Consider the following 57,671-nt stretch of genomic DNA (forward strand, 5'->3'; position numbering starts at 1 on the left):
CCATTCCTTAGGAATCGTTTTCTCAGCTCCTTGAGAATGGTTTTCATTTGACCGAAAAACGCAACGCAATCTTCGCAAAAATGCAAAACAAACGTGCGAAGAATGCATTGCAATCTTCGCACGTTTGAATTTGAATGTTTTATCAGTTGATTTTCAATTACTTATGAAATGCTCGTTCCTTGGTTATAACCTGCTTTCCAGATTAGGGAGGCGACAGATGAGTCGGGAGCGTTTGCTTATGCTTTTTGAATCAGACAGACGGCGTAGGCAGCCATTCCCTCCTGTCTGCCCACGAACCCCATCTTCTCGGAAGTCGTTGCCTTGATGGATATTTGGTCTTCGTCGCATCCGATTATCTCAGCCATACAACTGACCATTGCGGGTATGTGGGGATTTATCTTCGGTTTCTCGGCAGCCACGGTGGCGTCGATGTTGCCCACAGTGTAGCCTTTGGAAGCCAACAGTTCGATGGTCTGCCTGAGGATAATCTTGGAATCCATATCGAGTGTGGCATCCGAAGTGTCTGGGAAATGGTAGCCTATGTCGCGCATATTCGCCGCACCGAGCAGAGCATCGCAAATGGCGTGGATAAGCACGTCGGCATCGCTGTGTCCGAGCAGCCCCATTGTGTGATCGATTTTTATTCCGCCGAGCCAGAGCGCACGCCCTTCAACGAGCTTGTGGACGTCGTAGCCCATACCGACACGGATTTTTGGGAAAGTGTTCATTGGGAAATGGTTTTCTGTTGTTCGCTTGAATGGGTGGAAATGTTGTGCTTGAGGTTATCTTCTGTTGAACAAATCCTTGATTCCGTCCATATCGAACGTGAGGGAGAAGCGCAGGGTCTGGTCGAGAGGATTGCTCTTTGCCGTTGCAATCACATAGCCCGCATCGAGCGAGAACACGTTCATCTTGAAGCCTGCACCGACTGTGAAATATTTTCTGTTGCCCTTGTTCTCGCTCTCGTGATGATAACCGGCGCGAACGGAGAACTGGTCGTGGTACACGTATTCGGCCCCTACGCTCCACTGCACCTCTTCAAGCTCTTCCGAGAAGCCGCGGGGCGCATCGCTGAAGCTCTTGAAAATGCCGGAGATGGAGGAAACGTCGTAGTATTCCTTCTGCACACGGTCCTGATAGTCGATTTCCGATTCGTCCGTCTGGCGTATCGGGTGCGTAGGCACCAGCAGTTTGTTGGCATCGGCTGCGATGGTAAAACGGTTGAACTCATCAACAGGAATCATAAGCGAAGCACCCAGACGGAGGTTGGTAGGAATGAATTCTGCACGGTTGTCGCCGCCGAAGGTAATCTTTGAACCGATGTTTGAAATGTTCAAGCCGAGCCCGAGCTGGCATTCACGGCTGCCCAGATTTACGTAGTTCTGATAGTAGGCGGATATATCGGCAGCGAATGCAGAACCCGGAGTTGTTTCTTCCGTGAAGGTATAGGTAAGGTCGGAGTAAATCCATCGCACGGCTGCACCCAAAGAGAACTTTTCGCTCAGCATCAGCGAGTATGCCACGTCGAACGACATTTCGTAGGGCTTGATGGTAAAGGCACTGGAGTTTGTCTCTTGTGAGTAATCGCCCTGCACTTCGCCGAGCGAGAAGTAGCGGACAGAACCCGACACGGCACTGTAATCGCCGATTCGGTAGTAGCCTGAAAGGTAAGCCAGTCCCATATCATTGACCAACTGGCGCAGCCACGGCGTGTAGTTCAGCGAAACGCCGGCACGCGAAATGGCAAACGGATATTTGGCGGGATTCCAGAACTGCGAGTAAACGTCGGGATCGGTAGCTGCACCGGCGTCGCCCATACCTGCCGCACGTGCATCGGGAGCAATCATCTGCGAGGTAACGGAGTTGCGAACGGGATTGAAAATGTCTCTCTTGTCCTGTGCTGAGGTGGTAACGGCTGCCGTCAGCAGCAGCGAAAGGCTCAATATTCTAAAAGACTTGTTCATTCTATTCTTTGTTTTCTGATTCTTTATAAACGTTCGGTATCTGGTTTCTTTCAGGGCGGACACCAGAGTTTAAACGCAATTTGCGCTTTAATTATTGTTTATGACGATGAGTTTCTTCGCCTTCGATTCTTTTACGGAGCCTCCGTTGCCGAGACGGATGCGATAGAGATACACACCGGTTTGCAGGCGGGTGCCGTCGTTTGCAGTCAGATTCCAGTCTACGGTGTAGGTGTTGCCTCCCGATACGCCTTTCTCGATGTGTTGCCACAGCAGGCGACCGGAGGTGTCGAAGACGTCTATTTCCACATCCACGTTGGAGCCGGTGTAATTGTGCGAGGCAATGAACGTGGTCTGCGTGGTGGCAGGATTGTTCGTGCAGCTGAAACTCTCAATGTCGGGTGCCAATCCTTTTACAACATTGAAGTCGAGCGTTGCAGTTGAGGGATTGTTGAGAATGTCCCACACACGGAACTTCAACTGATGGCGTCCTTCGGACAGTTCCGGTATGCTGAAGTGGGTTTTGCCCTTGGTGTAACTGCCGAAGTCGAACGAGAAGTTGTCGTTCAAGTTATAAGTGCGCTCCATTTTGCCGTCGATTATCAGCTGAATATCGTGCCCGACTCCGTTGCCTATGGCGTTGATACCGTCTTTGTCTGTAATTTCAGCAACGAAATATGGCGTGGAGTTTACGTTTCCACCATTTACGAATGAAGGCGTGTTGAGGTAGCAGTAGATGGACGGACCGATGGAATCATTGCTCACTTGTTCCGAACCGTTGATGTGGAAACTGTCTTCATAGCCGTGAGCCGTCAGCGAATGGTCGGAGTTTACGGCATAAACGTTGATCAGTCCGGAACCGTCAGCGTAGTTGAGGTCGCGTGGAACTGCGAAGGTAAAGCTGAATTCGCCATTGCGAACGCTATCTGAACCGTTGTAGAGCACCTTCTGTCGGTCGTAGAATTTGAAAGCATCGTTGGATGTTTCTTCCTGTTTCTTGCAGATAATCAGCTCGCGTGTGTCTCGAACGGTCGCAGTCATCAGGCCGTTGAAGTCTTTAAGTGCGCCTTTCTCGTTGGCAATGTGTCCCTTTACCTTGACAATCGCACCTCCTTTGAGCATAATCTGCGTGCTTCCATCAACCGGCATACCGTTGATGGAGTCTATTACGGTTTGCAGGGTGGGGAGGTTCAGCGACAGGGCAGGGTCGCCGAGTAATGAATATTGCAGCTTGTTCCTTGTTCTGTCCTGTCCGGTATTAATCATATCCATCTTCGCAAGGCGTTGAGCTTCGCCGAGTGTGGTCGGTTTGCCGTTGGTAAAGCTCAGTACGTGCTTCAGGAAAGCTGTGTTGATAGACTTGTTGTAGTTGGCATACACGGTACGGGTGGTTCCCCAAAAGGCCATTGCGCCACCTTTTTTATTCAGCATAGCTTCTTCGCCTATGTTTGCTGCCGTTGCATCGAATGGCATAATGTCGCAGCTTGCCGTAATCCAGAGTGGAAGGTTGGTGTTGGTGAAGTTGGCGAAATCGTTTATGCGCAGGACTGCTTCGTGCGAAATCTGAATTTCAGAGCCGTGCCCGCCGTAATCCATAATGAGTGCGCCCTGTGCCTGTTGCTGCTTTATGAGCGAAGAAACGTCAGGATAGCTGTGGCCGGTGGAAGATGTTACACGGTTGTAGGCATCCCACATCACTTTCTTCACTTGATAGCCCGGATAGGCATTCATAATGGTTTCCGCCGTTGAGTTTACGTCGCGCATGTGAAGGTTGTTATTGCCGTCGTCGGCCATAAACATAATTACGTTTTGCCAGTTTCCGGCATTTTTGTTTTCTGCGTATGAGATGGTTTTATCAACCAATGTCTGTGCGTCTGATACGGTTGTAACGGGGAAACGGCCTACGCCGATGTCTTCCTTGTCGCGGCTGAGAAGGTTCGCACCTTCTCCGTCGTCCATCAACGTGTACCAACCGTCGTTTATGTAGCAGTCGGTCAAGCTGAAAGAGTTCTCGCTTTCGTAGGCAAGAAGGTAGTCGTTAGGGTTGAGTTGTCGGCATTCGGCAGTCAGCATTCTGTTGTCCCAAACGCAGTCGCCGAAGAGAAGCAGCGACTTTGGCAGTTCTGCTTCGGTCGTTGCACGGTCGTAAAGCATCTTCATATAACGGCGGTACGCCATCGCGTCAGGTGTTCCACTTGAAAATTCATTGTATAGCTCGTCGGCAGGAACAATTCTTACCGAGATTCCGTCGTGCTGCTGATGGAATTTTGCCAGTCTTTGCGCTTGCGCCAATAGTTTTTGGCTGGTCGGAATGATGATGACCATATCCACGCTGCCGTGGCTGTGCAGGTCTTGGTTGGTTATATTGTGTACATATTCGGGAACGGGGAATGTGCCGTTCGCAAGGTTGGGCGCAGGCTTCGGATTGTCGTATGCGATTGTAATGTAATCGAGGCGTGCCGGACCACCTGAAAGCGTCTTTATTGTGATAGAATCTGTCGAACGCAGATTGTCCAGCGCATAAGTTTGTTCTGATTCAAAACCGAAGTCGTATGAGTCGCCCGGTCGGATGCTGATTGTGCCCAAACTTCTGCCGTTCACTCCCACTTCAACCACGGTAGTGTATTTACCCGTAGTAACGCCGATTCCCATCGTCCCGCTTGTAGAACCCGTTTTGTTCTTGAGCGTATAGGTCTTCGTTGTGTTGATTGCAATCGGAGTGTTTTCAAACAAATTTCGGCCGCCGTTGTACCAACTGAAATTGTCTACTTCGTGTATGGCGTGATAATCGTCGGCCTGAGGGTAGACGTTTGAGAGGAAGGTGGCGGAATCTACTGTGAGAGGAGCTTCCCCGTCTTCTGTAATGAAATAATAACCGTATTCGGAATATGGATTACGGATGCGCTTGACGGTTGTATTGTTCTCCCAACTTACGGGACCACGTGCGTAAAACAGGCGTTTCCCTCCGACAATGCAACTCTCAACTTCCTTCAGGTCGTCATATTCCTGAATGAAAGCAGCCGTCAGTTGTTCGTTTTGCAGATGTCCTCCATAGCCATAAATCCTGACTTTGTTCACATCGCTGAAGCCCGCTTTCCTCACAATATCGTTCGTGAGATTGTACACTCCGTTGGCAGGAACTCTGATTTTAGCCCATTTCCCCTTTGCAAGGACAGAGTTTTTAGCGTATCTTTCGTTGCCGTCCGGCAGTTTATGCGCCTGAGAACGGCGTGCACTTCTGGTCTTGGCAATGGGTTTTGAGGTCATTGCAATCATAAAACTTACCAGAAATTGTTTCTTTCCGTTGCGTTCTACAATGGGAACAAGTGAAAATTCCAGCGAGCCTTTCTTGCGTTCAACAGCAATCTGCTGATAGATTTCCGGCAATACGCCCGGTACTTCTGCCGTGATGGCATTGTATCTGGCAATATCCTGCCTGCTCATATCAAGAAATTCAGGATATCGTATTTCCAGTTCGTAGGTTGAATCGGCATAGTTTTCGCCAATCGGAATCGAATAGCTGAAACGTGGCAGAACAGAGTCTATCGTAACATCTTCAACGGTGAGATTGAAGAAACGCTGCTTTTGTGCGTTTGCCGTAATGCAGAGCACAGTGAGCAATAGGCTGAATATCGTTCTTTTCATTTGCTTAGTTGTTTGGGAGCAGAGTAAATGCGTTATTCTTTATCTATTTACAGTTGAAGTCAAGGACTTTTCTGTCTTCTATATATCCTTCCAAATGGTCGTCGATATGCACCGGCCCACAGCCGGTAGGGCAACCGGTATATAGTATGTCGCCGGTTTTCAGCGTGAAATACCTGCTTATATAGCTGATGATTTCATCTACTTTGTAGAGCATATCGCTTGTGCATCCCTCCTGAATAGTCTTTCCGTTGATGTCAAGATGGAAATGAAGACGCTGAATGTCGAGGAATTTCTCCTTGTCAATCCAATCGCCTAATGCAGCAGAACCATCAAAACCCTTCGCAAGTTCCCAAGGTCTGCCGTTCTCTTTGAGTTTCTTCTGCAATTCACGTGCCGTAAAATCTATACCGACAGTTACGGCATCGTAGTATCTGTGTGCGAAACGTTCGGGAATAGTCTTGCCCAATCGGCATATTCTTACCACCAATTCCGTTTCATATTCGATTCTTCCCATATCATCGGGTATGAAGAAAGGCTTATGGTCTTTCAGAATAGCAGAGTCTGGTTTGATGAAAATCACAGGCTCCTCTGTCTTTAATAACGTACCGTGCAGCGCATTATTGTGCTGAGCGTAATTCATACCGATGCAGAAAATCTTCATATTCTTATATTATTATGGTGGTTGATGGTGTTTGTTGGCTCATACTTTCCTGTGAGCTATTAGATTTCTTTAACTGAATTTAGCCTGACTGGGAAAATAAAACCACTATGAAAGACAAAAAGGGGTTACAGGAGTACAAGTCTGTTCTCCTATAACCCCAAGATATTTTCTTCTCTGACGACTGATTAGTCGGCTGAGAGTGTGAATCGCTTGTAGTCAATAACCTCAAGATCCTTAGCCTGACTCTTCAACCAGTCTGCTACGTTGATCTTATCGCCGTCGCTGAACTGGAATTCCTGATCAACGAGACAGTTGTCCTTGAAGAACTTGTTCAGACGACCCTTTGCGATGTTTTCAATCATCCCCTGATTCAAGCTGGCTGCCTTTTCTTCAGAAACAGTCTTCTTGATTTCGAGAGCCTTGTCTGCATCTTCACGAGTCAGCCATCCCTTGTTGATGTTTGATTCGATGTGTTCGTCGCTATCCACGAGGTTAGCGTTGATGCCTGCCTTCTTGATAGCAGCAACAACAGCCTTCTCTACCTGTTCTTCCTTGGTCTTCTCGATAGCCACCTTGTACTCTTCGTCTTTCACTTCCTGTGGAACTGAAGCCTCGTTCAAAGCTACCGGCTTCATTGCAGCTACCTGCATAGCTACCTTGTGGCCAGCCTCTTCATTCTCCTGATTGAGCTGAACGAGTGTAGCAAGCGTGTGCTTGCCCATGTGGTCGTAAGCAGAGATGTTGTCGCCTTCGATGAAGTTATAACCGTCGATTTCCATCTTCTCGCCAGTAATACCTGAACGCTGCTGAACCGTATTAGCTGCGTCGTCGCCGTTAGCGAGCTTCAAAGCCTTAACTTCGTCGAGCGACTTAGCCTTTGCAGCTACTGCTGCGTCGAGGATTTCCTGTACCATAGCGATGAAGTCCTGACCGTTGGCAACGAAGTCAGTCTCACACTTTACAGCTACCATAGCAGCGAACTTGTCGCCAGTCTTTACGAGTACACAACCGTTTGAGGTTTCACGGTCTGAACGCTTTGCAGCGATAGCCAAACCACGCTCGCGGAGCAATTCCTTTGCCTTGTCGAAATCACCTTCAGCCTCTGTAAGAGCCTTCTTAACGTCTCCAAGACCAGCACCTGTCATAGCGCGAAGCTTCTTGATATCTTCAATAGATACAGCCATTTTATTTTCTTCTTTAGTTTTTTGTTTATAAAAAATGTGGGCGTTGATGAGCGTTGATGAGATCCGGAGAGGAGCCCATAAGCGTTCACCAATGCCCAATTATAGTCTTTTATTATTCAGCAGCTGGTGCCTCTTCTTCAGCAGCAACTTCTTCTGTCTTGCGGGCAGCACGCTTTGGCTTAGCTTCAGCAGCTTCTTCTGCCTGTTCAGCAGCAGCCTTCTCGTCAGCCTTTTCAGCCTTGCGCTCTTCAAGACCTTCTGCGATAGCACCACAGCAAGCGTTCAAGATAGCTTCAACTGAATCCTTAGCGTCGTCGTTTGCAGGAATAACGAAGTCGATATTTTTAGGATCTGAATTAGTATCAACGATACCGAATACAGGAATACCCAGACGATTTGCTTCCTTAACAGCGATGTGCTCCTTCATTACGTCGATAACGAAGAGTGCAGATGGCAAGCGGGTAAGGTCGGCGATAGAACCGAGGTTCTTCTCGAGCTTAGCACGCTGACGTGAAATCTGCAACAACTCACGCTTAGAGAGGTTAGAGAATGTACCGTCGTTCATCAACTTGTCGATGTTCGTCATTTTCTTAACAGCCTTACGGATTGTAGGGAAGTTGGTAAGCATACCACCTGCCCAACGCTCGTTCACGTATGGCATATTAACAGAAGCTGCCTTTTCAGCAACTACTTCCTTAGATTGTTTTTTAGTAGCGACGAACAGAATCTTCTTGCCACTCTTAGCAATACCCTTGAGTGCTTCAGCAGCTTCGTCAATCTTAGCTACTGTCTTGTGAAGATCGATGATATGGATGCCGTTACGCTCCATAAAGATGTAAGGAGCCATTGCTGGGTTCCACTTACGACGGAGGTGGCCGAAGTGGCAACCTGCCTGCAATAATTGGTCAAAGTTTGTTCTTGACATTTTCTTGTTTTTTGTTTGTTTACTTTCTTTGAAATTCTTTCTTGACGAATGAGCTTCGTCAGGCTGATTAGAATCAACTAATGAGTAGTCCCCGATTTGGAATCTCATCAGTTTAGATACTAAACTTAAGCGACAGCTTTGATGGAAAATGGGAGATGGTAAATGGGAGATGGTAAATGGTAAATGGGAGATGTTAGATGGGAGATGGGAAAATGAAAATGGTAAATATTTTACATTTCACTTCTCACATTTCACATTTCACTTCTCACATTTCACATTTCACTTCTCACATTTCACATTTTATTTTTCACATTTCACTTCTCACATTCCACATTTCACATTCAAAACATTAACGCTTACTGAACTGGAAGTGAGCACGTGCCTTTGGCTGACCTGGCTTCTTACGCTCAACAGCACGGCTGTCGCGTGTCAGGAATCCGTGATCCTTCAAATTCTTCTTGTCTTCAGGATTGATTTCAACGAGTGCGCGTGCGATAGCGAGGCGGAGAGCTTGGCTCTGACCTGTGAAACCGCCACCGTTGAGATTGGCCTTAATATCGTACTGACCTTCAACGCCGAGCAACTGCAATGGCTGCTTAACCACATACTGCAGAATTGCTGATGGGAAGAATTCAGTTAAATCTTTCTTGTTGATTGTAATCTTACCGGTACCTTCTGTAAGGTAAATGCGAGCAACAGAGCTCTTGCGGCGACCAATTGTATTAATTACTTCCATTTTCTACACCTTATTTATTTATACTGGTTAATATCAATTGCCTTTGGCTTCTGAGCCTCGAGTCCGTTGAGTTCTGTACCTTCGATAACGTAGAGGTTACTCAAGATGCGACGACCGAGAGGCCCCTTTGGCAACATACCCTTAACAGCGTGGCGAACCATCTTGTCTACACCGTTCTTCTTTGTGCGAAGCTGTGCAGGAGTGTTGAAACGCTGACCACCCGGATAGCCAGTATAGCGTGTGTAAACCTTGTCGGTTTCCTTCTTGCCGGTGAAATACATCTTGTCGGCATTGATAATGATTACATTGTCTCCACAATCAACGTGAGGAGTAAATGTTGGCTTGTACTTTCCACGAAGCAACTTAGCAACTTTAGAGCAGAAACGACCTACTACTTGGTCTGTTGCATCAACTACAACCCACTCTTTCTTGGCTGTTTCCTTGTTAATGGAAATAGTCTTGTAACTTAAAGTGTCCATTTTTAAATTTTAATTTTACTACTAAAAAACGTTTTTGTTCTTTGCCCGTGTGATTCACTAACCGTGCAGCTCGGCCAAAAGCAGCACTATTAACACACCACGTGCTGAGGGCTCTAAGTACACCCTCGAAATAATCGGTCTGCAAAATTACTCATTTTTATTTATGTTGCCATTCTCCCTTATATCCGAATTTGCCGTTTTTAGATAGAATTAACATAATTCTTGATTATTAACGCTTTCTTATTGTCATTCTGCGATAGGTTGCACGGAATTGAAGTAAGCGAATAGCGAGCGACAGACGATATTTTCAGAGAGCTAATTCGAGCCTTGAGATGCGAAAATAATCTCACACAGATTTGGCTGATCATACGAGTCTGCTCTTCCGTTGTTCCTGAATTTAGATTTGAATATCTTGTGGATATTATTTCCGATTGCGAATATTCTTTACAGAACAGCCGCCATAATTCGTTTATTTTGAATAAAATATTTTTTATTTTCAAATATGAGAGTTTTGTGTGCGCATTTGTAAGCTTTTGTGTTACACTGGGTTATACGCGTAGGAGTGATTGGTGTGCAATAATTCTACTGCAAAAAGTTTGCAATTAGGACAATAATACTGACTTTATGACTATTTTTCAAGGCCGAATCATCGTATATTTGCTTTTCATTCTTGCGACAATCGACGGGCATTCTTCGCAAGATTGCAATGCAGTCTTCGTATGTTTGGATTTCAAACTTCTCAAAAATCGTTTTTTAGTGTCCGAATCTGTCTCTGAAATCTCTATATTGAAGAAAAATAATGTGGCTTTTTTGGTAATCATTTATTACAAATCGGTAAGGCGTAATGATGTTTTCGGCAAATGGCGAAAGCAAAGCCTTGCTCCTAAAATGGATGCTTGAGCATTTTAAGCGATTATCTGTTCTTCTGCAAGTTCAAAACAGCGATATTCTTTTGATTATCCAGTATTATGTAGTAATTTTGTAGGATAAAAGTTATTGGATATGATTGATGTTTTCAACACAGGTGAAACACAAGAGAGTTTGCGGCGGGAGTATAATCCCGACGGTTCGGTGCTGAGGCGTGCGCAGCTGCGTATGCTTGAAATGCTCGATTATCTGGTGGAGGTTGCCGACAGGATTGGCGTGGACTGGCGTCTGGATGGCGGAAACGTGCTCGGTGCTATGCGCCACGGAGGATTCATTCCGTGGGACGACGATGTGGATATCATCGTGAAGCAGAAGGACTATAAGCGTTTCTGCGACTATCTGAAAGCCAATCCCCATCCTCGGTTCGTTCTTCAGGACAACACTACCGATGCGGGCTATTTGAAGTCTTGGGCAAGTTTGCGCGACTTGAAGAGCGAGCACGTGAGTACGGAGGAAGAGGGTTCGAGGGACAGGCGTGCGCTGGAGAATATGAAATATCGTGGGCTGCACGTTGATATCTTTCCTTATGAAGACAGGATTCTCCCGAGTTTGCAGCGCATTGCCGGCAAGCTGTCGGTATTTGTGAATATAGATTTAGCCCCGAAGCATCCGGTTTTGGGCAAGTTGGGCTACGAATTGCTGGAAAACTGCGTGTTCCCTCTCTTCCGTTTGTGTGGTCATCTGTTTGGTAAGCGAGGCGAGTTTATGAACTCTTACGGCACTTGGTTTTACAATCGGGTTCCGGTGGAGTTTTTAGAGCCGTATAAACCCATTGAATTTGAAGGGAAATTCTATAACGGGCCTGCCGATCCTGAACGCTATTGCAGAAAAATTTATGGTTCGTATCTTGATCTGCCACCGAAGGACAAGCGCAATCAGCATAAGGCAACGGTGCGTTTTCTGTAATCCAAGTTCAAGGAGATATTGAGATTATTTTGTTTCTATGAAATAATGGAAATAAAAAACAGCAAAGGTGTTTTGAGGACCTTTGCTGTTTTTTATGTCGTTATACGGCTGATTAATCTTTCGTTTGCCTTTAATAGATGTTGAACAGTCGCAGAATGTCGTTGAGATTGGCGACTATCATCAGGATAATGAGGATAGTGATGCCGACGTATTCGGCACGGATCATAAACTTTTCAGACGGTTTTCTGCGTGTAATCATTTCGTAAAGGAGGAACATTACGTGTCCGCCGTCGAGGGCAGGTATCGGCAGAATGTTCATAAAGGCAAGGATAATGCTGAGGAATGCAGTCATATTCCAAAACATATACCAGTCCCAATAGGGAGGGAACATCTTTCCGATGGAACCGAATCCACCCAAGCTCTTTGCGCCGTCGGCTGAAGCAAGGTAACGGAAATTGCCTACATAGCCGCGAAGCACGTTGATTCCGTACTTTGCACCGGCAGGGAAACTGGCAAGGAATGAGTATTCTTCCGTAACAGGCTTATAGTAAGTGGCGAGCGTGCTTTGCATAACGCCCAGTTTCAGTTCGCTGTTCAGCGTCATTCTTATGGTGTCCAGTTTGTTGGTTTCGGCACGTTGAACGGTAAGTACGACGTTTCTTGCGGCCAGAGAGTCCTTCCGGGTCTGTTTCACGGCGGCGATGTCGTTCAGCACGCTCAGTTCATTGTTCATATCAGCCCACGTTTCAACAGGTTTTCCGTTGATGGACTTGAGCAAGTCGCCTTCCTTTATGCCTGCTTTCATTGCAGGCGAGTCGCCCATTACGCTGTCGATACGTGCCGGGATGTAGGGTTCGGCAAAGAGAGGACGTTCCTTTACCATTGAAAGCATATCGAGGTCGCCGGGCATCGTGATACGTTCTTTCTTGCCGTTTCGCATCACGTCGATGTATTTTGACTGTGCTATCTGTCGGAAGAAGTCGCCGTTTACGTTGGCATATTCGCGAAATTCGCCCTGATCTGTGCCCAGCATAACGTCTCCGTCTCGGAAACCGAGTGTCTTTGCCTGCTCATTGAAGGCCATACCCATCGACATATCCGACACCTTATAATATGACTCGCCCCAAGCGAACATTATCATAGAGTAGATAAAGAGTGCCAGAAGGAAGTTTACGAGCACGCCGCCAATCATAATCAGCAGTCGCTGCCAGGCAGGTTTGGTTCGGAATTCCCAAGGTTCCGGCTCTTTTGCCATCTGTTTGGTGTCGAAACTCTCGTCTATCATACCCGAAATCTTGCAGTATCCTCCCAATGGCAGCCATCCGAGACCGTAGGTGGTGTCGTCGTTCTTTGGTTTCCATTTGAAAAGCATACCGTTCCATTTGCCGATAGATACATCGAAGAACACGAAAAATTTCTCAACTCTTACTCCGAAGAGCTTTGAGAAAAACATATGCCCGCCTTCGTGGAGGAGGACAAGCAGAGAGATTGCCAAGATAAATTGGAGCAATCTGATCAGAAATGTTTCCATTAATTATTATCGTTTTATTGTTTTTAATTCGTGAATAAGCGCAAATGGGCGCGTGGAATGTCGGACAGCTTGTTGCCTTTTCCTGTTTGTTGGCTTGCGAATCCTTCAAGAGCGTTTCATTAGCTCCGTGGCAATGCTTCGTGCTTCCTTGTCTGTTTGCAGATAAATGTCGAGATCCGGGCTCTTGTCGAAGGCGACGGTCTGCATTGTTTTCTCGATGATTTCGCCCATTCCGAGGAAAGAACACTGTTCTTTTCTGAATCCTTCGTTCACGATTTCGTTAGCAGCATTCAGTATGCAGGGCATATTTCCACCTTTATTAATAGCTTCGTACGCCATAGCCAAGCATCTGAACTTGTCCGTATCAGGCTCGAAGAACTCCAACGGCTGCTTGAACATATCCAACCGGTCGCCTTTCAGGGGCAGACGCTTCGGAAAAGAGAACGCGTATTGAATGGGCAATCGCATATCGGGTACGCCCAATTGCGCCTTAATGCCGCCGTCGGCGAACTGCACTGCACTGTGAACGATGGATTGTGGATGCACCAACACCTGAATTTTATCGGCAGGTACGCCGAAAAGCCACTTTGCTTCGATTACTTCAAAGCCTTTGTTCATCAGCGAGGCAGAGTCAATCGTTATCTTTGCGCCCATATCCCACGTTGGATGTTTCAGTGCGTCGGCTGCCGTTACGGTCTTTAATTGCTCGTCGTTGAACAATCGGAAAGGTCCGCCGGAGCAAGTGAGCAGTATTTTTTCTATTTCGTTTTCATCCTCTCCCACGAGACTTTGGAAGATAGCACTGTGTTCGCTGTCTACGGGTAAAACCGGAACGTGGTATTCCATTGCAAGATTGCAGATCAGTTCGCCTGCCACAACGAGTGTTTCCTTGTTGGCCAGACAGATTTTCTTGCGTGCCTTGATGGCGTGGATAGTTGGCTCAAGACCTGAAAAGCCCACCATCGCCGTGAGAACCATATTTATTGGTTCGGCTTCTACTATCTGTTTCAGCGCATCCGCACCTGCATAAACCTTTATATCGGGCTGGTCTTCAAGTTCCTTTGACAGACATTCGTAATATTCTTCATTGGCAATGACAACTGCTGATGGGTGAAACTTGCGCGCCTGTGCTGCCAATTCCTTCCAACGGTTGTTTGCCGTGAGCGCATACACCTCATAGAGGTCGGAATGCTGCGCAATAACATCGAGTGCTTGCGTTCCGATGCTGCCCGTAGAACCGAGGATACATATTTGTTGTTTCATATTTATCAATTCATCATTGATTGTTCAAAGTTCCAGCAGACCTTCAGGAATCTCTATTTTGATTGTTTTTTTCTCTGCATCTACTCCCTTTATCAGGTCTTCATTTGCGGGAATAAGAAGGTCTTTGCCATCTTCTGTCGTTACTTCAAAAAGCAGATTGATGGTTGTTTCATCGACAGAGGCTATCTTTCCGATGCACTTTCCCGTTCCGCTGTCCACCAATGAGAACCCGATAATCTGTGCCCAAGAAAGCGTTTCGGTATTCTCTTCTGCCAATGCTCTCGGAAAATACACTTCCGTACCGGTCAGTTCGCGTGCCTTTTCGTCCGATTCGATGTCGCAGAACTTTATCAATGCAACCTCATCTGAGCGAAACCGATATTCCTCCATAAAGAAAGGAACGAGGATGCCTTCGAGTTCGAGCACGAGATATTCGGCATCGCAACGGTCGAAAGCGTCGTCTGAGAACCTGAACTGAATCTCCCCGCGTACCCCGTGAGGCTTTCCCAAGATACCTATTTTATATACGTCTTCTTTTTTAATCATTCTTTTTTGGAGCAGGAGTCAGAAATGTGGATGTGAAAGCGTTCCGATGATGCTTCGGTTAATGCTCTTTTTCATATTCAGAATATGTATGGAGCCAGGTATTGGTTTTCGTTCCGTTTTGCCTTTACGCTTTCCTTCTTCAATTTAACATATTTCCACGCGCTTGATATTTGCACCGAGTGCATTGAGGCGTGCCTCTATATTCTCGTAACCACGGTCAATCTGCGTGATGTTGTCGATACGGCTCGTTCCTCTTGCCGACAATGCGGCTATCAGGAGTGCGATACCTGCACGGATATCGGGACTGGACATACGCCCTGCCCGCAACGTTCGGCTGTGGTCGTGGCCTACAACCACGGCACGGTGCGGATCGCAGAGGATAATCTGCGCACCCATATCAATGAGTTTGTCTACAAAGAAAAGCCGACTTTCAAACATCTTCTGATGGAAAAGCACACTTCCCTGTGCCTGTGTGGCTACAACGAGCAGCACGGAAATCAAGTCGGGTGTTACTCCCGGCCAAGGTGCGTCGCTGATGGTCATTATCGAGCCGTCGATGAACGAATCTATCACATAATGCTCCTGACGCGGGATAATCAAATCGTCGCCTTCTTCAATGATTTGTACGCCGAGTCTGCGGAATGTATCGGGAATAATGCCGAGATTCTTTACCGATACGTCCTTGATTCTGATGCCGTCGCCAATCATTGCAGCCATTCCTATGAACGAGCCCACCTCAATCATATCCGGAAGTATGCGGTGTTCGGCTCCGTGGAGCGCATTAACGCCGCTGACGGTAATCATATTGCTGGCAATGCCGCTGATTTTCGCACCCATTGCGTTGAGCAGATGGCACAACTGTTGGATGTATGGCTCACAGGCAGCATTGTAGATGGTAGTTGTCCCCTCTGCCAATACGGCAGCCATAATGATATTTGCCGTACCTGTTACCGATGCTTCGTCGAGCAGCATATAGGAACCGACGAACTTGTCGGCCTTTATCTCGTAAACATTGCGTTCTTCCACGTGAACAAAGCGTGCGCCAAGATTCTTAAAACCAAGGAAATGCGTGTCCAGACGACGACGGCCGATCTTGTCGCCACCGGGTTTTGTGATGGTAGCCTTGCCGAAACGACCCAGCAACGGACCGTAGAGCAGAACGCTGCCACGCAATGAAGCACACTTCCTCACGAACTCCTCGCTCTCAAGGAAGTCGAGATTCACCTCGTCGGCCTGAAAGGAATACTCGTTCGGAGCCAGTTTCCTGACCTTCACACCGATGTCCTGCAACAATTTTATGAGATTGTTCACATCAAGAATATCAGGAATGTTTCTTACAATCACTTCTTCCGACGTGAGCAGCGTGGCACTGATAATCTGCAATGCCTCGTTCTTCGCCCCCTGTGGGGTAATTGTTCCGGAAAGACGGTTACCGCCTTCAATGATAAAGGATTCCATAGCCTATCTTCTCTTTTTGTTGTTTGTCTTCGGTTGCGTCAGGTCGCGCTGATTTATCTTCTCAAACTTGAAAGTGCTCAAGTCCAACTGAATCACACCGTCGGTATGGCGTGCCAGATCAGACGCCACTTTCTCGTCGTCAGCCGACCCGTGTCCCCACTGCATCAGGCAACGCTTCATCTGATTCGCCACAATGGAAGTCAGCATATCGCGTTCCCTGCCCGGTTCCATTGTTTTGAGTTGCTCGAAAAGCTCAAACATCATCTTGCCATAGTGGCGGACGGGAATCTTGGACATAGGATAGCTCATCGGTTCAGGCTTGCTCGCCATATTCCTTGCCTCGCTTACGTCGAAAGGATAGTCGATATCCAACTTGAAGTCGGACATCAGAGCCAGATGATCCCAAAGTTTCTGGATATGATCAACGTTGCCACGGTTCTGTTCGTTCATTCTGTCCATAATCGTAACGATGGTTTCTGCGCAGCTCTGCCGTTCCTCCTTTGTGGGAAGATTCACGCAGAATGTTACCATATCCTGTATTTCCCGCCCGTATTCAGGCAGTACTAATTTCTCACGTTGGGTGTTGTAGTCCAATCCGTCAATATTCATTCGTTAGAAGTTTATTAATGTTGAATCTTGAATTAGTTGCTATGCAAATTTAAATACTGAATGCCCGCTTCCTCATTCCTTTGCTCAGAGCAGTGGCTTTGCCTGCTTTGCCACAAAATCTTTCAGATACATCGGCACAAAGTAGGCCACGTCTTCGTACTGTTGCAGTGCAATGCGCTTTTCTGCCAACGGCAGCATATTCTTGGCCAATGGCTGAATGCCCTTGATGAGGTGGGCATTCGGATGGTTGATAACCTCCATACACTTTTCGGCACCGTTTCCGAAGAAGTAGACCGGACCTTTGTCGAGATACTCCTTGTAGGTGTTCTCGTCCACAATGTCGGCCTGAATGCCTCTGATTTCCTTCAGCGAACGGTCGAAAACCTGAGCATATACCTCCATTCTGCGTGCGTCGAGCATTGGAACGAGCAAGGCATCGTCTTCAATCTCTTCGTGCCCGAGCAAAACCGGTACACAGAGCAGCTCCAGCGTCGGGATTGCAAGGAGTTTGATGTCGCTTCCGTAGCAGATTCCCTTTGCCATAGAGGTGCCGATACGAAGCCCGGTGTAAGAACCGGGACCGCTGCTTACGGCTACTGCGTCCACCGGAATGGCGTGGCTGTCGGCGAAAGACAGAGCCTCGTCTATGAATGTTCCGAGACGTTCGCCGTGGTTCGGGCCGCTGTTGTCTTCTAAATGAAAAATACAAGCTCCGTCTTCCGACAATGCTACGGAACAGATGTTCGTGCTGGTTTCAATGTTCAATATGCAAGACATAATCGTTTATTATCGTCTAAAGTAAATTCAAAGTTCTGTTTGTGCCCGAAAGATTCTCAATCATCCGTCCGGCCTTTGTCGATGCTGTGAAACATCTTCTCCTTTTCAGCAGTTTCTGCCGTGCAGGAAAGGCATTAATGAAATGCAAAGATACTGCTAAAATTTGAATAAATACACCTTAATAGATAACAAATTAAATCTCATTGTGTTTTATTTGGATTCGGAAATATCGCTTTGCGTGCGAATCAGGGATTGCGAATGGATTGTATTTGGCTTTTTTAGTGGTAAGAAATCGTGATGAAAAATCCGATGAAAGCGTTGTTTTTCGTGGCTCTTCTATTTCGACTTTTGTAAAGATTATATACCGAAAAATGCACTCTCTGAGAATGCTGAAATAGAAAATGGAGAAACTTCAAATGGCATTTGTTTGATGAAATTCGTCTGTCTGGTTTCCATTCTTCGTAAAATCATAATGCGTTTTTGCGAAGAATGCAAGCTATTCTTGCGAAGATTGCAAATCGTTTTTGCGATGAAATCGAGAGAAATAGTTTTGTTTTTGCCCAAAATAGTGCCAAGTATGCGAAGAATGGAAAGTGTTTTTTCTTGTCAAAAACCTTGCATTTTCTTAACGCTTTGATAATAAGTGTTTTATAGAATTGCGCAAAAAAAGGCATTTTTGAAAAATTTTTGTCTCTTGTTCTGAATATTAAAGTTATGCAAGAGCTTTTGTAAAGAAAGATGACAGTCAGTCCTTCTTCCTTAATCTGGACTTTCTGAAAGGCTTGTAGTGGCTCTCGTCGGCTTCTTTCAGCAGATGCTTGTCGCCTTTTCCGTCGCCGAAAGCCACTAAGGTGTAGGAGTGTCGGTAAGGAAAGACGCGTATGAGACGCTTTATCTTCTCCTTGCCGTAGCAGTTTTTGGTAAGGAACTTCCCCGTTATGATTTTGTTGCGCACGTCAATATGCGTTCCCTCCACCTTCACGCCGTCTGCAAATTCCTCAAAGAAGGGCTTTACCCAATTCTCTATACTGGCAGTTATCACAATGATTGAATCGCCTTCTGCGAGTGCTGTCTCAATGGTTGCGATGCCTTTTTTGCGCATCAGGGTTCTTTTGTCTTGTGCAAAGTTTCTGCATTTTTCATCGAATTCATCGATGTTCATTCCTTTGAAGTACCAAGAGAAGAGCTGTTGCTTGGCTTTCCAGTTTGCATAGAGCCTCAGTCTTACGAGAAGGAGGATGGGAGAGAAGAGCAGAAGTCCTATGTTGGTGCGAAGATAGCCCTTCGCATATCTGATGAAGGCAAAGAAGGTGCTCTTCTTTGTCAGCGTTCCGTCGAAGTCGAATGCGTAAACTTTCATATCTCAAGATTTAATGATTGATGAAACAAGTAATTATGGTGTGTCGGATAAATCTGTTTGGGCTATATTTTTGTGTCGGAAAGGTTTTTGTTTGGTTTCGGAGTTGCAGGTTCTGCTTGTCGTTTATTGTTTCTCTTGTGTGGTTTCAGCCCGAAAGTGCTTTGTAGGCTTCCCTGACCTGTTTTTCGATGACAGCCGGAACCATCCCCGTGATGGGTTCGTTTGCTTTCACGCGGTTTCTTATTTCCGTGCTGCTGATATTTATCAGTTCCGTTTTTAGCAGTCTGACGTTCTTCGGAAGCACGTTTTCCTCGATTCCATCGCCGATTCTCGGATAAACGGCTATCTGATAGTTGGCGAGAATGTCCTCGTAGTGATACCACTTGTCGAAGGCTTTCCAGTTGTCGCCACCGATTAACAAGGTGAATTGATGGCGGGGAAAATCTTTTGAAAGGCTTTGAAGTGTGTCCCAAGTATAGGACGGTTTCGGGAGATGGAACTCATAGTCGGAGGCTATGAGTCTGTGTTTGTCTTTCAAAACTTCCTGAACCATCTTCAATCGGAGATGGTCGTCGAGAAGTTTTACGTTTATCTTGAACGGATTTTGTGGAGAAACTACGAACCAGACTTCGTCCAGCTTTGCCTGTTTGAGAAATGCTTCAGCCAAGGCCACGTGTCCGTTGTGTATCGGATTGAATGTTCCTCCGTAGATTCCGATTCTCATTTGTGGAGTGTTGTATTGAGTAGAGGCGTGCCGTGTTAGGTCGTACTGCATTTTTTTGTGCCGCTCTTATGGCTCTAAGAATGCTTTGAGCACCTCATAGGTTTCTTGTTTAGCCTTTTCCAAATCGTCGTTCACGATGATATGGTCGAATCTGTCGGCAAAAGTCAGCTCGTATTCAGCCTTTGCCAGTCGGTTTTCGATGGCTTCGGGAGTGTCGGTATGACGCCCTTCGAGTCTCTTCCGCAGTTCTTCTACCGATGGAGGCTGCACGAAAAGGCTGAGTGCACGGTCGCCGTAATACTTTTTTATGTTGCAGCCACCCTTTACGTCTACGTCGAATATCACGTTTTGGCCGGTTTGTGATTGCTGTTCCACCTGCGATTTCATCGTGCCGTAGAAGCGTCCTTCATATACTTCTTCGTATTCGAGGAACTCATTCTGCGCTATTTTTTCCTTGAACTCGTCCGGAGACAGGAAGATGTATTCCATTCCGTTCTGTTCTGTGCCTCTTGGTGCGCGTGTAGTGCAACTGATGGAGAATGCGAGATTGAACTCCGGATGCTCTTTCATCAGCCATTGTACGATTGTGCTTTTGCCTGCACCCGATGGTGCTGAGAATATGATAAGTTTTCCCATTTCAGTTTTCCTAAGTCCTTCAAAGGAGAGGGGCGTTTTTTGTGTGCTCTGTTGTTTGGATTGGTTGGAGTTGTTCGTTGTCTTTCTGCTTGAAAGGGTGAATGCTTTAGCTTTGCAGCAACTTTGCCGGACACGGTTTATAGCGCGTTGAGCACTTGTTCCTTGATTTGTTCCAACTCGTCCTTCATCATTACGACGATGTTTTGCATTTCAGCCTGATTGCTCTTTGAGCCGGTTGTGTTGATTTCTCGACCCATTTCCTGTGCGATGAAACCGAGTTTCTTGCCCACGCCGTGTCCGTCTTCTGCCATTGTCTCGCGGAAATACTTGAGATGATTGGTAAGACGCTGACGCTCCTCGCTGATGTCGAGTTTCTCTATGTAGTATATCAGCTCCTGTTCAAGACGGTTCTTGTCGTAGTCTATCGACGGAATCTGCTTCAATCCTTCGATGATTCGCTCCTTTATCTTGGGCACACGGCTTTCCTCGTAGGGTTCGATGCTCTTCAGGAGGGCTTCGATGTTGTCGATCTTTTCGTTGAATTTCTTTTCAAGCGCAGCTCCTTCCTGTGTGCGGAACTCAATAAGTTTCTGCATTGCTTCCTCAACGGCCTGCTTGGCAGCCTTCCATTCCTCTTCGTCGAGGACTTCTATTTCGGTCTTTGCCGTTACGTCGGGAAGGCGAAGGAGCGTTACATACCAGTCTTGTGGCTCTGGAATGCCTGTCTGTGCCGAGATAGCTTTAAGCTGATTGTAATAGTTCTCTACCAATTTTGCGTTGATTGGGGTGGCATCCAGCACGGCTTCTTTCTCAACCCATAGTGAAAAGTCCACCTTTCCACGTTCGAGCTTTTGTGAAATCAACTGTCTGATTTCCATTTCTTTCTCTCTGTAAAGTGGAGTGATGCGAGCAGAAAGATCAAGTGTCTTGCTGTTCAGCGACTTGAATTCAACATTTATCTTCTTTTCCTTGTAGGTTACGACTGCTTTTCCGTAACCGGTCATAGATAATATCATTGGCTTTTCTGTTTATTATATTTCTGCAAATGTACGAAAAACCCACGAAAACACCAAATGAGCAGTTTAAAAGCTTCTTAAAAGCAACGTAAACGGCAAACAAAAAGCCAATCAGTATGGACTGACTGGCTTCTGTATGTTGTGTAGCTGGTGTCTTTTCAGTTTAGCTGTATCTCAAAATTTGGTCTTTCACTACCTTGGCGTAGCGTCCAAGACGGTTGAGCTTGCAAAGCTGTTCCACGCTGATGCCGTGCTGTTCTGCGATGGATTCGAGTGTTTCGCCCGAAGATACTTTGTGATATAATATCTGAGTACCGTTCGAGGTAGTCATTGCGTGGGTCTGACGAGTTGAATAATCCGTTGTCTGGCTCGCTGCTCTGTTGCTCTTTGAGTAGTTGCCAGTTCCTTGAATGTTCTCTTTTGAGTAGCCGGGACTGGATGCTGTGCCGCGAAGTGCCGTTGCACGTGCTGATTCGCTGTCTACTGTGCTTCTGCGGTAAGTGTAGAAGTCGCCCGTTACGTCCTGATGTGCAAAGTCGAACAGCAATGCCGGGTTGATGGCTACGCCACACAGGCGTGTCTCGAAGTGAAGGTGGGAACCAGTTGAGCGACCAGTGTTGCCTCCCAAACCGATAGGCTGTCCCGCAGTAACGTTCTGATTTTCGTGAACGATTTGCTTTGAGAGATGGCCGTAGTATGTTTCAAGACCGTTGTTGTGTCGAATCACAATATATTTACCGTATCCTCTTGCTTCATAATCAACTATTCGTACTTTGCCTGAGAAAGCAGCGCGAATCGTATCGCCGATATATACCTTGATGTCGAGGCCTTTGTGAGCACGACCCCAGCGACGGCCGAAATTACTTGTTACAACTCTGCTTGGCGATGGCATGTGGAAGCCGCGCAAGTCTATTTTGAATGTCTCTGGAAGTGTGCCGGATGCGTGTGTCTTCGTGTTGCTCCAATCATTGTAAAGCAATGCTGAAGGGTTCTCAAAGCTTTCAACTTCCTGCAATCTATTGACTACGATAGTATCAAGGCTTGTTGCTCGACGATCAACGGGAGCTTGTCGTGCGATAAGATCCTGTGCATTTGCCGATATTGCGGCAAAAGCCATCACTGTTGAAAATGCGAATGTCTTAAATATCTTCCTAAGAGTCATTGTCAATTACTTTGTTTTCGGTTAAAACTCGATTTGAAACTTCAGTAAGTTTCTTCCTTAAAATCCATATAGTTGAACAATACAAAAACCCCGCTAATAGATTGAAAGCGATGCAAAGATAAGAAAAAAAGGATGGAATAAATGGACGATTAACAGTTTTTAGTCTGTTTTTAACATCACGAATGCACCTAAATATTTAAATATATAAAATGCGAATGTCCTTTATTTAAATGGTTTTTGGAATATATTTGCAATGAATATTCAGGAAATTGCAGCCCAATTTGTATTAGTGTTTCTTAACATTTTAAGACGATCCCACAACATTTGATACTCCACCTTATTACATTCAGGGTCGTTTGTAATGATTTTCTGCGCTTCATCACGTGCCAACTGAACCAATTGACCGTCGCGTGCAATGTCGGCAATCTTTAAATCGAATGCAATACCACTTTGTTGGGTTCCCTCTAAATCGCCGGGACCACGCAATTTCAAGTCAGCTTCGGCAATGGCAAAGCCGTCATTGGTGTCGCACATAATGTCGATGCGCTTGCTTGTTTCCTTTGACAGCTTGCGGCTTGTAACGAGAATGCAGTAGCTTTGCTCGGCACCGCGCCCCACACGGCCACGCAACTGGTGCAGTTGAGACAATCCGAAACGCTGCGCATCGAGAATTACCATCACGCTGGCATTAGGAACGTTCACGCCAACTTCGATAACGGTGGTTGCAACAAGTATCTGCGTCTTGCCTTCAACGAAGAGTTTCATTTCGGCTTCCTTTTCCTTGTCCTTCATCTTTCCGTGAATCTTGCTCATTTGAAACTCCGGAAAGACCTCCTTCAGTGCCTCATAGCCTTGCTCAAGATTCTTCAAATCAATCTTTTCGCTTTCCTTTATGAGTGGGAAAACGATATAAACCTGTCTGCCCAACCGAATCTGCTGGCGAATCCCAGTGTAAAGACTCGTTGTCTGGTCGTCGTATTTATGAATGGTTTCTATGGGTTTGCGACCCGGAGGCAGCTCGTCGATAACGCTGACGTCCAAATCTCCGTAGATGGTCATTGCCAAAGTGCGTGGAATAGGCGTTGCCGTCATCACGAGAACGTGCGGCGGATTCTCGCTCTTGCTCCACAGTTTGGCACGCTGCGCCACACCAAAACGGTGCTGCTCGTCGATAACTGCCAGACCGAGATTCTGAAACTGCACCTTGTCTTCAATGATAGCGTGCGTTCCCACCACTATATTAATAGAGCCGTCGATGAGTCCGTCGAGCACCTCCTTGCGCTTCTTGCCCTTCACAATGCCTGTAAGAAGCTCTGTTTTCAAGTTCATTCCCTTGAGGAAATCCTTTAAAGTCTGCAAATGCTGTTCGGCAAGTATTTCCGTCGGAGCCATCAGGCACGCCTGAAATCCGTTGTCGATGGCAATGAGCATCGACATAAGAGCCACCAGCGTCTTTCCCGATCCCACGTCGCCTTGCAGCAAACGGTTCATCTGCTGGCCACTTCCCATATCCTTTCTTATTTCCTTAACTACACGTTTCTGCGCTCCCGTGAGTGCGAAAGGAAGGTTATGAGCATAGAACCAGTTGAACTGTGCGCCTACGGTCTTGAAGTTATAGCCCCGATACTTCCTTCTATGGTCGCTCGCATACCTCAGAATATTGAGCTGAACATAGAACAATTCCTCGAACTTCAACCTAAATTGCGCCCGCTGCGTGTCTTCAACCGACTTGGGATAATGTATCTTTCTCATTGCCTCATCCCTTGAAATAAGGTGCAGAGGCTGCGTAATGAAGTCGGGAAGCGTTTCCGGAAGCGTGGCAGGAATCTTGGAAATAAGCGTCTTTGTCAGCTTTTCTATGGCACGCGAAGTCATTCCTGCCTTCTTCATCTTCTCCGTTGTGGAGTAGAAAGGCTGCATACCCATATCGTTCAGTTGCACTTCCGTTGCATCGTCGATATCGGGATGCGTGAACTGGAACCGTCCGTTGAATACCGTCGGTTTTCCGAACACGATATATTCTTTGTCTATGAAGTAGTTCTTGTAGATGAACTGCGTGCCGTTGAACCATACGAGGTCGCAAACGCCGTGCCCATCGCTGAAATGTGCCACGATACGCTTCTTTCTTTTCCCCATTTCGAACTCCTCAAAACTGAGAATGCGTCCCTTTATCTGCACGAAAGGCATATCGGGAACGAGTTCTGAAATGAGATAAATCTTTGTTCGGTCTACATATTTATATGGATAATACTCAATCAAGTCACGATAAGAGTTGATTCCAAGCTCTTTGCTTAGAATCTCTTTTCGCTTTGGACCTACGCCCGAAAGATACATTATGTCTTGATCGAGGATGTTCATAATGGAAAATGTGAGAGGGGAAATGGGAAACGTGGGATGTGAAAAGGGAAAAGGAAAATGGGAGACGTGAAAAGGGAGATGTGAGAATGTGAGGTGGAAGATGTGAAATGTGAAAAGGGAAATGTGAAATTTGCTATGCGGTAATTTCTATTTTCCTTCGTTTTTCCATTTCCCATTTCACGTCTCCCATTTCCCATTTCCCTTTTTCCATCTCACATTAAACATTTCCCATCTCACATTAAACATTTCCCATCTCCCATTTCACATTTAAAGCTCTTCTTTCAGCAGCACGTCTGCCAGTTTCAAGTCGAATGGAGTTGTAATCTTTATGTTCTCTCTGTTGCCTTCCACCATCGCCACCTTGCATCCAAAACTTTCCATCACGCTTGCGTCGTCGGTAAACGACTCGTTGAAGTCTTGTTGAAAAGCCATTTTGGCAAGCGTAATCTCGAACACCTGTGGAGTCTGCACGCTTCGGTAGTCGGCTCTCTGCACGTTCTTGGCGTTGCCGTTTGGGGCAATGTGGCGCAAAGTTTCCGTTACAGGCATCACGGGAATGGCTGCACAGGTGTTGCCTGCCGTATCGTAGCATCTGCCGATGGTTTCGATGGAAACAAAGGGACGCACACCGTCGTGAAATCCCACCAGTCCCATTTCGTTTTCAGGAATCAAATCGAGTCCGTTTTTAGACGAATGGAAACGTGTTTCGCCCCCATTTGCAATCTGGTGTTCCTCGATGAAATCGTACTTTTTGCACAATTCTCTCCAATATTCCTGTTCGGATTCGGGCAAAACGAGAATCACTTTCAAATCCTTGTCGTACTCGTGAAATCTTTCGATTGTGCGCATCAGAACCGGTTTCCCGCCAATGGGAAGAAACTGCTTGGGAACATCTGTCCCCATTCTCAATCCCTTGCCGCCTGCAACAATGATAATATAATTCATACTTTTCCTTAGTGCATTGCAATGAGTTCGTTGATCAGCATTCCATTCTTCACTTCTTCTGCCTTGGCCTCGGAAGTGAGTTGGCTCAAGATACGGAAACCGTACATAAACGATGCGGCAGGGCCTTTACCCGTCGTGATGTTTCCGTCCACGGTTACCAATTCATTCGTGTATTCTGCACCGGTAAGGAACTTCTCGAAACCCGGATAGCAGGTTGCGCGACGGCCGTTCACGATGCCCAGACTGCCCAATACCATAGGAGCGGCGCAGATGGCACCGATACGCTTGCCCTCCTCAAAGTGTTTCAGCAATACTTTTCCCAAACCTTCGTGTGCGTTCAGGTTGGCAGCACCGGGCATTCCTCCCGGCAGCATCAGCACGTCTGCATCGCTGAAATCGTCGATTTCATCGAACAAAGCATCAGCTTTCACGCCGACGCCGTGTGCAGATTCCACCATCAAGTCGTCCGAAATGCTCACGGTCTTCACTTCAACGCCACCTCTTCTAAGGATGTCTACCGGTGCCAATGCCTCGATGTCTTCAAAGCCGTTGGCAAGAAATACATATACTTTAGCCATATCGTTTGTTTTTATAGTTTTCTGTTTTTTGTTTTGCGTTATGCAAATATAGTAATTATTTTGGAAATGCCAATGAATTAAAGGGAACTTAACGGATGAAACAAAGATTTTTGCCATCGGGCAGATGGAAGACTGTTAATCTCAATCGCTTTGAATAATATTGACAAAAGGCTTCGTATAAATCGTTTTTTCCGAACAAAATATTTTTTATTTTCAAATATGCGAATTATGAGCCGTTTTGTAATCTGTTGATAATTAATGAATTAACAAAAATCGTTCTGTTTGGATAATAAAACTGACGAAAAAAGGAGGTATAAACGACCAATAAACGTAATCATCAGACCAACATTTGGCTTTCGTTCTTCGCAAGTTCGTTTTGCATTTTTGCGAAGATTGCAATGCGTTCTTCGCACAATCGTTTTTCATTCTTCGCACAGTTGCGTTCCAAGGCTGCAAAAAATGAATTGCATTGGAGGAAATAAGCCGATGAAATCTCTATTTCGTTGAAAAATTTGGAGCGTTTTTTGGTAATCAAATTTTACAAAGGAGGTTTTCGCCTGCTGTGAAAAGGAAGAAAATCAACAGGAAAATAGCTGATGAATGGATTGTTTTTTCCAATTCTTCCACATTATTTATATATTATGCCTAAGTTATCAACAAAATTCCTTATTTTTGCATTGAAGTAGCTACGAACAACAACAAAATACGAGGTATATGGCTGAAAAGAAACTCAGTTTCGCCATTTTTGGAAACGACAGGCAGGCAAAGGAATCTGCAAGTATTGCCGAGCAGTTGAAATGTTTTGCCAATCGCAATGCGGAGATCTATATGGAAGAATCCTTCTACATAGCCCTGAAGAAGGCGATGCGCAGGGATTTGGACGTGAACAGCGTTTTCGAAGGCTCGAACTTCGAGGCAGACTATGCTGTTTCTATGGGTGGCGACGGCACTTTTCTGAAAGCTGCCCGGTTCGTAGGCCCTAAGAATATTCCGATTATCGGTGTGAATATGGGCAGATTGGGATTTCTGGCGAATGTGTTGCCCGATGAAATTCCTTCTATGCTCAACGATGTTTATGCCGGAAACTTCGATATTGACGAGCGGGCTGTAATCAAACTGGAATCGGAGAACGAGCAGATTAAGGCCTATCCCTATGCGCTGAACGATATTGCCATCCTGAAACGGGATATGGCATCGATGATTTCGATACATACGAGCATCAACGATGAATACTTGGTTACGTATAAAGCAGACGGACTGATTGTGAGCACGCCGACAGGCTCGACGGCTTATTCGCTGTCGAACGGTGGCCCGATAATGGTTCCGCAGAGTGGCATCCTCAGTCTCACGGCAGTTGCTCCGCACAGTCTGAATATCCGTCCGGTGGTTATCAGCGACGAAGACGTGATAAAGCTCGAAGTGGAGAGCCGCAGCCATAATTATCTGGTGGCAATCGACGGCCGTTCCGAGAAATTGAAGGAAGGAACGACAGTAACGATTCGCAAGGCACCGTTCAGGATTCGCATACTGAAGCCCCGGGGACACCACTATTTCCCTACATTGCGCTCGAAGATGATGTGGGGAGCTGATACAAGAGAATAGTTCCGATGGGCGATAGCAGAACAATAAAGCGTGTTATCCTCATTCAGCATTTCCTGATTTGAAGATTATGAGTTTAAAAACAAAGATAAAGGGACTCTTTAAGGTACCGGATACAAGATATAAATCGGGAGAAATCTTCCGATGGCTTTGGAATGCGTGGAGGGGCAACAGGGTGCAGGCATTGCTGAATGCCGTGCTCGGTTTGCTCGGCGTTGTGGTTTCGCTGTCGTCGGTCTGGGCAGTCCAGCACGCCATCGACGTGGCTTCGCACGTGGTTGTGGGCAATATCTACAAGGCAGTCTTGCTGATGGGAACGCTGATTCTCTGTGAGTTTGCGCTGAGCATATCCTCCGTCTGGGTAAGAAACATCTTGGGAATCAGGGCGCAGAACCGGATGCAGCAGAAACTTCTGGACCGGATTCTCCGTTCTGAATGGCGGGGAAAGGAGAGCCATCACTCGGGCGATGTGCTGAACAGGCTGGAGATGGACGTGTCGAATGTGGTGAACTTTCTCACGGAAGTGATTCCCAACTCGCTTTCCACGCTCGTGATGTTCCTCGGAGCATTCTGCTATCTGCTGCTGATGGACTGGCGACTGGCGATAATTATCGTGGTGATGATACCGATTTTCGTGCTTTTCAGCAAGGTGTATGTAAGGCAGATGCGCAGCCTGACGCGCGAGGTTCGCAATTCCGACTCGAAAGTGCAGAGCGTTCTTCAGGAAACCATACAGCACCGGATGCTCATAAAGACGCTCGAGGGCGACGAGGCAGCCGTGGACAAACTGGAGGGAACGCAGAGCGAACTGCGGAGCAAGGTGGTTCGGCGCACGAAGTTCTCCATTTTCTCCAATCTCGTGCTGAATCTCGGCTTCTCCATCGGCTATCTTGTGGCGTTTACGTGGGCAGCCGTTCGACTGGCGGCAGGCACATTGACTTTCGGAGGTATGACGGCCTTTCTGCAATTAGTGAACAGAATACAGAGTCCGGCACGCCAACTGACACGCCTTGTTCCGTCGTTCGTATCTGTTTTTACGGCAGCCGAACGACTGATGGAACTGGAGGAGAATCCATTGGAGGAACAGGGAGAACCCATTGAGCTGAATGCGCCTTGCGGCGTTCGGTTTACGGACGTGAGCTATCGCTACGATGATGTGGACGGCGACGTGCTGAAAAATCTCAGTTTCGACTTCTATCCGGGTTCCTGTACAGCCATTCTCGGCGAAACAGGCTCGGGAAAGACCACGCTGGTAAGAATGATACTTGCCCTTCTGCGCCCCCAGAGCGGCAAGGTGGAGATATATAATAAGGAGGAAAGCCGAGAGCTCGGTCCGTTGCTTCGCACGAACTTCGTCTATGTGCCGCAGGGAAACACGCTGATGAGCGGTACCATCCGTGAAAACCTGCTGTTGGGCAAGGTGGATGCTACGGACGAAGAGATGGAAGAAGCGTTGAGGAAGAGTTGTGCCGACTTTGTTTTCGCCCTTCCCGATGGGCTTGATACGCAGTGTGCGGAGCAGGGTGGAGGATTGAGCGAGGGGCAGGCGCAGCGCATTTCTATCGCCCGTTCCCTTCTCCGCAACCGTTCCATTATGCTTTTCGACGAGGCCACGTCGGCACTCGACCCCGAGACGGAACGCCTGCTGCTGAAGAACATTCTCTCGAATCACGACAAGACGGTCATATTCATTACCCACCGGCCGGCAGTCGTGGACTATTGCGACCAGACATTAAGGATAGAAAAAATATAAAATTAAATGATAATGAAACGAATACTATTATTTGTAATGCTTTTCTTTGCGTCTCTGGGAAGTATGCAGGCGCAGGATTTAGACTCACAGTATGCTACAAATCTCTTGAAGCCCGGTACACAGGCACCCGATTTCACGCTGCAGACTGCCGACGGTAAGAACATCAGGCTGAACAGCTACCGTGGCAATTACGTGATTCTCGACTTCTGGGCCTCTTGGTGTCCCGATTGCCGGAAGGATATTCCCGCTATGAAGGAAATCTGGAAAGACTTTATGGACTATAACGTGAGGATAATCGGCATTTCGTTCGACACGAACCGCGAGTCGTGGATAAAGACTTACTGGGAAACCTATCAGATGAACTGGACACAGGTGAGCGAACTGAAGAAGTGGAAGAAGGAAACCTACGTGGACAGGCTCTACAATGTGGACTGGATTCCGGCGATGTATCTCATCGATCCCAACGGAAAGGTGGTGCTGGGTACTGTCGAAGTGGAGAAACTGCGCGCCGCCTTGGAGTCGTTGAAGTCTGAAATGAAGAGCAGCAAAGCAGCTTTCGACGTTGCTCCGGAGTTCATTGGAGGCGAAAGTGCGATGAATCAGTATTTCGCCGACAACCAGCTGTACTCGTTGAAAGCCAAGAAAATGAAGATAAACGCAACGCTCCTGTGCACCTTCAACGTTGAGATGGACGGCTCAACATCGGGCGCACGTGTGATGGAAGTGAAGGAACTGAAGGCGGGCAATCCGAAGTTTGCAAAGCTGAAGGCTGAAAAACGGGACAAGATTATGATTGACGCGGAGAATCATTTCAGGCGCGAGGCAGTCCGTCTGATTGAAAAGATGCCTGAATGGACGCCTGCAACGAAGGACGGACGACCCGTACAGGGCACTGTAACGGCAACAATCAGCTTCACACCGGAGGGAAAGAATATGCTGAATGTATTGAAGAATGCAACGGAAACAGCCAAGTCTGCATTGAAGTTGTAGCGTTCCTATGTTGTTAATTTGGTTTTTCAGCATTGAAAATCCTGTACAGTTCCATACGAATATTCCTGAGTTCGAGACAGAGCGAACTCAGGAATATTTATTAGTGTATTATTGTAAAGTGAAGGCTGATTTCATATTGCCTTCCCGTCCTCCGATTCTTATTTCACGATCAGCTTCTTTCCTCTGTGTATGTAAATGCCCTTTGCCGTTGCCTGTCTGGAGGATTGACCATTGAGGGCATACCATCTGCCGTTGGCTGTGGCAGCCGTGTTCTGCTGAATGGAGGGGATGGAGGTGGGAGATTGGGCGAGATATTCCTTTAATCTGTAAAGACCCTTCATTACTCTGCCGTTGTTGTTGTTCCAAAGGCCTCGGTTCTGCCAACTGCTGACAACCGAATTGCCGTGCCCGTTCTCTTCGGGAAACCAGTAGTAGAGGGCATTCACGTTGCTGTGCTTGTGGAGCTCGGCAATCAGGTCCTTGAGAAATGCGTCTTGACCGGCTTCGCTTGCAGGCCATACGCTCGTGAAATCGTCTACGCCACTCGTAGGATACCACTGATAGTAATATGCCGTTTCAACTATCTGGACCTTCTTTTCGGGAAATTCCGTCTGAAGCGTGCTGAGCGTTGTGCCCAAGGTGGTGAGGCTGCCGTGCCAGAACGGGTAGTAGCTCAATCCGATAATGTCGTAGTCTACGCCGTATGCTGCGAGCTTCTTATAGTAGTCTCTGGTTACGGTTGGCTGTTTGGCTCTTTCAATATGGATGATGATCTTTGCGTCAGGACAGACCTCACGGCACGCCTTGCCGGCTTTCTTCAGGTAGTTCGTGAAGTTGTCCCAGTTCGATGCGCTGGTGGTGGATACCTTTCCCTCGTCCCAGAGCATACCGTATGATATTTCGTTGCCGGTCTGAATGTAGTCGGGCGCGGCATTATTGGCTTTCAGATGCTCGAGACTTGCCTTTGTGTATTCGTAGAGTTTGTTTGCCATAGCCGGTGCCGACAGGGCAGACCAATCGGAAGGCTTTGTCTGTTTGGCAGGGTCAGCCCACGAGTCGGAGTAGTGGAAGTCGAGCAGGAACTTCAATCCTCTTTGCTTGATGCGCTTTCCGAGTTCTGTTACGTATGCCAAATCCTGAACAACGGCATCCCGGTCGGCCATCGGAGCCTTCTCCGGATTCACGAAGAGGCGTACCCTCATCGCATTCCAACCGACCTTTTCGCCCGTCATAAAAGAGAAAACATCGTTTATCCGCGTTCCGTTCTCATCGAAGAACCATGCGCCTTGGCTTTCATATTTCGGCAGCATTGAGATGTCGCCGCCTGCAAGTTTCTGTTCCTGTGCAGAAAGAGAAGTCGCTGCAAGCAGCGAGAGCAGTAAAGTCTTGATTTGTTTCATAAGTTGATTTCTGTTGTTATCGCTGTGTTGTTAAATTCCTGTTCGTGTGTCAATGTCGTATTTCGATTTCAGAGATACAATACAAAGGTAGCTGTTTCCCCGCAATGGGCAAAGAAAAAGGTGGATATATCACATACCCACCTTATCCATAGTCGTATTAATTAATTCAAGTAAGTTAGCAAAGTGAAGTTACTTCACTAATATCTTTTTGCCCTTGTGGATGTAGATGCCGCGCTGCGTAGGCTTTGCGATGCGCTGTCCCGACAATGTGTAGTAGTAAGGATCGCTGTCTGCCTTCTCGTTTTCTGCAACCTCGAGGCCTTCAATTCCTGTCGCTGTGGTCTTAACCTTGTAGTTCGCCCCTTCCTTTTCAGAAGTGATGTTGATGAGTGTTGTTTCCTTTACGTTCTCAACATTCACGGTCTGCGGAGCACCTGTGCCGACGCTGAACACGAAGTTTACAACGTCTGTGGAATTTGTAATCTGAAATTCCTTCACGAAATACTTCTTGCCGTCCACCGTTTCCGTTTCCGTAACTGCATCGCCTGGCCAAGAACCCTTTGCCGTAGCGTGCGAACCACCCCAGAACCAGAAGTTAATCTTCGGACTTGCAGCCGTCATCTTTGCGCTCGCCCAGCTTGCATCGGCATCATCGGCATTTACATATACCTTGATTGCGTATGGAGTGAAGTCTACCACGTCGTATGTTCGTGTGATGATACCCGATACTACGCCGTTGATAAGCAAGCCGACCTTCAGCGTTGTGGTTGCGCCTGCTGGAATTGTAATCTTCGTTCCGTTGGCAGCCTTTGTGCTCGAAGCAGTAGGTTCGGTGCCGTTTGTAGTGTAAACGAGCTGTGCTCCGGATTCTCCGGTAACTGCCGTGAGCGTAACAGTCTGTGCTCCGTCGTAAGAACCACTTGCAAGATCAGCCCAAGCAGTGCTCATAGAGTTCTTGTCGATGTAATATGCCCAGTGATAGCCGCCAGTGAGTTTTATCCAACGTGCAGTAGGAACGAATCCCGAACCCATAACAGCAAGCAGTTTGCCGTTTGTTCCGTTTGTCTGAAGGGCATAATAGTTAGAAGCCGAAGAGTATCTGGAGAATGTACTCTCATTGTGAATGCCCACGAGCTTGCGTGCATCAATCATATTCTTGATGGCGTTCTTGTAGGCCTGCCAATGCTTCAGGAACACGCAGGGCGTACCGGGCATAGCCAGTATGTAGGCATTGGCAGCCAATGTGTCCTTCTTGAGAGGATCCTGCTGCGCCGTAGAGCTGCGGTATTCCGTATCGTGGTTTTCAACGAACGTTACCGCATAGCGTGAGTAGCCGTTCTGCTTTGCCAGTCCGTCGCCATCGAGCATTGCCCAGTTGCCGCTGTTGGCAGCCCTCTGTGCTGTGTAGCGAATTGCGAAGTCGAACGCTGCACTCTGAATCACGTTGTTTACCTTCGTTCCGTCTACCCACTTTTTCAGATTTGACGATTCGCCGTACCAGCTTTCGCCAACAGAGAATTGAGGCTTCGCATCGGTATTATACATACCTGTGAATTTTGCAGCATATCCCTTTGTCATATCATATCGGAAACCTGCATAACCAAACTTCTCGAGCAGCATACGGAGATAAGCCTTTACGGTCTTCTGCACGTTTGCGCTGTTGTGATCCAAGTCGCGCATACCGTCCCAGCCTTCGCCTGAATCTATATTGCTACTCAAAGAAACACCCTGTGCCGTTGCAGCCGTCTGTGCTTTGCCTTTGTCGTCGTCCTTAACTACGTCGGCTGCCGTCATAGAATAGGTTACGCCGTTGTAAGTTTCGGTCGGGAAATCGAACCAGTTCGCCACCGTGCCTCGATGGTTGATAACCACGTCAGCGATAGTTCCGATGCCCTTGTTCTTGAATGTGCTGATGAGGCTCAGCAACTGCGCTTCGTTTCCGAAAGAACTGTTATAGTTTGTAAACCAGTAAAGGTCGTCATAGCCCATAGAAGTAGGGCTGGTAGCCCTTGCACTCTGCGGAATCCAAACGAGACTGAAGTATTTGGATAGCTCGTCGGCCTGCGATTCGAGATTTGTCCACTTTGTATCATCGTAAGAGTCCCAGTAGAATCCTTGCAGCATTACGCCGCCGTAGTTTGAAGGCCAGCCCTGCGCAAACACGGTCATAGCAAGGCAGACGCTGAAAAATAAAGTCAATAATCGTTTCATATAGATTCGTTGTAAAGTTCCTGTAATTCTTTATTCGTAAGTTTTCGTTATCTTCTGTTCGCAAAGTTACTGATTATTTTCAATCTTTCTGATTTATTGATATAGGTCAATCAATTTATATCATGCAAACGTTTGCGCAGCGTTTGCGTTACAATGAGAAAATAATAATGCAAATCGTCTGCCTGAATGGCTTAGTTCTGCTATTACCTGACTTGCAATGGAAAATCATTTTTTGTAAAATTAGATTACCAAAAAACGTGCAATATTTTTCGGCAATCTGGAGATTATGATACCTTGTCCGAGCGATTGAAATTGTTTTTTCAGAGTATTGAGAGACAATTATGCGAAGACGGAATTGCAATCGTGCGATGAATGCAAATCGTTTTTGCGAAGATTGCAGCACGAATATGCGAAGAATGAAAACCAGTTTATGAAGAAAAGAACACAAAAATAGGTTGATTTGTCGGATTTATTATTCTTTTGAAGAAGTTTTCAACGTGGTTTTAATGCACAGAAATAATTAGAAGCACACAAATCTCTGATATTTAGGTTTTTACTTTTGCACACCCATAACTCGCATATTTGAAAATGAAAAATATTTTATTCAAAATAATCGAATTATGGAGCGTGGTTTGTAAAGAATGTTCGCAGATTCAGCCAATTCATTCGGATACGTTGGAATGCCTGATCCTGTCTTTAAAGTGAGAATAGTTGCCCTCCACTATCGTACCCAACTTAAAAGGATTATTCATTTACGAAATTTTTCGTTACGATTTTTTTCGCAAAGATATAAAATTGTTCTGTATCATTGATTGTTGAGTGGGGAAGGAAACGATGAAAGTGCAGGAATAAATGTTTTTACAGGCAGAAAAGCATTTTGTACAACTTGGATATTCATTCTTTATCACTCCTTAGGTTGTATTCATATTTTACTGCAGATAAGTTATGATAGGAAAGAGGTTCTCAGTCATTAAGATGTTCTTTTTTTCGACGATGCGAAGTTTACAGATGGACAATAAATGAAAGCCCCCGAAAGTTATAAAAACTCTCGCGGGTCTTGTCATTTTATTACTTCCACAGGCTAAAGTAGTTTTTAAAAGATCCACAACACTTCTTCCGTGTTTTCTTTATTGGTGTGGGCTTTTCACTTGTCTGCCTTTTGAAGATATCGTTTAGAGGCTCTCACCTCCATTTTGATCTTGGATACCTCCAGTTGGGTCAAGATAGTGTTGTTTGTCTTTATTCAGCGAAGCGTCTGAACCAACTTCGGCATTACGACTCGTTTGCTGCATCAGGCTGCCTTCTTCTCCTAAGGCTACTATGCTGATTTCAGGGATGGAATATACTTTCTTGTTCATTGTGAGATTCTCCATTATTTTTTAACGTACTACGATTTTCTTTCCATTCACGATGTAGACACCTGCTGGCAAATCGTTGAAGTCAGTTGCCCCTTTGCGAACCATTTGTCCGTTCAGGTTGTACACATTTGTCAAAACAGGTTCTTTACTTCCGGCTTCAATCGCAATTTGGTCTATGCCGGTAGTGTTTTCGTCTTCAAGACCAAAGTAAGATGCGCTCTTAACACCTGCCGTAAGAACGAAAGAGTCGTTGATACCATTGAGTCCTACTCTCACATTTTCCCTGAACACTTGGATTGTAGCCGTGTATGGATTCCAAGTTCCGGTAGTGCCTGTCTGGAAGAAGAACTTGTGCTTGTCGCCACTCTTGCCTAAGAAATAGGTGTATTTTGGCATATAGATTGGTCTGCCCACACCGCCGTCTACCTTGCTGTCCACCTTAGTCAAGTAAGTGCCGATAAAGCGATAGTTGTAAACTGTTGTCTTTTCAGTTTCAGTTTGAGCACCTTGTATCGTTGCGCGGACGATGGTTGGTTCTGGACTTCCCGGTTCTCTATGGTAACCTTTGAAGGTGTATTTCTCATTTGCGCCCAAAGTCTTGGTTGGGAAAATCATATAGGAGATGTGGTCCTGTATTACGGTAGCGTCATCATTTTGTGCGCTCTTGTACACATCGTCCTTAAACTTCAAGGTAATCTGGTGCTTGTCGTAGTCTCTCACAACTTCGCTCAACTTACATACTTCCGTATTCTCACCGAATACCTCACGAACCTGAGCTTTTGTCATTGGGAATGGTACACAGATAGTCCACCACTGCTCAGGAGTAATCTTTGAGAACTCCCATTTTTCAGTGTCGGTGTTGGGTGCATTGATGTCAGAAATAGCAATGGCAAACTTATGGAGTCCCATATATTTTTCAGCATCATAAGGAGTTTGTCCATCCCAAAGCTTGCCGTCTTTTGCGTTATTGTATGTATGCTCATAGGAATATTGTCCTGGCCATATCTTCATTTCTCCGTAGTACATATCATAAAAAGCGGCATATTTGTTGTCATCTCTTTTCTTTACTTCATAATTGCGAGTAATGTCAATATACTTTGCACGCTCTTCGTTTGTCATATCTGAACGGAGATGGAGCACAGCCATAGTGTTAGCTCCATAAGTATAGTTTCTGCGTTCCGCATAACCATTATTTGTATCACCAAATTTTTCTTCAAGGGTATTGCCGTAGTTAGTATCTTTCATACCACCATTACCGTGATAGGAACCATCGTCAAATGCTTCTTTTCCTACTTCAGGTGCTTTCTTACCGAGGAAATATACATCTAACAATATTGTTCGTTGAAACACGTGGTTGCCTAATCTCTCAAAGCCTTCGGGGAAGGTTATCGTTTTCAAGTTAGAGCATTGCAAGAACGCCTCATCCTCAATTGATTTCAATGAGTTTGGCAACGTAATAGCATTGATAGCTGTATAATCAAATGCATTACGCCCAATTTTAGTCAAGCCAGTTGGCAGGTCAATAGTAGTCAAAACATTTTTCTGTGAAAAAGCATAATCGCCCACTGAAGTGTAGCCTTCTGGTATTGTTACACTTTTGAGCGTTTCTTTGGTAAAGCAACTACCAAAATAAGCTGGCAAAATCCCATCTTTTGCAACAGGAAGCACTACTGATGTTGCATCAATGTGCGTATAATTATTCGGCACGAAACTATGTTCGGTAATATTCCATTGTCCAGCGCCCTCTACCTTGATAGAAGAAATAGTAGCCTTGCCCATATCCAACGTTGGAATAGTCCAGTTGTTGCCTGTTTGATTTTTGCTGACCAATGTCTTGATGTCAGTGCTGTTGATTTCGCCAGTAATTACAAGGTGTTTTGCATTCTTAATGAGAAACTGCTCATTAGCATCAATCTCTTGAGAATAGTCAAATGATGTAGTTCCTATCTGCCCAGCAGAGCCTGTTACGGCAATGGTAACAACATCTTCAGCTCCTTTTGTAACAGTAACAGTAGCCTGTACACTCACGGCCATAACCATAGCCACGATTGCTAATAATGTTTTTTTCATTTTTATCTAATTTAAACTTTTATATATTACCTTAATTATTTGCTGGTGAAACAAAATAATTCATTGTTATTTGTCCCTATTTGCATTGTTGATTTAGTACTATCTTAGCAACTTATCCTCTAACATCAATCTATCAATCTGATTCTTTATTTCGTTAAATGTACGTACAAAGGTAGTTGTTAGGTTTTATATTAAACAATAATTCCACTAAAAGGGCAGAATTATTACGTCTATTTAATAATAAAGTCCATTTTACCCCCCCCCCCCCCCCGATTTAATATTTATTAACATAGTGTCAAGTAATAATCGGGACTGATTTATGAGCACAAACAGCTTAAATCAGGATAAATCGGGAATTGGATATGAATGAATTCTCAGAAGCGATAAACTACCACGTATATTCTTTGTTTTGCTCTTTCATTGTAAAATATTTTCAGGCAAAACTATCTTCAAAAAACGTTTGTCGCACATTTGCTTTGCAATCTTCGCATAGATGTCCATCAAATGTGCGAAGAATGTACTGCATTTTTGCGAAGAATGCAAGGTAAATGTGCAGTATTTGTAAACTCCAGTAAATCAATTGTTTATGAATTTGATGTCGTGTCGGTTCTCGAAAGAGGACTGTCATATTTTTTCGTAAGCAGATGTTCTTACTGCCTGTCGCTTATCCACTTTGAGAAGAATGGATCTTCCACCTCATATCCCTCGAGCTTGATTACGTATCCGTTCTGCATCAGTCGCTTGATGCCGCTGTATATTGTGCTTGTGGGCAGCAATCTGTTGGACGAAGGCTGACCGTTCTTTACAAGGTCGATCAATATCGCTCTGTCCGTCTTGTTGAAATTGAGCCAAATGCGTTCAAAATCAAGGTCGTGGATACGCACCAGACTTTTGATGGCCTGCTCCACAACGTCTTTGTCATAATGCTTGTAGGTCAGCATATCCCACACCAAGGCAGAGAGCTGCTGGGTGTAATAGGGGTGGCAACGCGTGGTTTCAAGAATGCTGTGGGCAATGGTTTCGGCATTTTCGTTTTCAAGGCGTTCGACAATGTATTTGTAAAAATCGTTGTAGGGTATTCTGTCCAAGTGCATCAGCACGCCAAAATGATAGAATGGAGATTTCTTGCGCTCGAAGATTTCGGTCATCATAGACTCCTGACTTCCGAGAAAAATGTAGTTGATGTTCGTCTGATTCTGTATGATGGAACGCAGCTTTTTATCGATTCCCTTTTCGAGCGTCAGCAATTCCTGAAACTCATCGAATACAACAATCATCCTATTTTCGGAATTAGAGAGTTTTTCTATCAGTTGCAATGCGTCTTCCAAGAGGACGGTTGTGTCTGTTGCAGGCTGAAAAGAAACGTCGAAGGAGTCGCCCATGGGCGTTGTTGAGACTGTGGGGACTATTCTGAAATGCGACAAAAGATGCTTTATCTTTTCCCACTTGTGCTGCTTGAAAATCTCTTTCAGAATCAATGAGGCAAGGTTTTCCACACTCACCACCATCTGAAGATTCAGGGATATGTACGTGCGTCCGGTGTTTGTTATGGCTTTCTTTACCAGACTTGATTTGCCAAAACGGCGTGGGCTGATAAGAATCAAGTGGTTTTCACTATTCAGCACTTCCTTTATTCTTTCCAACTCTTCCGTTCTGTCGGTAAAGTAATTGCCTTCTACAATCGTACCAAATTTAAAAGGATTATTCATTTGCGAAATTTTTCGTTACGAAATTTTTCGCAAAGATACAAAATTATTCTATATCATTGATTATTAAATGGAAAAGAAATAATGAAAGCACGGGAATGAATAGTTTTTGAGTGAAGATTTATGTCATTCAGACGAATGTTCATCTTTTATCACTTTTTGAGCTGTATTCATTTTTACTCTTGATAATTATGATGGAAATTCTTTTTGTTGTATCTTTGTCAGGTGCTTCGCACATAGAGAGGCGAAACTGTCTTGACAGAGGTAATGAAAAGAAACAAAAACTCCCTTCGATTGAATAAGAGTTTTTAAAAACAAGAAGACTTCAATATAAGTTATGAACAAGGAACAAATGTTTGAGAGCTTTTATGCAAAAGCAGAAAAAGCTATAAAGAAAATGGGAAAACAAAATATCAACGATATTTATGCCATTTCCTTTTGGAAGGACAACATTGAAGATGATCCCCGATGTCCTGTCATTACCATTGGCTATAACACTTTAGCCCAAGTGGAAATAGAAAAAGAGAATGCCAGCGGTCTGATGGAAGCCAAATGGAACTATGCTTTTTGGCTGCAAAATGAAATCGGCGTTATTGGTGGGGAAGATAGGAATCTCCGTTTGTATTTTAAAGAACGCAACCTGTTTTATACGCAACGGGAATATTTGAAAGCCGAAAAAAGAGGAGAAGAAGATAAATTGGAAGAGCAGGATGAACAAATGCAGAAAATCTTTATGGATATTATAATTTCTGTTGTTCAGGAACTTCATAAGAAAGGGATTGTAAAAGAACAGTTGGGAAAAGAAGTTCCCATTATTGTTCACGAATTGGAATATTACGACTTGACTATTCAATGGAATGTGAAATGTAATCCGAAACCATTGATTGATGAGTTTTTGAAATATTGTGAATGATGGAAATTAAAAAAATGACAACAAGCGAAGCACTTACACCTGCACAGGCACAGGATATTAGTAAATTTCAGTGGTTCAATCAGCCTGCATCTTATGAAATCATCGACAATCATTTGATAATGGATGTGCCTGCACATTGCGATTATTGGCGCATTTCCCATTACGGATTCACGGTTGATGATGCTCCTTTCTATTACGGAATCTGGGGTGGCGAGTTTGAAACCAAAGTTAAGATTTCAGGAAAATACAAAGCACGTTTCGATCAGGCCTGTCTGATGATTCGGATAGATAAGGAGAACTATCTGAAAGCCGGTATAGAATATGTGGACGGGAAATACAATATAAGCTGTGTGGTAACTCATCATACAAGCGACTGGAGCGTAATTGCACTCGAGAAGCCCGTAGACTTTATTTGGATAAAGGCTGTCCGTCGTCTTGACGCCATTGAGGTGTTCTACTCTTTCGATGATGTGAACTATACGATGATGCGTAATTGCTGGATGGTGGACAATACGCCTGTGCAAATTGGTATGGCGGCAGCCTGTCCCGATGGAGAAGGTTTTGTTGCTAAATTTGAAAACTTTCAAGTGAAACACCTTCCTGACCTGCGAAGAACAGAATGGCTGAAGATGCATTCAGAGTGATGCACGTATTGGTTTTAGATAATACAATAACCAAAAATGGGTTCAATGCAGCTGGCATTGAACCCATTTTTCCATTTGTTGATGTGATGGAGATTTGTTCCCAACAACTTTATTTACTGGAAAAGTTGTTGAGAAAAGACGCATTTCTAAAACTCTAACACCATTGTCTGTCGCTGCGTCATCGGAATATTCTTTGTCAGGTCTATTGTCTTGCCTGATGTAACATCTACTGCCGTGGTGTGCGCTCCGATGATTTCGGCATAACGCTTCACGTCTACCTTGTTATCGGACTTACGGCCGTTGATGATGGTCATAACATTCTTGCCGTTGTGCTGACGGGCAAGCACGTAAATGCCTTTCCACGGAATGAATTGCGTCTGCGTTCCCTCGGTTATTACCTTGTTGCCCTGTCGCCAATGAAGCAGCTTTGAGGTCCAGTCGAACATTGCGTTTTCGGCAGCCGTGCGTCCTGAACGTGTAAACTTGTTAGTGGCATCGCCGGGGAAGCCGCCGGGAAAGTCCTTGCGCACGTTGCCGTCGGTTATTTCCTTTGTGCCGTTCATCAATATCTCCGTACCGTAATAGAGCTGTGGCGTGCGGTTCATCGTGAGCAAGAGCGCAAGTGCCTGCTTCAGGGCAGTAGAGTCCTTGCCATTTCCGAGAAAACGGTCGGTGTCGTGGTTCTCGATGAATGCCATTACGTTTTTGGGGCTTTCGTAGAGATAGTCGTAGCAGAGCGAATTGTAGACACGGTTCATTCCCTTCCACCATTCGTCGGTTTCTTCGTTCTTCGCCATTGTGATACGGTCGTAGAAAGCGAAATCCATAACGGTTTTCAGATAGCTGTTGGTCTTGGAGAGCTTGCTGTCCTTCTGCCACGCAGCCGTGTAGGCAGGTTCGGTAACCCACGTTTCGCCCACGGTATTGAAGTTGGGATATTCACGGTCGAGCACCTTCATCCATTGAGCCATCGCCTCACGGTCGGCGTAGGGATAGGTGTCCATACGGATGCCGTCGATGCCGGCAGACTCTATCCACCAGACGGAATTCTGAATGAGATATTTCATCACGTGAGGGTTGCGCTGGTTGAGGTCGGGCATTGACTTTACGAACCATCCGTCTACGGTTTCCGCCATATCCACCTTGCTTGCATACGGATCCATTACGGGCGTGAGCTTGTAGGAAGTCTGGAGTCCGTAGTCGGGATTGTTGAACCAATCCTTCGAGGGAACGTCCTTGCTCCACGGATGATAGTCGCCGCAGTGATTGAAAATCATATCCATCACCACCTTCATTCCCTTTGCGTGGCAGGCATCGGTCAGTTCCCTGTACTCGTCGTTCGTACCGAAACGAGGGTCTACCTTATAGTAATCGGTGGTGGCATAGCCGTGATAGGTGCTGTGCTTGCCGTCGTTGGGACCGTTGTTCTCCAGCACGGGAGTGAACCAGAGGGCAGTTACGCCGAGTTCGCTGAAGTAGTCGAGGTGCTGACGGATGCCGGCAATGTCGCCGCCGTGCCGCAGGCTCGGTTCGTTTCGGTTGCAGTCCTTGTCCTCCATCGTCTTGAAGGCATCGTTCCGGGGATTTCCGTTGGCGAAACGGTCGGGCATCAGCATATAGAGCACGTCGGTATTGTCGAATCCCTTTCGGGCATCGCCCGCCATTTCGCGCTGCTTGAGCCGGTAGACGGAAGAGAACTTCTTGCCCTTGTTCCTGAAGTTTATCTTCATTTCGCCGGGCTGCACACCGTCCAGATTGAGATAGACGAGCAGATAGTTCGGAGAATCGAGACGGACGAGGGAATCTATCTTCACGCCGGGATAGTCGATGCTGACCTCTGCCGTCTTGATTCCGTCGCCGTAAACCATCAGTTGGAGCGAGGAATCCTTCATTCCGGCGTACCAGTCGGTAGGGTCGATGCGCTTGATGGATTGAGCATTCATTATCATTGGGAAAACGGAAAGGAGGAGAAACAGTCCCGCATCTTTCCGAAGGGAAGGGAGGTTGAAATTACTGAAAAGCTGTTTGAATGTCATAATATATGTGGTTATGTCTTCCTATAAGTCTTAATTACAGATTGCCGTGAGGAAATACAGATTGGGAGCGGGAGGATTTCGCCTGAAAGCCTCCCGTTCCGAAGGGGTTGAAGAGGCTGACTAATCGTGGAGAATCAGCGCAGACTGGCCGTCCACCATAACTTCGCCGCCTTCCATCTCGCCGAGCCCGGCTTCGTTGATAACGCCGTTGCTGCCTACGATGGTGTATTTGCCCATTGGGAGATTCACGGTCTTGAAATCGCGGCTGCCGTTCAGGATGACATAGATGTTCTTCCACTTGTCGCCGCCAGCGTTGTTCTTCAGGCGGAAGCCGACGATGCAGTCCTGAGTTGGGAGAAATTCGAGATGCTTTCGGACGAGTTCTGCGCTGCCGAGACGGAATGCCGGATGGTTCTTGCGCAGGTGGATAAGCCCCTTGTAGTAGTCGAACACCTGTGGATAGGTCTGCAAGTTGTTCCAGTCGAGTCGGTTGATTTCGTCGGGCGAGTTGAAAGAGTTGTGAACTCCCTTCTTATCCCTCAGCATTTCCTCGCCCGAAAGCATAAAGGGCACACCCTGCGAAGTGAAGACGGCAGTCTGGGCGAGCAGGTCGAGTCGGATAAGTTCGTCCATATCGTAGGCTGCTTCGGGCACGGATGCCTTCAGGCGGTCCACCAGACACATATCGTCGTGGCAGCTCACGTAGGAAATCATCTGTGTAGGCTCCAGTGCGTAAGGCTCTTTGGAGTAGTTCACTTTGGAATAATCTACCTGTGGATGGGCTATCATACCGGCAATTCCGGCCTTGATGCTCTCCTCGTGTCCGGGAAGTCCGCCGAGGAAAGCAGTCTGTTTGTCGTCGGAGAACGGGCCGCGGAGGGCGTCGCGAATGTCATCCGAGAATGCCGCCACGCCGGGAATCTGCTTCATATTCGCCTTCATTGCGAGCTTTTCCACCGGATAGGCGCACGTGCCGGCACTCCATCCCTCGCCGTAGATGAATATGTTGGGGTCGATGGCGGAGAGTTCCTTACGGATGAGGTTCATCGTCTCGATGTCGTGGATGCCCATAAGGTCTACACGGAAACCATCGATATGGTATTCCTCCACCCAATACTTCATACTCTCGAGCATAAACTGGCGCATCAGCGGCTTGTCGGATGCAGTCTCGTTGCCGCACGCCGAGCCGTCGCTCACCGTTCCGTCGGTCTTGTAACGGTAGTATGCCTTGGGGAAAGTACGGTGGAAATTGCCGCCTTCGACATTGAACGTATGGTTGTAGACCACGTCGAGAATCACTCGGATACCGGCTTTGTGCAGTGCCTGCACCATCTGCTTGAACTCATTGATGCGGCGCGCCGGCACTCCGGCATCGTAGGAGTAGCTGCCTTCGGGCACATTGTAGTTCAACGGGTCGTATCCCCAGTTGTACTGCGGCACGTCGGGCTTTGACTCATCCACCGAGGCATAGTCGTAAGAGGGCAGAATATGGACGGCATTGATGCCCAGAGAGGTGAGATGGTCGATGGCTTTCTTCTCCGTCAGGGCGAGGAACTTGCCTTTGTGGACGAGTCCCGATGAGGCGTCGATGGAGAAATCGCGGTGGTGCATCTCGTAGATTACGAGGTCTGCCGGGCTTTTCGTGGTCAGTCTCTGGTCAGATTCCCATCCTGTGGGATTCGTGGACTTCATATCAATCACGGCTCCGCGCCCTCCGTTCATTCCTACGGCCTTGGCAAAAACGCCGGGAGTTTCGCCCTTGCCGATGTCGAAGGTGTAGAACTTTCCCTGCAGATCGCCGCTGACGGTGGTCGTCCATACGTTCTCGCCCGACTGCTGCATCTTTATTTTCTTGTAAGCCTTGCCTCCTCTGCCGGCATCGTAGAGACGGAGCGTGGGTTTGGAAGGTGCGTTGAGCTTGAAAGTGGTAGCTTTTGGAGAGTAGCTTACCTCGTTGAATGTCTTCTGCGCAGCGATATTCTGTGATAGGAGAAGTGCCAAAATGGCAGCTGCTATGTAATGTTTCTTCTTCATTTTATTGAGTTTTATGCGTGAGTTTTGGGTATCTTCCAAGAATGTTTCAGAATGGTTTTCGGAGACGAAACCGCTGCTTTGTAAAGCATTGATAGTCAGATTGTTTTAATAGTAACGGAATTTCTGCAAAAAAAGTATATACTTTTTGGTAAAAATCTATCATTTAGGTTCAAATGATTGGCATTCAATAGCCTAATGAGTTATGAAATGCAATAGGTAATGATTTAGCGACCTATCTTCAACAATGATATACAACGCTTTGCATAACTCGAATAACCTGTTGCAAAGATAAGGGTATATCGTGAGAAAAAAGAATTTTCTCCAAATTATTCTCGTAAAGCCGTCCGTTGGGGCGGCTTTTTGTTTTCCGTGTATTCTATTCTTATGATGAAATGCAGTCTCAGAAGACTGCGTTTTTTTGTTCTCGCCCTGCTTCTCTCCCAGGACATCCTACACTTATGCCCGTGTATCATGTCGGGATCGGTTGTTCGTTGTCAGCGGCAAAGGTAGTTCTGGGCTTCCACGGACAAAAAAGGTCGGGGCGGCAAACCGTTTAGACGACAATCTCCACACTTCCATTTCATTGCAGGTAGTATTCTCGCCGTAAAACCTTGTTTGTCCTAAACCCTACCTTTTTAAGCCCCTGAAACGAAAACGACCGACCCGACGGAAAAACGCATAAAAAAAATGTCGGATATGCGAGAAGCAGGGAAAAAGAAAAAGTTGAAACTCAAACTCCCTCACCTCTGGAATCCGCATAAAATCAGACAAGATGATTTATCCCGACATAAGAACGGGATGGATAACCGTTCAAGAAGAACAGACAGAGTAAAGCGTTCGGCAAATTTGCCGAACGTTCCTTTTCTTTCTTATACTTACTTTGAGTGACCCAAAAAGCCCAAAGAAAAAGCATCTCGTTACTTTTGACAGTGAGTTGAGACGGCTCAAAAGTAACAAAAAGCCGCTACTAAATGACTCACAACAGCTTCCTGAACTTCATCTCCACCAATCTGTTGATTTCATCTTTGTAGGTTTCAAGATGATGAAGGATGATGTTCTCCACATAGATGCCGATGGTCATATCTCTGTTTCTCATCGACATGACTATCTCCGCCAATATGTCTTGCAACTCTTTGGCAATATAGATGGTCTTGCGATTTTTCAAGGTGTTGCGACAAATGAAAAGCGACTCATAATCGCCCTTGTCAGACTTTCGCCTTTCTCTTCTTGGGACTCTTGAAAAATCCTTTGATATTGGTTCGTCATTGGGACGTTCCGATTCAACACACTGCTCTTCCGGTTGAGAGCGTTTCATCTCACTCTCTTTTCTTTTCATGGGAATACCCTGTGAAACAAGTTCTCGGATGGCAACGGGATCTACCTTGCCGTTTAGATTCTCTGTCATACTTTCTTAATTTTTATTATTATACAATTCATTGTTCATTTCGTTGCCAGTATATTTACTGATGAAGATGAATATATCCGCTATCGAAGATATGCCCAATAATCGGCTTGTATCAGCAGGGCTACAACCTTTCGTTTATACCCTTTTTGTGGAGTTTTTCATTATTGTCCATCAATACAATCGTTCGATTGTATCTGCTTTCGCACATTTCTACGTTCGAGTGAAAGAATCAAGGATATGTTCTTTGACATACACCCTCGCCTATATCGCTCATCGAAACGTGATGTTATCGAAGACACATACCCTCACCGACATATTCGACAGTGCAAATATATGGCCCGGTGATGCTGTAATCTGCGTGATTTTCTTTAGTGCGTACTTGTGGCTTCGATTTGGTTATTTGTGGCTTCGTTTCACCCAATGGCTTTGGGGACAAGAGGTAGTAACTTTGCAGCAAGCGATAAGTCGGTATTTCATGGCTCTGAAAACATACATTTCGAGAGAATAACATATTGTTCTTCAGAACGAATTTATTTGCGTCCGTGCAAATAGCAAGATATGTCCTGCGTTACTCGAAATAAATTCGGTAACTCAGAACTCTTGCTCTTGCAGAGGGCAAGACACCTCCGAAGTCGGTGTCTTTGGGAAGAAGTTTTCGATGTCTTGATACGTCGGTTTTACCGTGAAACCTCCCGAAAGGGACTCCATCGTGCTTTGCACATCTGTCCCCGTAGAGAGAAATACAAACCATTAAAATCCAAAGTAAAATGACAAAGAGACATGTGGGGAGACCCCTTAAAAGAGAGAGATCAAGCCATTGCTGTATGGTTCGGTTTACGGACACGGAGTTTGCGCGTTTCCTGACGCTTTATGAACAGTCAGGCGTACCGAACAGAGCGGTTTTCATCAAGGCAAGGGTCTTTGATGAGACTTTCCGAGTGATAAAAGTAGATCGCTCGCTGCTTGATTACTATCAAAAACTGACAAATTTGTACGGGCAATTTCGCAGCGTGGGAGTGAATTATAACCAAGCTGTGGTCGCCTTAAAGAGCAATTTCACCGAGAAAAAAGCCTACGCTATGCTTGCCCAACTGGAGAAACTGACTCTTGAATTGGCAGCTATCGGAGGTGAAATCGTACAACTTACCCGTGAATTTCAGGAGAAATGGTCGCAAAGATAAACTATGGCAGTTCCCTTTACGGTGCTTTGGCGTACAATGGAGAGAAGGTGAACGAGGGCGTTGCCAAGATTCTGGAGACCAACAAAGTGTTCTCTCCGGCTGATGGAATACACAATATATCTGCCTGTATGCAGGACTTTATGGCATATATGCCGAGTCATGTCCTCACAAAAAAACCGGTTATACACATCTCCTTGAATCCGCATCCCGATGACACCCTTACCGATGAGCAGTTCTCTGCCATCGCACGAGAGTATATCGAAAAGATGGGCTACGCTAATCAACCCTTTATCGTTTATAAGCACGAGGACATAGACAGGCATCACCTGCATATTGTCACCTTAGCCGTCGATGAACGGGGAAAGAAGATTAACGATCGCAATAATTTCTATACCAGCACCCGTATTCTCAAAGAACTGGAACAGAAGTACGGTTTGATTCCTGCCCAAATGCAGAAAGTAAAAGAAGTGTTTCGCCTGAAAAAAGTCTGCTACGGCGACGGAGAGAATCTTAAAAAGCAACTGGCTTCAGTCATCAAACCCGCAGCGAAATTCTACCACTGTCCGAGTTTTAAGGAATACCGTGCTTTGCTCTCCACCTATAATATATGTGTGGAAGAGGTCAAGGGGGAAATGTATGGAAAGCCCTATAACGGATTGGTCTATTTTGCTACCGATGATAAAGGTAAGAAGGTGGGTAATCCTTTCAAGGCTTCCCTTTTCGGGAAGGCTGTCGGATATGAAGCCCTGCAAAATAGGTTCAAGGCTTCAAAGGAGAAACTGAAAGAAAAGCATCTTGCCCCCAAGACCAAAGCGGTCGTAGCCGGAGCATTGAAACGTTCTGCTACGAAAGAGGATTTCAGGGAAAATCTCCATCGCAAGGGTGTTGACGTACTCTTCCGTGAAAACGAACAGGGACGGCTCTATGGCATCACCTTCATAGACCACAACAACGGCTGTGTCGTCAATGGATCGCGATTGGGCAAGGAACTTTCGGCAAACACTGTTGCCGAGTGGTTCGACCGCCCGCATCCCGAACTGTCTGCTCCAATACAGCAGAGTGAGAAAGGCTGTATTCCCCAAACTCTGACTTCGGACGGAGATTCCGTCTTGGGCGGTTTGCTCGATTTGCCCTTGGAAACCCATGGTACAGATTGGGAGGAAGAGCTGTTCCGCAGACGGATGCAGCGTAAGAAAAGAAAACAACGTAAACTCTAAAAAAACAGAAAGATTATGTCACAACAAGAAGACGATTTGAGGGCATTGGCGAAAATTATGGATTTTCTACGTGCCGTAAGTATTATATTGGTGGTTGCCCATCTCTATTGGTATTGTTACGAAGCCATCAAATTATGGGGTCTGAACATCGGTGTGGTGGACAGGATACTGATGAATTTCCACCGCACGGCGGGGTTATTCGGCAATATGCTTTACACCAAGCTCTTTGCGCTGGTACTGATGGGGCTTTCCTGTCTGGGTACGAAAGGTGTGAAAGAGGAGCATATCACGTGGTCGAAAATAGGGGCATTCATGGGCATCGGCTTTGTCTTTTTCTTCCTCAATTGGTGGATACTCGCCTTGCCGTTGCCCATTGAAGCCAATGCGGCTCTCTACGCCTTTACGATGACCGTCGGGTATGTGTGTCTGCTGATGGCGGGACTCTACATGAGCCGACTACTCAAAAACAACCTGATGGAAGATGTCTTCAATCAGGAGAACGAATCCTTTATGCAGGAGACAAGACTTTTGGAAAACGAGTACTCGGTCAATCTGCCGACCCGGTTCTATTACCGCAAGAAATGGAACAGGGGCTGGATAAACGTGGTCAATCCTTTCCGAGCTGTCTCTGTCTTAGGAACGCCGGGCAGCGGTAAGTCCTATGCCATCATCAATAATTTCATCAAGCAGCAAATCGAAAAAGGATTTGCCATCTACTGCTACGACTTCAAATATCCCGACCTCTCCACGATTGTGTACAATCATTTGCTGCATCACTCGGAAGGATATAAAGTCAAGCCGAAGTTTTACGTGATCAACTTCGACGACCCTCGGCGGTCGCATCGTTGCAATCCGATACACCCCGATTTCATGAGCGACATATCGGATGCCTACGAATCGGCTTATACGATTATGCTCAACCTGAACAAGACGTGGGTACAGAAGCAGGGAGATTTCTTCGTGGAGTCGCCCATCGTCCTCTTTGCCGCCATCATCTGGTATCTCCGCATCTTCGAGGGAGGAAAATACTGTACCTTTCCGCACGCCATTGAGTTTCTCTGTCGGAAGTACGAGGACATTTTCCCGATACTTACCTCTTACCCTGAATTGGAGAATTACCTTTCTCCCTTTATGGACGCTTGGCTCGGAGGGGCGGCTGACCAGTTGCAAGGACAGATAGCTTCCGCCAAGATTCCCTTGTCAAGGATGATCAGTCCGCAACTCTATTGGATTATGACGGGAGATGATTTTACGCTCGACATCAATAACCCCAAGGAGCCTAAAATCCTTTGTGTGGGGAACAATCCCGACAGGCAGAATATCTATGGGGCAGCATTGGGATTGTACAATTCGCGTATCGTCAAGCTGATAAACAAGAAAGGGATGCTGAAAAGTTCCGTGCTGATAGATGAGCTGCCTACCATATACTTCAAAGGGCTTGACAATCTGATAGCCACCGCACGTAGCAATAAAGTGGCGGTATGCTTGGGCTTTCAGGACTTCTCCCAGCTGAAGCGTGACTATGGAGACAAGGAAGCAGCCGTAGTGATGAATACCGTCGGAAACATTTTCTCAGGTCAGGTGGTCGGCGAGACGGCAAAAACCTTATCGGAACGTTTCGGGAAAGTGCTTCAAAAGAGGCAAAGTATGAGTATTACCCGAAGCGACAAGACGACCTCCATCTCCACGCAGATGGACAGCCTGATTCCGCAGAGCAAGATTTCCACGCTCACGCAGGGAATGTTTGTGGGAGCGGTTGCCGACAACTTCTCCGAACGTATCGAGCAGAAGATATTCCACTGTGAGATTGTGGTGGACAATGCAAAGGTGGCAAAGGAAACAGCCGCTTACCGACCGATACCCATTCTGACGGACTTCACGAATGAAAACGGAGAGGATATGATGGATGAGGAAATCAAGGCAAACTATGAACGGGTAAAGACGGAGGTGCGAGACATCGTGGAACGGGAGTTGCAACGGATTTCCAACGACCCGGAACTCTCCAAACTGCTCAATACCAAGAAATAATGGCTGTTTTTCTTGGCTCTAAGGCGGGATTTTTGTATTTTTGAACACGCTAATTGATGACACGATGAATTGTTTTAACCATACCCAAGAACCGGCGGTTGCCCAGTGTTCCGATTGCGGAAAAGGACTCTGCCTCGAATGTGCTGAAAGGTATCAGCCGATACTCTGTACACCTTGTTTTCAGAAGAGAAAACATAGCGAGATTTGGCGAAGCATCTTCAGCCTGTTGTTTCTCATCGCCTTGTTTGTCATGGGTTTCAAGTGGAACTTCTTGGCAACCAAAGGTTTTGAGGATATGAGATGGATGTCCGGATATGTACTGATGGCGATATGGTCGGGCTATCTCTTCGTGGAGAAGTTTATTCCCTATAAAATGGTTGCAGGAACAAATGGACAGTGGATTGTTTACTATATTATCAAACTGCTCCTCTTTGTCGTCATAGGAGTTTTCACCGCACCTTTCACCTGCCTGTGGGCTGTCTATAGAGTTATCAGGGCTTTTCGATAGAGCTTGTGGAAACCTTATAAGAAAAGAATATGAGTATGCATAATATATCGCTCACTTCGACAGAATACCAAAGTTTCAGAGACGAGATAACCAAGCGCATTCGCTCCGCACAATACGAGGCGTTGAAAGTCGTCAATAAGGAAATGATAGCCCTTTACTGGGAAATTGGCATGCGTATTACAGAACAGCAGACAGCACTCGGCTGGGGAAAGTCTGTTGTGGAAAACCTATCCCAAGATATTCAAAAGGAGTTTCCGGGCATACAAGGATTCAGTGCGAGAAATATGTGGGATATGGCACGATTCTACTCTGAATATCAATCAAATGAAATTCTGCAACCATTGGTCGCAGAAATCAGTTGGACAAAACATATCGTCATTCTGACCAAGTGTAAGGAGACACAACAGAGACAGTTCTACATCTTGGCAACCAAGAAATACGGATGGACGAAAGACGTGCTGATACACAAAATAGAATTGAAGACGTATGAGAACTTCCTGCTCGGACAAAGCAATTTTGATACCACGCTACCCGAAAATATCCGTAATCAAGCCGTCCTTGCCGTAAAAGACGAGTACACTTTGGATTTTATCGGATTGGGCGAGGGACATTCGGAGTATGAGCTGGAACAGGCTATCATCAAAAATATCCGCTCTTTTCTGATGGAATTCGGAACGGACTTTTCGTTCATGGGAAATCAGTACCGGCTGGAAGTAGATGGCAAGGAGTATTTTATTGACCTGTTGCTATACAACCGTCGCTTGCAGGCAATGATAGCCGTGGAACTGAAAATCGGTGAGTTTAAGCCTGAGTACAAAGGGAAGATGGAGTTTTATCTCAATGTCCTGAATGAGACGGTTAAGTTGCCGCATGAAAACCCTGCCATCGGCATCATCATTTGTAAATCCAAAAGCAGGACGATTGTGGAATATGCCCTCAAGACTTCGGCAATGCCCATCGGTGTGGCGACATACAGCCTTTCACCCGAACTGCCCGAAGCCTATAAGGAACTACTTCCGGCATCCGAGGATATAGCCAAGAAGTTGGAACTACTTATCAAAGAATAAGACAGAGGGAGATACTCCGAACCAGAGTATCTCCCTTTTGATTTACCGCTTCTTGAATTTGCCGCCTTTCAGGTCACTTTCCACCATTCGCCTGTTCAGCTTCTCCCTGAGTTCATCAAGAAAATAGGTGCGGCTGTCATCCTTGCGGCGTTTCATGTTCATATAGACGTTGTAGCAGTTCTTAATTTCTACACCAAAGATTTCAGAAAAGGTGTCTGCCAATTCTTCTATACCGATTTCACCATCGTTGATACAGTCACAGGTATCAAGTGCGTAGAGTAATTCTACCAAGTCAGTTGCTTTACCTGTCCAACGAAGTTTCTCGGTTGGTTTGACGGGCAAAGTAGAAAGAAGCCCCTGCATCCGCATCTTTAATAACTTTAACTCCGTATCAATGACACATAGTAGCTCCGACACATTTTTTCCCCTTTCCGTCCATCAAATACACCGCTTGCAAAGTTTGTAAACGAAAACGAGTATAGCGGAGAATACGAAACAAAGAGATGGCGTCGTCTTCTGCATCACATAGATCAATGATCCTCTTCATAAAGTTCTCCGATGCTTTTTGTTCTTGTTCATTTGTAGAGCAAGACGAAATTATCGTCTTAAATTCTTCCGTTTGAATAAGTCTTAGCATAATCATATCTTTTATGGTTCAACATTGCAGATTCTCTGTTGTGAGATGTGATTTATGACCTATCTCCTTATGAATTCGGACAGCAAAGAACAGTGTCATTAAAGTTGCAAAGACGTCGGCAATAGGCTGTGCATAAAGCACTCCATTTAGTTCCCAATACGATGGAAGCAGCAATATTATAGGGATAAAAAACAAACCTTGCCGTCCGATGTTTAGCAGAAGACTTTGCCTTGCTCTTCCGATTGCCATATATAGTGTGGAATACACAAATTGGAATCCGAAAGTGAAGAACATAATCGTATTGGCTCTAAGCGCAATTCTTGCTATTCTCTGCATTGTTTCGTCTTTACCGAAACAACTGACGATAGGAGAGGTAAAAATGACTATAAGAATACTCCAGAGCACACAAAACGAGGTTGTGAGTATCAGAGAACAGCACACCGCTTCCCTTAATCTTTGAAAATTGCCTGCCCCGTAGTTATAGCCTGCCATAGGTTGGAGTCCTTTTACAAATCCGAAGACCACGTTTGTTCCCAATGTGACGATTTTCAGGACGATACCCACAGCCGCAACAGCCTCTGCCCCATATTTCACAGCGGCTTTCTGCAACAAACTGATGGAAAGGGTCTGGAGCAGTTGCAAAAAGAGTATAGAGATACCAATCTTAATGATGTCTGCGTATATTCTTATCGTGGGAGCGAACAAGGCAAGAGATACTTTTACCTCTGCTTTCGTAAGGAAACGGATGTAAATAGCTGTCGTGATGATTCTTGAAAGAATGGTTGCCCACGCAGCACCTTCCACACCCCAATTGAAGGTGTAGATAAACAAGGGGTCTAATGCTACATTGACGACAGAGCCAATGATCATTGCCGACGCGGATGTCTTCGACGCACCTTGTGAAACAATGATATTGGAAATGGACACATTCAATGTTCCTATGACACAACTGATGATAAAAAGCCTGCCGTAGGATTCTGCCAAACTCATCATCTCCTCGTTTGCTCCCATGAAAAGTAGGATGTCCGGCAGGAACGCATTGCACACAAGGGCAATGAGAGCTGCCAATATCACAGAAGTAATCACTGAGACGGAAGCGACCTGACTTGCCTTGATAACCTGTTTCGCTCCCAACAGACGGGAAACATACACTCCGCCTCCGACACCGAACATCAGCCCTATCCCGAGAAACAACAGCGATAAAGGGAAAACAACCGATACGGCAGCGACAGGAAGGGTTCCCAAACGTGCAACCCAGAAAGTATCTACCACATTGTATATCGCCATAATCAGCATTGCGATGACAATAGGTATCCCCAATTTTGTCAGGGCTTTCATCATACTTCCTTCTCGCAAAATATTCACAGCGTTGTTCATCCTTATAATCCGTATCTTTTAAAGTGAATAAAGTTCGCTGCAAAGGTACGGTGGGATACAGACTGTCACAATAGACGGACAATGGTAATGATAGCACTATTCGTGGTAAGTCCTTCTGAAGAGCGTGGGAGAAACGCCTGCAACCTTGGTAAACAGCCGTGTGAAGTAGGAGTAATCGTTAAAGCCTAAACTATGTGCAATCTCTTTGATGGAATCTGTAGTATAGACCAATTGACGTTTAGCCAACAAAATAATCTCGTTTTGGATATGGTGGCTCACACTTGTCCCCAGAACAGAATTTACAGCTTCATTCAGGTAGGCAACGGTAATGTTCAGCCGCCCGGCATAGAATGATGGCGAACGTTTGCTTCGGATATTGCTTTCCAACAAATCCCGAAATTCCCATACTATTTCCTTGTGTCTGGTCACTGTTCCCTGCAATTTGGATTGAGCTATCGTTGCATTTACAATGTTCTCCACGACTAACCCTACAATGACGGTGGTCAGTCGCTGAACGACTGCTTTGGCAGATCGATTTTCCATACCACTCAGTTTGCAGTCAAGAAGTGATAATAACAGTTTCTGTTCCGATATGTCGGATAGTTGTATTTGAGGGCGACCGTATCTCTCAAGCGTTCGTTTTTCCTCCTTATCTACCAATACCGAGTCGATAACCAGAAATTTTGCAGAAAGATTGGAAGCGTTGATGATACGATGCACCTGCCCGGGTAGAATGATAGCCAGACTTCCTTTCTCGAAAGTGTATTCCTCGAAATCAATATTCAGACAGCATTGCCCACCCTCTATGAAGCCAAAGAAATAATAATCGTCGGTATGAGAAAAGGCGTATCTGTCTGAAGATGCCGATGTCCGAGAGATGACAGTCTTCAGATAGACTCCGAAATCTGAGAGTTGTGAACTTCTATGGATGGGTAACCGAGACATATATCTTTCGGGTATTGTTTTTTGATTATTAAAGTTGCAAAGTTAATCATAATAATGCAGAATAATGAATTATAAAGTATCTTTTAACTCGAACTACACATCAATACGATTAAAAAGAGAACTGATAATATGGAGGTATGACTCAAAAAACATACCTCTTTTTTGCCACTTCTATCCATATCGACGCCACAAGTACGCAGTTATCCCAAACCTATAACGCACACGGTTTCTTTGGTTTACTTTTGTCCGTGCACCGCTGTTGGTGCCATTAAATACATTGTAATATGGACGAAAAAATCAAAGACCAAGAAGTCCTTTTGGTCAAGGATCAGAAGGGCGAAAATCTCAAAGCCGTCACAGGAACGGACGAGAAAGGCGGACTGAAAACCGTTCCGCCCACCGCCGAGCATGAACAGAGTTTCCTGAAGTTCGACAAGCACGGCAATGCGCTGGAAAACTTCCTTTCCAATTTCATGCGACAATTCAAGCACCCCACACCGCTGCATTTCTTCAAAGTACCTTTTGAGAGTGCCGTAGCCAGTGCCCGCGTACTCTCGGAGATGCTCAAAGCACCGGATGTCCCATCCAATAAGGAGATGCTGAACTCCGCCCGTGTCAATCCTTCGGACTATGCAGGAGAGCAGAAACAGTCCTTCCAAGGCATTAACCCCGATAAGGTGAGATGGGATCAGTTCGAGCAGATGGGCGTAAGCCGTGAAAGTCTGGAAAAGGCCAAGCATCTTGATGACCTGCTTCAATACCGCAAGACTCCGCTTGTTCCCATCAGCATCAAAATCGGGGAGGTCTCCCTCTACACCGATGCCCGTCTTTCCCTGAAAGCCTCCGGAGACGGTATGTTTATCCCCGTCGTCCACGCCATTCGCAAGGAACCACAGTTGGAACGCGAGTTCTTCGGGCATACCTTCACCGACGAGGACAAGAAAGCCCTCAGAGAAACGGGCAACCTCGGTCGTACCGTGGAGCTGACCTTCCCCGGCAAAGATGAGCCGACCCGCAGTTTCGTAAGCATCGACCGCCTGACGAACGACATCATCGCCCTGAGTGCCGACCGGGTACGCATTCCAGATGAAATCAAGGGCGTGAAGCTGAGCGATGAGCAGAAAAAGGAACTCTCGGAAGGCAAGAGTATTTATGTGGAGGGTATGATCTCCAAAACGGGCAAAATTTTCAATGCCAACCTCCAATTCAATGCCGACAAACGGTCTATTGAATTTCGTTTCGGCTCTCCCAAACAGGAACAACGCCAAAGACAATCCCCCGAAGGACAGGAACAGGCAGAGCAGAAAGAATTGCGTGTCCCCAAGAAGATGCTGGGACGCGACATCTCTCCCGAAGAGCAAGCGAAGCTCAAAGCAGGTCAGACGATCTATATGACCGGGCTTATCGACAAGAAGGGAGAGCCTTTCAATGCCTACGTGCGCCCGAACTTCGAGAAAAACAAGTTCGACTTCCTCAAATGGAATCCCGACAAGTCCCAAACCAAAGAGGTAACTCCCGACAATGCTTCCCGCACACAGGTCGCCGTCAATTCCGAAGGCAAGACAAACGAGGCTACCAAGCACGTGAAAGAGCCGCTCAAACAGGGACAGACAGAACCTACCGCCCGGCAAGAGCAGAAGGAAGAAGAGAAGAAGCGTTCCAAGGGAATGAAAATGTAATCCGCCACCACTAACATCCAAAAAGTAAGAACAAATGAAAGTCATCATAGCAGAAAAGCCGAGCGTCGCTCGTGAAATCGCCCGTGTCGTTCGGGCAACCAACAAGAAAGAGGGTTATATCGAAGGAGGCGGCTATGCCGTCACGTGGGCATTGGGACATCTGATAACGGCAGCCATGCCCGAAGCCTACGGCATCAAGGGTTTCCACAAAGAAAACCTGCCGATTCTTCCTCCCGTCTTTACCCTTATTCCCCGCCAAATCAAAGAGGGTAAAGGCTATAAAGCCGACGCTGCAGCAGTCGCCCAACTCAAAATCATCGAAAAACTCTTCCGAGCGTGCGAAGGCATTATCGTAGCCACCGATGCAGGAAGGGAGGGTGAGTTAATCTTCAGGTTCATCTACGAGTATCTCGGCATTGCCAAACCCTTCGACCGTCTATGGATCAGCTCGCTTACGGACAAAGCCATCAAAGAGGGGCTTGCCCGTCTGCAAAGCGGCGCGACGTATGACAACCTCTATTATTCC

At 46.1% G+C, this 57,671-nt stretch carries 46 protein-coding genes (1 of these 46 cut by a window edge); 13 read left to right on the forward strand and 33 right to left on the reverse strand.

The genetic code is table 11. From position 1 onward, the window contains the following. Positions 1 to 236: 236 nt before the first annotated feature. The 8 genes from ispF to rplM form a co-directional block, all read right to left on the reverse strand. Complete coding sequence (gene ispF, locus P150_RS0109050; RefSeq protein ID WP_028897401.1) at positions 237 to 728, reverse strand: 2-C-methyl-D-erythritol 2,4-cyclodiphosphate synthase; 492 nt, start codon at positions 726 to 728, stop codon at positions 237 to 239. Between the two features lie 54 nt (positions 729 to 782). Beyond that, positions 783 to 1,964 carry a type IX secretion system outer membrane channel protein PorV gene (porV, locus tag P150_RS0109055; RefSeq protein WP_028897402.1) on the reverse strand — a complete coding sequence of 394 codons (1,182 nt, stop codon included), beginning with the start codon at positions 1,962 to 1,964 and terminating at the stop codon, positions 783 to 785. Positions 1,965 to 2,051: 87 nt separating this feature from the next. Beyond that, a complete protein-coding gene (porU, locus tag P150_RS0109060; protein ID WP_028897403.1) occupies positions 2,052 to 5,606 on the reverse strand; it encodes a type IX secretion system sortase PorU in 3,555 nt (1,184 codons plus the stop codon). A 43-nt stretch (positions 5,607 to 5,649) separates the two neighbouring features. Continuing rightward, entirely contained in the window at positions 5,650 to 6,267 is a 618-nt protein-coding gene (locus tag P150_RS0109065) for a fumarylacetoacetate hydrolase family protein (RefSeq protein ID WP_028897404.1), read from the reverse strand. Positions 6,268 to 6,452: 185 nt separating this feature from the next. Then, positions 6,453 to 7,451, reverse strand: coding sequence for a translation elongation factor Ts (tsf, locus tag P150_RS0109070; RefSeq protein WP_028897405.1), 999 nt, complete (start codon positions 7,449 to 7,451; stop codon positions 6,453 to 6,455). 112 nt (positions 7,452 to 7,563) lie between these two features. Then, positions 7,564 to 8,376, reverse strand: a complete 813-nt coding sequence (gene rpsB, locus P150_RS0109075; protein ID WP_028897406.1) for a 30S ribosomal protein S2 — start codon at positions 8,374 to 8,376, stop codon at positions 7,564 to 7,566. A 349-nt stretch (positions 8,377 to 8,725) separates the two neighbouring features. Next, positions 8,726 to 9,112, reverse strand: coding sequence for a 30S ribosomal protein S9 (gene rpsI / locus P150_RS0109080; protein WP_028897407.1), 387 nt, complete (start codon positions 9,110 to 9,112; stop codon positions 8,726 to 8,728). A 14-nt stretch (positions 9,113 to 9,126) separates the two neighbouring features. Next, positions 9,127 to 9,591: a 50S ribosomal protein L13 gene (gene rplM, locus P150_RS0109085; protein ID WP_028897408.1), complete on the reverse strand. Its 465-nt coding sequence runs from the start codon at positions 9,589 to 9,591 to the stop codon at positions 9,127 to 9,129. A 1,002-nt stretch (positions 9,592 to 10,593) separates the two neighbouring features. On the opposite strand from rplM, the gene P150_RS0109095 reads away from it, so the two are divergent. After that, positions 10,594 to 11,424, forward strand: coding sequence for a phosphorylcholine transferase LicD (locus P150_RS0109095; protein WP_028897410.1), 831 nt, complete (start codon positions 10,594 to 10,596; stop codon positions 11,422 to 11,424). Between the two features lie 130 nt (positions 11,425 to 11,554). On the opposite strand, the gene rseP is transcribed toward P150_RS0109095, so the two are convergent. The 14 genes from rseP to P150_RS0109170 form a co-directional block, all read right to left on the reverse strand. Then, positions 11,555 to 12,955 (reverse strand): RIP metalloprotease RseP, encoded by a 1,401-nt coding sequence (gene rseP, locus P150_RS0109100; RefSeq protein WP_028897411.1) that lies wholly within the window; start codon positions 12,953 to 12,955, stop codon positions 11,555 to 11,557. A 105-nt stretch (positions 12,956 to 13,060) separates the two neighbouring features. Then, a complete protein-coding gene (locus P150_RS0109105; protein WP_028897412.1) occupies positions 13,061 to 14,218 on the reverse strand; it encodes a 1-deoxy-D-xylulose-5-phosphate reductoisomerase in 1,158 nt (385 codons plus the stop codon). A gap of 24 nt (positions 14,219 to 14,242) precedes the next feature. After that, complete coding sequence (gene rimM / locus P150_RS0109110) at positions 14,243 to 14,764, reverse strand: ribosome maturation factor RimM (protein ID WP_028897413.1); 522 nt, start codon at positions 14,762 to 14,764, stop codon at positions 14,243 to 14,245. A gap of 144 nt (positions 14,765 to 14,908) precedes the next feature. Next, positions 14,909 to 16,222: a UDP-N-acetylglucosamine 1-carboxyvinyltransferase gene (gene murA / locus P150_RS0109115; RefSeq protein ID WP_028897414.1), complete on the reverse strand. Its 1,314-nt coding sequence runs from the start codon at positions 16,220 to 16,222 to the stop codon at positions 14,909 to 14,911. 3 nt (positions 16,223 to 16,225) lie between these two features. Further along, a complete protein-coding gene (locus P150_RS0109120; RefSeq protein ID WP_028897415.1) occupies positions 16,226 to 16,831 on the reverse strand; it encodes a DUF4290 domain-containing protein in 606 nt (201 codons plus the stop codon). An 84-nt stretch (positions 16,832 to 16,915) separates the two neighbouring features. Beyond that, on the reverse strand, positions 16,916 to 17,608 hold the full coding sequence (gene tsaB / locus P150_RS0109125) for a tRNA (adenosine(37)-N6)-threonylcarbamoyltransferase complex dimerization subunit type 1 TsaB (RefSeq protein WP_028897416.1): 693 nt from the start codon (positions 17,606 to 17,608) through the stop codon (positions 16,916 to 16,918). Between the two features lie 745 nt (positions 17,609 to 18,353). Continuing rightward, a complete protein-coding gene (locus P150_RS0109135) occupies positions 18,354 to 18,968 on the reverse strand; it encodes an HAD family hydrolase (RefSeq protein WP_028897418.1) in 615 nt (204 codons plus the stop codon). 145 nt (positions 18,969 to 19,113) lie between these two features. Beyond that, complete coding sequence (nadD, locus tag P150_RS0109140) at positions 19,114 to 19,692, reverse strand: nicotinate (nicotinamide) nucleotide adenylyltransferase (protein ID WP_028897419.1); 579 nt, start codon at positions 19,690 to 19,692, stop codon at positions 19,114 to 19,116. Between the two features lie 66 nt (positions 19,693 to 19,758). After that, positions 19,759 to 20,328 (reverse strand): guanylate kinase, encoded by a 570-nt coding sequence (gmk, locus tag P150_RS0109145; protein ID WP_028897420.1) that lies wholly within the window; start codon positions 20,326 to 20,328, stop codon positions 19,759 to 19,761. A gap of 137 nt (positions 20,329 to 20,465) precedes the next feature. Beyond that, the gene (locus tag P150_RS0109150) at positions 20,466 to 21,344 is read right to left on the reverse strand and encodes a YicC/YloC family endoribonuclease (RefSeq protein WP_028897421.1); all 879 of its coding nucleotides are present in this window, start codon (positions 21,342 to 21,344) and stop codon (positions 20,466 to 20,468) included. A 163-nt stretch (positions 21,345 to 21,507) separates the two neighbouring features. Next, on the reverse strand, positions 21,508 to 22,506 hold the full coding sequence (locus tag P150_RS0109155; RefSeq protein ID WP_028897422.1) for a peptidoglycan DD-metalloendopeptidase family protein: 999 nt from the start codon (positions 22,504 to 22,506) through the stop codon (positions 21,508 to 21,510). A gap of 261 nt (positions 22,507 to 22,767) precedes the next feature. Beyond that, entirely contained in the window at positions 22,768 to 24,864 is a 2,097-nt protein-coding gene (gene recG / locus P150_RS0109160; RefSeq protein WP_028897423.1) for an ATP-dependent DNA helicase RecG, read from the reverse strand. Positions 24,865 to 25,131: 267 nt separating this feature from the next. Further along, a complete protein-coding gene (locus P150_RS0109165) occupies positions 25,132 to 25,809 on the reverse strand; it encodes a 2-C-methyl-D-erythritol 4-phosphate cytidylyltransferase (RefSeq protein WP_028897424.1) in 678 nt (225 codons plus the stop codon). Between the two features lie 8 nt (positions 25,810 to 25,817). Continuing rightward, complete coding sequence (locus tag P150_RS0109170; RefSeq protein ID WP_028897425.1) at positions 25,818 to 26,387, reverse strand: DJ-1 family glyoxalase III; 570 nt, start codon at positions 26,385 to 26,387, stop codon at positions 25,818 to 25,820. 714 nt (positions 26,388 to 27,101) lie between these two features. On the opposite strand from P150_RS0109170, the gene P150_RS0109180 reads away from it, so the two are divergent. From P150_RS0109180 to P150_RS16290, 3 genes are all read left to right on the forward strand, one after another. After that, positions 27,102 to 27,989, forward strand: coding sequence for an NAD kinase (locus P150_RS0109180; RefSeq protein WP_028897427.1), 888 nt, complete (start codon positions 27,102 to 27,104; stop codon positions 27,987 to 27,989). A 67-nt stretch (positions 27,990 to 28,056) separates the two neighbouring features. Further along, a complete protein-coding gene (locus tag P150_RS0109185) occupies positions 28,057 to 29,739 on the forward strand; it encodes an ABC transporter ATP-binding protein (RefSeq protein ID WP_028897428.1) in 1,683 nt (560 codons plus the stop codon). A 12-nt stretch (positions 29,740 to 29,751) separates the two neighbouring features. Beyond that, positions 29,752 to 30,729, forward strand: a complete 978-nt coding sequence (locus P150_RS16290) for a TlpA disulfide reductase family protein (RefSeq protein ID WP_051617613.1) — start codon at positions 29,752 to 29,754, stop codon at positions 30,727 to 30,729. A 158-nt stretch (positions 30,730 to 30,887) separates the two neighbouring features. Here P150_RS16290 and P150_RS0109195 read toward each other — a convergent pair whose 3' ends face one another. The 5 genes from P150_RS0109195 to P150_RS0109215 form a co-directional block, all read right to left on the reverse strand. Continuing rightward, positions 30,888 to 32,129 carry a glycosyl hydrolase 53 family protein gene (locus P150_RS0109195; RefSeq protein WP_028897429.1) on the reverse strand — a complete coding sequence of 414 codons (1,242 nt, stop codon included), beginning with the start codon at positions 32,127 to 32,129 and terminating at the stop codon, positions 30,888 to 30,890. 189 nt (positions 32,130 to 32,318) lie between these two features. Next, complete coding sequence (locus P150_RS0109200) at positions 32,319 to 34,340, reverse strand: alpha-amylase family glycosyl hydrolase (protein ID WP_028897430.1); 2,022 nt, start codon at positions 34,338 to 34,340, stop codon at positions 32,319 to 32,321. A gap of 1,172 nt (positions 34,341 to 35,512) precedes the next feature. Next, positions 35,513 to 35,713 (reverse strand): hypothetical protein, encoded by a 201-nt coding sequence (locus tag P150_RS16295; protein ID WP_231477591.1) that lies wholly within the window; start codon positions 35,711 to 35,713, stop codon positions 35,513 to 35,515. 6 nt (positions 35,714 to 35,719) lie between these two features. Then, positions 35,720 to 37,768, reverse strand: a complete 2,049-nt coding sequence (locus P150_RS0109210) for a leucine-rich repeat domain-containing protein (protein WP_028897431.1) — start codon at positions 37,766 to 37,768, stop codon at positions 35,720 to 35,722. Between the two features lie 650 nt (positions 37,769 to 38,418). Beyond that, positions 38,419 to 39,477 carry an ATP-binding protein gene (locus tag P150_RS0109215; protein WP_028897432.1) on the reverse strand — a complete coding sequence of 353 codons (1,059 nt, stop codon included), beginning with the start codon at positions 39,475 to 39,477 and terminating at the stop codon, positions 38,419 to 38,421. Between the two features lie 334 nt (positions 39,478 to 39,811). Here P150_RS0109215 and P150_RS0109220 point away from each other — a divergent pair, with 334 nt between their 5' ends. Beyond that, positions 39,812 to 40,387, forward strand: coding sequence for a hypothetical protein (locus P150_RS0109220; protein ID WP_028897433.1), 576 nt, complete (start codon positions 39,812 to 39,814; stop codon positions 40,385 to 40,387). 14 nt (positions 40,388 to 40,401) lie between these two features. Beyond that, positions 40,402 to 41,031: a DUF1349 domain-containing protein gene (locus P150_RS0109225; RefSeq protein WP_028897434.1), complete on the forward strand. Its 630-nt coding sequence runs from the start codon at positions 40,402 to 40,404 to the stop codon at positions 41,029 to 41,031. Between the two features lie 146 nt (positions 41,032 to 41,177). On the opposite strand, the gene P150_RS0109235 is transcribed toward P150_RS0109225, so the two are convergent. The 3 genes from P150_RS0109235 to P150_RS0109245 form a co-directional block, all read right to left on the reverse strand. Further along, entirely contained in the window at positions 41,178 to 42,980 is a 1,803-nt protein-coding gene (locus P150_RS0109235; protein WP_051617678.1) for a glycoside hydrolase family 13 protein, read from the reverse strand. A 207-nt stretch (positions 42,981 to 43,187) separates the two neighbouring features. Then, positions 43,188 to 45,101 carry a type I pullulanase gene (pulA, locus tag P150_RS0109240; protein ID WP_028897437.1) on the reverse strand — a complete coding sequence of 638 codons (1,914 nt, stop codon included), beginning with the start codon at positions 45,099 to 45,101 and terminating at the stop codon, positions 43,188 to 43,190. Positions 45,102 to 46,077: 976 nt separating this feature from the next. After that, positions 46,078 to 46,506, reverse strand: coding sequence for a DUF3408 domain-containing protein (locus P150_RS0109245; RefSeq protein ID WP_028897438.1), 429 nt, complete (start codon positions 46,504 to 46,506; stop codon positions 46,078 to 46,080). 767 nt (positions 46,507 to 47,273) lie between these two features. Between P150_RS0109245 and mobA the strand changes: the two genes are divergently transcribed. The 5 genes from mobA to P150_RS0109275 all read left to right on the forward strand — a co-directional run bounded on the left by mobA (position 47,274) and on the right by P150_RS0109275 (position 52,507). Next, positions 47,274 to 47,687, forward strand: a complete 414-nt coding sequence (mobA, locus tag P150_RS0109255) for a conjugal transfer protein MobA (RefSeq protein ID WP_028897439.1) — start codon at positions 47,274 to 47,276, stop codon at positions 47,685 to 47,687. Further along, entirely contained in the window at positions 47,672 to 48,904 is a 1,233-nt protein-coding gene (gene mobB / locus P150_RS0109260; protein WP_028897440.1) for a conjugal transfer protein MobB, read from the forward strand. The genes mobA and mobB overlap by 16 nt, the downstream gene beginning before the upstream one ends. A gap of 15 nt (positions 48,905 to 48,919) precedes the next feature. Further along, entirely contained in the window at positions 48,920 to 50,932 is a 2,013-nt protein-coding gene (gene mobC, locus P150_RS0109265) for a conjugal transfer protein MobC (RefSeq protein ID WP_028897441.1), read from the forward strand. 304 nt (positions 50,933 to 51,236) lie between these two features. Then, the gene (locus tag P150_RS18200) at positions 51,237 to 51,440 is read left to right on the forward strand and encodes a hypothetical protein (protein ID WP_028897442.1); all 204 of its coding nucleotides are present in this window, start codon (positions 51,237 to 51,239) and stop codon (positions 51,438 to 51,440) included. 29 nt (positions 51,441 to 51,469) lie between these two features. Beyond that, positions 51,470 to 52,507 carry a YhcG family protein gene (locus P150_RS0109275; protein WP_028897443.1) on the forward strand — a complete coding sequence of 346 codons (1,038 nt, stop codon included), beginning with the start codon at positions 51,470 to 51,472 and terminating at the stop codon, positions 52,505 to 52,507. A gap of 42 nt (positions 52,508 to 52,549) precedes the next feature. On the opposite strand, the gene P150_RS0109280 is transcribed toward P150_RS0109275, so the two are convergent. From P150_RS0109280 to P150_RS0109295, 3 genes are all read right to left on the reverse strand, one after another. Continuing rightward, complete coding sequence (locus P150_RS0109280; RefSeq protein ID WP_028897444.1) at positions 52,550 to 52,876, reverse strand: RteC domain-containing protein; 327 nt, start codon at positions 52,874 to 52,876, stop codon at positions 52,550 to 52,552. A 286-nt stretch (positions 52,877 to 53,162) separates the two neighbouring features. Then, positions 53,163 to 54,521, reverse strand: coding sequence for an MATE family efflux transporter (locus tag P150_RS0109290; RefSeq protein ID WP_028897446.1), 1,359 nt, complete (start codon positions 54,519 to 54,521; stop codon positions 53,163 to 53,165). A 96-nt stretch (positions 54,522 to 54,617) separates the two neighbouring features. Beyond that, complete coding sequence (locus P150_RS0109295) at positions 54,618 to 55,466, reverse strand: AraC family transcriptional regulator (RefSeq protein WP_028897447.1); 849 nt, start codon at positions 55,464 to 55,466, stop codon at positions 54,618 to 54,620. A gap of 284 nt (positions 55,467 to 55,750) precedes the next feature. Between P150_RS0109295 and P150_RS0109300 the strand changes: the two genes are divergently transcribed. Continuing rightward, a complete protein-coding gene (locus tag P150_RS0109300) occupies positions 55,751 to 57,145 on the forward strand; it encodes a DUF3945 domain-containing protein (protein WP_028897448.1) in 1,395 nt (464 codons plus the stop codon). A gap of 34 nt (positions 57,146 to 57,179) precedes the next feature. Then, positions 57,180 to 57,671, forward strand: the start of a protein-coding gene (locus tag P150_RS0109305) for a type IA DNA topoisomerase (protein WP_028897449.1). The gene runs 1,638 nt beyond the window's last position; 492 of the gene's 2,130 nt are visible here — the first part of the coding sequence; the start codon lies at positions 57,180 to 57,182; its stop codon lies off the right edge, out of view.

It is taken from the genome of Prevotella sp. HUN102 (genome assembly GCF_000688375.1).
Lineage (GTDB): Bacteria > Bacteroidota > Bacteroidia > Bacteroidales > Bacteroidaceae > Prevotella.

Bases quoted from the DNA above. Each gene is read 5' to 3' on its own strand.
- ispF (WP_028897401.1), bottom strand. From the start codon at position 728: ATGAACACTTTCCCAAAAATCCGTGTCGGTATGGGCTACGACGTCCAC.
- porV (WP_028897402.1), bottom strand. From the start codon at position 1,964: ATGAACAAGTCTTTTAGAATATTGAGCCTTTCGCTGCTGCTGACGGCA.
- porU (WP_028897403.1), bottom strand. From the start codon at position 5,606: ATGAAAAGAACGATATTCAGCCTATTGCTCACTGTGCTCTGCATTACG.
- P150_RS0109065 (WP_028897404.1), bottom strand. From the start codon at position 6,267: ATGAAGATTTTCTGCATCGGTATGAATTACGCTCAGCACAATAATGCG.
- tsf (WP_028897405.1), bottom strand. From the start codon at position 7,451: ATGGCTGTATCTATTGAAGATATCAAGAAGCTTCGCGCTATGACAGGT.
- rpsB (WP_028897406.1), bottom strand. From the start codon at position 8,376: ATGTCAAGAACAAACTTTGACCAATTATTGCAGGCAGGTTGCCACTTC.
- rpsI (WP_028897407.1), bottom strand. From the start codon at position 9,112: ATGGAAGTAATTAATACAATTGGTCGCCGCAAGAGCTCTGTTGCTCGC.
- rplM (WP_028897408.1), bottom strand. From the start codon at position 9,591: ATGGACACTTTAAGTTACAAGACTATTTCCATTAACAAGGAAACAGCC.
- P150_RS0109095 (WP_028897410.1), top strand. From the start codon at position 10,594: ATGATTGATGTTTTCAACACAGGTGAAACACAAGAGAGTTTGCGGCGG.
- rseP (WP_028897411.1), bottom strand. From the start codon at position 12,955: ATGGAAACATTTCTGATCAGATTGCTCCAATTTATCTTGGCAATCTCT.
- P150_RS0109105 (WP_028897412.1), bottom strand. From the start codon at position 14,218: ATGAAACAACAAATATGTATCCTCGGTTCTACGGGCAGCATCGGAACG.
- rimM (WP_028897413.1), bottom strand. From the start codon at position 14,764: ATGATTAAAAAAGAAGACGTATATAAAATAGGTATCTTGGGAAAGCCT.
- murA (WP_028897414.1), bottom strand. From the start codon at position 16,222: ATGGAATCCTTTATCATTGAAGGCGGTAACCGTCTTTCCGGAACAATT.
- P150_RS0109120 (WP_028897415.1), bottom strand. From the start codon at position 16,831: ATGAATATTGACGGATTGGACTACAACACCCAACGTGAGAAATTAGTA.
- tsaB (WP_028897416.1), bottom strand. From the start codon at position 17,608: ATGTCTTGCATATTGAACATTGAAACCAGCACGAACATCTGTTCCGTA.
- P150_RS0109135 (WP_028897418.1), bottom strand. From the start codon at position 18,968: ATGAAAGTTTACGCATTCGACTTCGACGGAACGCTGACAAAGAAGAGC.
- nadD (WP_028897419.1), bottom strand. From the start codon at position 19,692: ATGAGAATCGGAATCTACGGAGGAACATTCAATCCGATACACAACGGA.
- gmk (WP_028897420.1), bottom strand. From the start codon at position 20,328: ATGGGAAAACTTATCATATTCTCAGCACCATCGGGTGCAGGCAAAAGC.
- P150_RS0109150 (WP_028897421.1), bottom strand. From the start codon at position 21,344: ATGATATTATCTATGACCGGTTACGGAAAAGCAGTCGTAACCTACAAG.
- P150_RS0109155 (WP_028897422.1), bottom strand. From the start codon at position 22,506: ATGACTCTTAGGAAGATATTTAAGACATTCGCATTTTCAACAGTGATG.
- recG (WP_028897423.1), bottom strand. From the start codon at position 24,864: ATGAACATCCTCGATCAAGACATAATGTATCTTTCGGGCGTAGGTCCA.
- P150_RS0109165 (WP_028897424.1), bottom strand. From the start codon at position 25,809: ATGAATTATATTATCATTGTTGCAGGCGGCAAGGGATTGAGAATGGGG.
- P150_RS0109170 (WP_028897425.1), bottom strand. From the start codon at position 26,387: ATGGCTAAAGTATATGTATTTCTTGCCAACGGCTTTGAAGACATCGAG.
- P150_RS0109180 (WP_028897427.1), top strand. From the start codon at position 27,102: ATGGCTGAAAAGAAACTCAGTTTCGCCATTTTTGGAAACGACAGGCAG.
- P150_RS0109185 (WP_028897428.1), top strand. From the start codon at position 28,057: ATGAGTTTAAAAACAAAGATAAAGGGACTCTTTAAGGTACCGGATACA.
- P150_RS16290 (WP_051617613.1), top strand. From the start codon at position 29,752: ATGAAACGAATACTATTATTTGTAATGCTTTTCTTTGCGTCTCTGGGA.
- P150_RS0109195 (WP_028897429.1), bottom strand. From the start codon at position 32,129: ATGAAACAAATCAAGACTTTACTGCTCTCGCTGCTTGCAGCGACTTCT.
- P150_RS0109200 (WP_028897430.1), bottom strand. From the start codon at position 34,340: ATGAAACGATTATTGACTTTATTTTTCAGCGTCTGCCTTGCTATGACC.
- P150_RS16295 (WP_231477591.1), bottom strand. From the start codon at position 35,713: ATGGAGAATCTCACAATGAACAAGAAAGTATATTCCATCCCTGAAATC.
- P150_RS0109210 (WP_028897431.1), bottom strand. From the start codon at position 37,768: ATGAAAAAAACATTATTAGCAATCGTGGCTATGGTTATGGCCGTGAGT.
- P150_RS0109215 (WP_028897432.1), bottom strand. From the start codon at position 39,477: ATGAATAATCCTTTTAAATTTGGTACGATTGTAGAAGGCAATTACTTT.
- P150_RS0109220 (WP_028897433.1), top strand. From the start codon at position 39,812: ATGAACAAGGAACAAATGTTTGAGAGCTTTTATGCAAAAGCAGAAAAA.
- P150_RS0109225 (WP_028897434.1), top strand. From the start codon at position 40,402: ATGACAACAAGCGAAGCACTTACACCTGCACAGGCACAGGATATTAGT.
- P150_RS0109235 (WP_051617678.1), bottom strand. From the start codon at position 42,980: ATGATAATGAATGCTCAATCCATCAAGCGCATCGACCCTACCGACTGG.
- pulA (WP_028897437.1), bottom strand. From the start codon at position 45,101: ATGAAGAAGAAACATTACATAGCAGCTGCCATTTTGGCACTTCTCCTA.
- P150_RS0109245 (WP_028897438.1), bottom strand. From the start codon at position 46,506: ATGACAGAGAATCTAAACGGCAAGGTAGATCCCGTTGCCATCCGAGAA.
- mobA (WP_028897439.1), top strand. From the start codon at position 47,274: ATGACAAAGAGACATGTGGGGAGACCCCTTAAAAGAGAGAGATCAAGC.
- mobB (WP_028897440.1), top strand. From the start codon at position 47,672: ATGGTCGCAAAGATAAACTATGGCAGTTCCCTTTACGGTGCTTTGGCG.
- mobC (WP_028897441.1), top strand. From the start codon at position 48,920: ATGTCACAACAAGAAGACGATTTGAGGGCATTGGCGAAAATTATGGAT.
- P150_RS18200 (WP_028897442.1), top strand. From the start codon at position 51,237: ATGTCCGGATATGTACTGATGGCGATATGGTCGGGCTATCTCTTCGTG.
- P150_RS0109275 (WP_028897443.1), top strand. From the start codon at position 51,470: ATGAGTATGCATAATATATCGCTCACTTCGACAGAATACCAAAGTTTC.
- P150_RS0109280 (WP_028897444.1), bottom strand. From the start codon at position 52,876: ATGCGGATGCAGGGGCTTCTTTCTACTTTGCCCGTCAAACCAACCGAG.
- P150_RS0109290 (WP_028897446.1), bottom strand. From the start codon at position 54,521: ATGAACAACGCTGTGAATATTTTGCGAGAAGGAAGTATGATGAAAGCC.
- P150_RS0109295 (WP_028897447.1), bottom strand. From the start codon at position 55,466: ATGTCTCGGTTACCCATCCATAGAAGTTCACAACTCTCAGATTTCGGA.
- P150_RS0109300 (WP_028897448.1), top strand. From the start codon at position 55,751: ATGGACGAAAAAATCAAAGACCAAGAAGTCCTTTTGGTCAAGGATCAG.